This window comes from Candidatus Binatia bacterium, assembly GCA_023150935.1.
Classification (GTDB): Bacteria; Desulfobacterota; Binatia; order HRBIN30; family HRBIN30; genus JAKLJW01.
Genome location: JAKLJW010000017.1, coordinates 57,672 through 100,699 on the forward strand (window position 1 = coordinate 57,672; position 43,028 = coordinate 100,699).

Here is a 43,028-nt window from a genome sequence, read left to right on the forward strand (position 1 = left end):
CATGGACGCGGTCAGCGACCGCGACTTCGCCCTCGAGTTTCTCGCCGCCGCCGCCATCCTCGGCGTCCACCTGAGCCGCTTCGCGGAGGACCTGATCCTCTGGTGTTCGCAGGAGTTCGGGTTCGTCGAGCTGCCGGACGCCTTCGCCACCGGCAGCTCGATAATGCCGCAGAAGAAAAACCCCGACGTAGCCGAGCTGGTCCGCGGCAAGAGCGGCCGCCTCAACGGTAACCTGGTGGCTCTTCTGACCACGCTCAAAGGCTTGCCGCTGACATACAACCGCGACCTCCAGGAGGACAAGCAGCCGGTGTTCGACACCGTCGATACGGTGTCCGCCTGTCTCGCGGTGCTCGCCGCGATGGTGCCGAAGCTGCGCTTCAACCGCGAGCGCCTGCAAGCCGCGGCAACGCGCGGCTTCACGCTGGCCACCGAGTTGGCGGACTACCTGAGCACCAGGGGAGTACCGTTCCGCGAGGCTCACGGCATCGTCGGCGAAATCGTCCGTCATTGCCTGACCACCGGCAGGCAACTGCAGGACCTCGATGTCAAGGAGTTGCAGGGCTTTTCCCCGCGCTTTGCCCCCGACGTACGGGCCTGGCTCTCCGCGGAGGCTGCCGTGGCACGCCGCCGGGCACCGGGCGGCACGGCGCCGGAGAACGTCAGGAAGCAACTGCGGAGGCTGGCGAAGTGAGCCCACTCGCAAAGCGCCGGCGAGCCGGATGGGGCCTGTTGCCGATCGCGATCCTGGGCGCCGTCGCGGCCTGCGGCCGGAAGGGCGCGCCGCGGCCCCCGCAAGATGTCGTGCCGGCCTCGATTACCGACCTCACGGCGACCCAGACTCCAACCGGTATCGAACTCGCCTGGTCACGGCCGACAACGTTCGCAGACGGCAAGCGTTTGCAGGAACTCGCCGGATTCGCGGTCGACCGCTGGACCGAGGTCGGCGCCGACGCGCCGCCCGGACGACTGGCCGAACTCCCCGTCACCGACCGCGAGCGCTTCCGCAAGATCAAACGTTTCGTCTATCTCGACACCACCACGATCGTGGGGATCTCCTACCGCTATCGGGTTGTGTCTTATACGGACGACGGTTACGTTAGCGGCCCGTCCAACCTGGTGGCAATCACCCGGCATGCGGGAGGGCAAGGTCCGGATGCATCACTTCCACCGCCGCAACGGTGAGCTGTACGCCGAAGACGTACCCGTGCGGGAGATCGCGGCGCACCTCGGCACGCCCTGCTACGTCTACAGCCTGGCCACGCTGCGGCGGCACTTCCGCGTCTTCGACGAGGCCTTCGAGGCGATCGATCATGTCGTCTGCTTCTCGGTCAAAGCGAATTCGAACCTCGCGGTACTGCGTACCTTCGTCAACGAAGGCGGCGGTTTCGACATTGTCTCGGGCGGCGAGCTCTTCCGCGCCCTGCGCGCGGGAGCCGATCCGGCCAAGATCGTCTTCTCGGGCGTCGGCAAATCGCGCGATGAGATCCGGGCCGCTCTCGCCGCCGGCATTCTGATGTTCAACGTCGAATCGCCCGGGGAATTGGACGCGATTAGCGACGTGGCTGCCGCCATGAAGCGTCAGGCAAGGGTTGCGCTGCGCGTCAACCCGGATGTCGATCCACAGACGCACCCGTATATCTCGACGGGCCTCAAAAAGAGCAAGTTCGGCATCCACATTCAGCGCTCGCTCGAAGACTACCGTCGCGCGCGCTCCCTCCCTTACGTCGAGGTCGTCGGCATCGACTGCCACATCGGGTCGCAGTTGACCACGGTCCCGCCGTTCGTCGACGCTCTGCAACGCATCCGCGAACTGGCCGAGCGGCTGCGCGGCGAGGACTTCGACATCCGCTTCATCGACATGGGGGGTGGTCTGGGCATCACCTACAATGACGAACATCCACCCCAGCCGCGCGAGTACGCCACGGCGATCGTCGAGGGTCTGCGCGGCCTCGACGTAACGCTCATCCTGGAGCCCGGTCGCGTCATCGCCGGTAACGCCGGCATGCTGCTGACGCGCGTGCTCTACCTCAAGGGCACCGACGAGAAGAACTTCGTCGTCGTCGATAGCGGCATGAACGACCTCATCCGCCCCGCCCTGTACGGATCCTTCCAGGCCGTCGAACCGGCCCTGCTGCGCAACGGCGAAGGCTTCACCGCCGACGTCGTCGGCCCGGTGTGCGAGAGCGGCGACTTCCTCGCCAAGGACCGCCGTCTGCCGGCAATCGAGCCCGGGGATCTGTTGGCCGTGATGAGCGCCGGCGCCTACGGTTTTGTCATGTCGTCGAATTACAACACTCGCCCCCGTCCTCCCGAGGTTCTCGTCGCCGGCAGCGAGATTCACGTAATCCGCGCCCGCGAGACGGAGGAGGATCTGGTACGCGGCGAAACCATCCCGGCGTTCCTGCAATGACGAGGGACACCCTGCGTTTCACCAAGATGCACGGGATCGGCAACGATTACGTGTACGTCGACTGTTTCTCGCAAACCGTGCCCGATCCGGCGGCGCTGGCTCGGCGCGTGAGTCCCCGGCGCACCGGTATCGGGGCCGACGGCGTCATCCTGATCTGCCCTTCGAGCGTCGCGGATGCGCGCATGGAGATGTACAACGCCGACGGCAGTCGAGGAGAGATGTGCGGCAACGGCATTCGTTGCGTGGCGCGCTACCTGTACGACCACGGCATCGCGCCGCGGTCGCCGCTGCGCATCGAGACCGACGCCGACGTTAAGACCCTCGAACTGAAGCTCGCCGGAAACCGCGTGCAGGCAATCACCGTCGACATGGGCGAGCCGATCCTCGACGGACCATACATTCCCGTGGCGGCGGAGGGTCGCGTCGTCGATGCACCGCTGCGGGTCGCCAACAGCGAGTATCGCGTCACCTGCATATCGATGGGCAATCCACACTGCGTCGTGTTCACTACCGGCATCGAACGCCTCGATCTGGCCACGCTCGGTCCGGCTTTCGAACAGCATCCCTTCTTCCCCAGGCGCGTGAACACCGAATTCGTCGATGTGGTCGGCGCCGACGAGGTGCGCATGCGGGTCTGGGAGCGCGGCTCGGGTGAGACGGCAGCTTGCGGTACCGGTGCGTGCGCCGTCGTTGTGGCAGGAGTGCTGACCGGCCGCTGCGCGCGGTCGACGCTCGTCCACCTGACAGGCGGCGACCTGCGAATTGAGTGGCGCGAAAGCGACAACCACGTCCTCATGACCGGGCCGGCCGAGGAAGTGTTCAGCGGCGAGATTCAGCTTCGAGAGGTGCCCAATGTTTAGTGGCTCGATGACGGCAATCGTCACTCCATTCCGCAACGGCGAGGTCGATACCGAAGCGCTCGACCGCTTGATCGAGTTCCAGCTCGCCAACGGCACGTCGGCCATCGTGCCGTGCGGCAGCACCGGCGAGTCGGCAACCCTCAGCCACCGTGAGCACGCCGACATCGTGCGCTTCGTAGTCCGGGTAGTGCGGGGTCGCGTACCCGTGATCGCCGGTACCGGGTCCAACTCTACGACCGAGGCGATCGAGCTGACGTGCGCCGCCAAGGAAGCCGGGGCGAGCGCGTCGCTCCTGATCTCGCCCTACTACAACAAGCCGACGCAGGAAGGCATCTATCGGCACTACAAGGCCATTGCCGATGCCGCTCGCTACCCCTTGATCGTCTACAACATCCCCGGACGCACCGGCATGAAAATCGAAGCCACGACGATCGCGCGCCTCGCCGAGCTCGAGTACATCGTGGGCCTGAAGGAATCTACCGGCTCGCTCGACGAAGTGCAGGAGTGCATCCGCCTGACCGACGGACGCATCGACGTCTACAGCGGCGACGACTCGCTGACCCTGCCGATCGTGGCCGTCGGCGGCACCGGCGTGATCTCGGTCGTGGCCAACATCCTGCCGAGGCAGAGTGCCGACCTGGTCAGAGCGGCGATCGAAGGCGACTATGACACCGCGCGGCGACTGAACTACCAGATGCTGCCGTTGATCCGTGCCCTGTTCCTCGAAACCAACCCGATTCCCGTCAAGGCGGCGCTGGCGATGATGGAGTACTGCCGCGACGAACTGCGCCTGCCCCTGGTTCCGATGACCGATGGCGCCCGCGCCAGGCTGCGCGGTGTGATGCAGTCGTACGGGTTGATCTAGCGGACGACCGTCCGGCGGGAACCGACGCCGGAGACCGACCCCGCGCCGTGTTCACCTGCGTTAGTTCGTGCCCCGCCTCTCCCGCCCCGCGTCGCATCCGGCTTCGATACCCGGGCGCCGCGGCGGGCGAAGCGGCCACAACGAAGGAGCACCGATGCCAACGCGAATGATCGTCTGCGGTGCGGCTGGCCGCATGGGCAGAATGCTGGTGACGTTGATCGCGCAGAATCCCGCCGCGGTGCTGGCCGGTGCCATCGAAGTGCCCGGGCATGGAAGCCTCGGCGCCGATGCCGGCACGCTCGCCGGCGTCGCGCCGCAACACGTGGCAATCGCCGACCGTCTCGCCGCGGCGGCCGGACCGGATACGGTGATCCTCGATTTCACGAATGCCGAGGCTGCCCTCGCCAATCTGCGCACGGCGGTGGATTGCGGCAGTGCGATGGTAATCGGATCGACCGGGTTCTCGGCGGCGCAGCAGTCGGAGATCGACGCCCTGGCGCCGCGCATTCGCAGCGTGGTGGCGGCGAACATGAGCGTCGGCATCACGGTCCTGCACCGCCTGATTCAGGCGGCAGCTACGACGTTGGGTCCCGACTTCGATGCGGAGATTGTCGAAATGCACCACCGCCTCAAGGTGGACGCTCCGAGCGGAACCGCACTGGCTCTGGCGCGCACCCTGGCCGCCGCCTCCGGTCTAACCTTTCCCGACGACATCGTCTCGGCGCGCGCCGGCGTAATCGGCAAGCGCACCGACCGCGAGATCGGCGTCATGGCCCTGCGGGGCGGGGATGTGGTGGGCGATCACACGGTGATCTTCGCCGGTTCCGGCGAGCGCATCGAGCTGACGCACCGCGCCCACAGCCGCGAATGCCTCGCCCGCGGCGCGGTGCGGGCGGCGCTATGGATCGCCGGCCAGCCCGTAGGTCGTTACGGCATGGCCGATGTGCTCGGGCTGTGAACCGCCCCGCCTGATCGGAGCCGCACGCAACAACTCGGCAAGGCAAGTCGACCGGCGAAGCCGCGGACTACGCGACCGCGGCGGCTCGGTCCTCTTCGTCGGCGGGGGCCGTCAACTGTTCGATGACCGCAAACAGGCGGGCCGCCTGGATGGGTTTGGCGACGTACGCGTCCATACCCGCCGCAAGGCACCGGTCATCGTCCCCCTTCAGGGCATGCGCGGTCATGGCAACGATGGGTGTGTGCAGACCGGCCGCCCTTTCGTGTTCGCGAATCGCGGCGGTTGCCTGGAAGCCGTCCATTTCCGGCATCTGGACGTCCATCAGGATGATGTCGAAGCGCTCCCGCAGCGCGGCAGCGACGGCCTCGACACCGTTGACCGCCACCTCGGCACGGTGTCCACGGCGTTCGAGAAGCCGCAGGGCCAGCTTCCGATTGACTGCGTTGTCCTCGGCCACGAGCACCTTCAACGAACGCCCACTCTCGGCGGCTCCCGGCGCCGGCTCGGCATGACGCAGCGTCTCCACGACCCGCACCCGACCGGCGCCCCTTTCCAAAGCGGCGGTGAAATGAAAAATACTGCCGACACCGACCGTACTCTCCGCCCAGATCCGTCCCTGCATCATCCCCACGAGCCGCGTCGAGATCGTCAGACCGAGGCCCGTGCCCCCGTACCGGCGGGTGGTCGAACTATCGGCCTGCTCGAAGGGGTGGAAAATTGCCTCCAACCGTTCCGCCGGTATGCCCACGCCAGTGTCCCGTACCGAGAAGTGTAAACGGACGGGCCCGGCCTCGTCTCGGGCCAAATCCTCGCCATGAACCAGATCGACGGTCAGGGCAACTCGGCCCTTCTCGGTAAACTTCAGCGCATTGCCGACAAGATTGATCACCACCTGGCGCAGCCGGCCCGGGTCGCCGACCAGATCGTCGGGTACGTCGGCGTCGACTGCGTAGGTCAACCCGACACCCTGGGCGCCCGCCCGCGGCCCCAGCAACTTCACGATCTCGGTAAGGACCTCTCGCAGGCCGAATTCCAAAGCTTGCAGCTCCAACTTCCCGGCCTCGATCTTCGAGAAGTCGAGGATGTCGTCGATCACCGTCATCAGGGCCTCCGCCGACGAAAGGGCGAGATCGAGATACTCCTTCGGCTCGGGCGCCACGTCGCAACCCAACGCCAACTCGGTCATGCCGACAATGCCGTTCAAGGGCGTGCGGATCTCGTGGCTCATGTTGGCAAGGAACTCGCTCTTCGCCTGTGCCGCCGCTTCGGCGCCTTCCTTGGCCCGAACCAGCTCCTCTTCCATGCACTTGCGGTCGGTAACGTCTCTGGCCACCGACTGAAATCCCGTTACCGTCCCGTCTGCAATGATCAACGTGACGTTCTGGCCCAGCCAGATCTCACGGCCGTCGCGCGTTATGACCGGAAGCTCGTTGTACGTCGCGGGAATTTGCTTAACGAACTGTCGGCCGTAGAAGCGCGACACCTCCGTACGGACGTCGGGACGCACGAGTTCCAGGTAGTGGCGGCCCATCAGGTCTTCGGGGTCGAACCCGAGGATCCGCGAGGCGGGCGGGTTGGCGTACGTGAACTGCCCGACCGCGTTGGCCCGGTAGATGATGTCGGAGGCCTGCTCGACCAGGTCGCGATAGCGCGATTCGCTCTGCGCCAGTTCCAGCTCCCGCTGCCGCAAGGCCGCACGACCCTGCTCGCTGACGTACGCAACGTACACGGAGGCCGCCATCAGCGCCGTCGCCAGGACCGCCGGATTCGGCAACGCCGCGGCGAGCGTCCCCGCCACCTCGATGGTGCTCCACAACATCGGCGGAAGCATCGACAGAACGCTGACCAGTTGCCGGCGCCAGCCCCAGGGCAGCATCGCGGCAACCACCAGCGCATAGGTGCACAGAAACATCGGCGGATTGACGATGTCCCCGGTGAGAATCGCATTCGACGCGGCCCCGGCCGACAACGTCACCCCAACGGCAAACGACACGGGAACCGCCACCGCCATACGCCAGCGCGTTTGCAGGACCAGCCACTCGGCGACCAGGACACCGGCCTCCACCGCGCGCACGCGGAGGATGGCGTTGAGGTTGGGATGGTGCCCAAGCCCATCGCCAATCAGCCTGAAAGCGACCATGGCCAGAATCGCGGGTATTCCTGCCGACATGCGCGCGGCAACCGATTGGTCGGCGATTTCGCTCCGCCACCAGGCGGAGGGGCGTTCCCGACGACTGGGCAAAGGTTCAGCCATTGAGCCGAGTCGGGATTTTGCAACTGCCATGCCGGTCGCCATCCCACCCTCTCCCGCGTGACCGCCGCGCCGTCTGCCCCGGCGAGGAAACGCATCTCACCGACCTAATTCTGACGTTACCAGCCATTGCCGCGATTCGTTGACGCCGTGCACGCAGATGCCGTGCGCTTCGCCATGCGCTGCCGGCAGGCCCGGCACCGGGCCGTCCTTACGTCGACTCGGTCGGTGCAGAAAGGGTCAGCACAGGACGCACAGCCGTGTCGGCCGGCACGCTCGGCGAACCCGGTCGGCCCGGATCGCAGCCGGCCTCACATCGGGCAGGATCGGCGTCGCGCGGACGCGCCCCGAAGTCTCGATGCCTCCGCTTTTCGATGCCAATTCGGAACGTATGTGTAGCACCCTGGCGACGCCCGACGGTTCTGGACTTGGCATCGACTTCGGAGCACTCTCGGTGCACGTCCGCACGCTACGGAGGTCCCCGATGATCGATCTTTACACGGCGCCGACGCCGAATGGGTGGAAAGCGTCCATATGCCTCGAGGAGCTGGGCCTGCCCTACGAGGTCCACACCATCAACCTGCTCGCCGGCGAGCAGAAGGCCGCGGAATACGTTCGCATCAATCCCAACGGGAGAATTCCCACCGTCGTCGATCGCGACGAAGGTGACTTCCCGGTTTTCGAGTCCGGCGCGATCCTCATTTACCTCGCCGAGAAAACCGGCAAGCTGCTGCCCACGGACCGGAAGGGACGCTCCGTGACGATCCAGTGGCTGATGTTCCAGATGGCGGGCGTTGGGCCGATGATGGGGCAGGCCAACGTCTTCTATCGCTACTTCCCGGAGAAGATCCAGCCAGCGATCGACCGCTACCAGAACGAGAGCCGCCGGCTGTTCGAGGTCCTGAACACGCGGTTGACCGGGCGCGACTGGCTGGCGGACGACTACTCGATTGCCGACATCGCGAACTGGGCGTGGGTACGGACCTACAGGTGGTCGGGGGTGTCGATCGACGGGCTCGACGCCCTGCGGGGATGGATGGACCGTATGGCCGCACGCCCGGCCTGCCGGCGCGGGGTCGAGGTGCCGTTCAAACTGCCGAGCCTGACCGAAAACGACACGGGCGACGAAGCACGGGAGTTCGCGCAGGGCGCGGCAACGCTCGTACAGCGGTAGCAACGCGCGCGGAGCGGGCGTTGCATCGGTGCCCGATCAATCCGACCGGCGGTTCAGCAGTACGCGGATGGTGCGGAGCGCCGCGGCGGTGCGCGGCCCGTACCACGACAGCGCTCTACCGTCGACAAAGCAGACCCGCCCGTCTCGCAACGCCGGCGTACCGCCGAGCGGCTGTAAAGACGCCAGATGCTCCGGCGCAAACGCAAACGGCTCGTCGGGCAGCAGGATGACCTCCGGGACCAGAGCGGCGATTTCATCGAGAGTCACTGTGCAATATGCCGCCGGGGCGTCGCCGCAGACATTGTTTGCACCGGCAAGCCGCAACACGTCGCCCGGGAAGGTGGAGCCGTTAACGCTCATCCACGGGTCCTTCCAGATCGGGCAAAACACCCGTGGGCGGACCTCCGCCGCCCACCCCGTCGCTTCTGCGATCGCCGCCTCCACCTCGCGCGCGATACGTTCAGCCACCCATCGCGCGTCGACGATGTCACCAATCCGCCGGAGCGTACCCGGCACGTCGGCGACGCGTCGTGGGTCGACAACGAACACACGCAGGCCGGCACCCTTCAGCGCCTCGAAATCGGCCCAGCGGTTCTCTTCCGGACTGACCAGCACCAGGTCGGGGGCCAGGCTGGCGATCGTGGCGAGATCCGGGTCTTTGGTTCCCCCCACCCGGGTAACGTGCCCCATTTGCCCCCCCGGCTCGACGCAATAGCGCGTCGCGCCGCAGACCAGATCCCCGCGACCCAGAGCGAACAACATCTCGCTAATGCTGGGGACAAGGCTGACCACGCGGCGCGGCGGCACCGGCATGGCTACCCGCCGGCCGCGGTCGTCGGCCACCGTCAACATGGTGCGGCGCACTCAAGCGTGCGGGCCGGCGATCTGCGGCACCGCCGGGACTGGCGCGCCGCGGCCGCTGAGGATCGTCCACAACGCCGTCCAACCACTGCGCCGGTCCCACCCGTCGACGCCGTTGTACCACCGGATGCCGACCTCCTGGGCTCGCCGGCTCGACGCCGCGAGCGCGAACCAGAAGCGCCACGTCGGCCCGTAGAAGAGCCGCGTCACCTGCTCGAGACGCCTTAATTTCTTCCCGAACCAGGAGGATTCCACGTCCCGAACGTAGCTCGTAAAGCTGAGATCCCCGGCGGCAAGCCCGGTGACGATCGCCGCAGCCGCGCGCCGCGCGTACTCGAAGGCGAAGGAGATGCCCTCTCCCATAAGCGGATCGACCCCGGCCGCATCCCCGACCAGCAACAGATTGGGAGCGGCCAGCGGCATTCCCGGGGCATACCATCGGATCGGAAACGCCTTCACCGGCGCCGGGGTTGCCCCGCAACGTTGCAGCTCCGCGGCAAGGGCGCGCTCCACTTGCCGGTGGCTGCCCGACGCATCGACGCTGTAGACACCGATGTTGACGTGCGGGGCGCCCCGAATCCGACACGGGAACGCCCAGGCATACCCCCGCAAACCATCGGGCACCGCGGTAAAACTGAAATCGTAGCGATCCGTCGCGAACCCGTCCCAACTGGCCTGTGTCGCCGGAACGTCACACATGACCGCGCGTCCCAGACGGTCGGGCGCATTCGGCAGCAGATCGCGCCGCACTACACTGCCCGACCCGTCGGCCCCCACCACCACCGGTGTCAGGTAGCTTTCGGACTCAGTCTCTACCCGCACCAGGTCGCCCTCTCGGCGCACGCCGGTCACTTTGGCGCCCTCGTGCACATTCACCCCCCGGGCGCGACACGCTGCCATCAGCACCGCGTCGAACTCGTCCCGCCGCACCACGTGACAGATATCGCGTCCCTCGTAGTGCACGACTCGTCCCGGGACCGCGACGCGGCTGCGGTGGACGGCCACGGGGGCGACATCGAGCGTGACGCCAAGTTCGTCGAGACATGCCAGCGTATGCGGCACCAGTCCGCCCGCACACACTTTCGGTCGGGGATGATGTGCCTTTTCCAGAATCAGCGCATCGCGGGCCAGCTCCGGAGCGATCGCGTGCAGGTGCAGCGCCGTAGCGCTGCCGGCGGGACCCGATCCGACAATGACCACGGGGCGACGTTGCATGACTCCAGCCCTCGACAGCGGAGGCTCAAACGATACCCTGCCGGGACGGCACGTTGGCTCGCACCCAGTCGACGATGTCAGGAATCGTCGTGCCCGGCGTGAACAGCTCCGCCACACCGAGCCGCTTGAGGGCGGCGATATCCTCCGGAGGGAAGATGCCACCACCGAACACGACGACGTCGTCGATACCCTTTTGGCGCAGCATATCGAGCACGGCCGGAAACAAAGTCATGTGGGCCCCGGAGAGAATACTTAGTCCGATTCCGTCAACGTCCTCCTGCGCTGCCGCCTCCGCAATCATTTCCGGGGTCTGGTGTAAGCCGGTATAGATCACTTCGAAACCGGCATCGCGCAGGGCTCGGGCGATCACTTTGGCGCCCCGGTCATGGCCGTCGAGACCGGGCTTGGCAATCAGAATGCGGCGACGCGGAGACATAAGCGCAGACACCTATTAGTTGCCTAACTGCCTCACATCCCGACCGAGCCTACCACCCTGCCCTCTCACACCCACGCCGGGTCCCGGTATACGCCGAACACCTCGCGGAAGACGTCGGAGATCTCGCCGACGGTAACCTCGTGGTGCACCGCCTCGATGATAGGCGGCATGAGATTGCGGCCGCCGGCGGCAGCCTCGCGCACCTGAGCGATGGCGTCGCGCACCGACCCGGCGTTACGCGCCCGCTTACGGTCGCGTACCCGCTCCACCTGCTTGCGCTCGACGTCGGGGCCGATACGCAGGATCTCCATCGGCGGTTCGGCCTCGAGCTGGTATCGGTTGACGCCGACCATGACCCTGACGCCGGCGTCGAGTTGCTGCTGATAGCGATAGGAGGCCTCGCCGATCTCCTTTTGCGGGAAGCCGAGTTCGATGGCGCGAACGATACCCCCCAGCTCGTCGATGCGCTTGATGTAGGCAGCGGCTTCGGCCGCGAGCCGATCGGTCAGCGCCTCCACGGCGTAGCTGCCGCCGAGCGGATCGACGATGTTAGCCACCCCGGTCTCCTCGGCGACGATCTGCTGGGTGCGCAAGGCGACCAGCACCGCCTGCTCGCTCGGCAGAGCGAGGGTCTCGTCCATCGAGTTCGTGTGCAGCGACTGCGTACCGCCGAGCACGCCGGCGAGCGCCTGTATCGCCACGCGCACGATGTTGTTGAGCGGCTGCTGCGCGGTAAGGGTACACCCCGCCGTTTGAGCGTGTGTGCGCAGCAGCCACGACTTCGGGCTCTTCGCCCCGAAGCGTTCGCGCATTATGGCCGCCCACAACCGCCGGGCGGCGCGGAACTTGGCGATCTCCTCGAAGAAATCGTTGTGAACGTTGAAGAAGAAGGACAGGCGCGCAGCGAAGTTGTCGACCTCGAGGCCGCGCTCGATGGCGGCCTGCACGTAGCCGATGCCGTCGGCCAACGTAAAGGCAAGTTCCTGCGCCGCGGTCGAGCCGGCCTCGCGAATGTGATACCCCGAGATCGATACCGGGTGCCAGCGCGGCGCCTCGCGGGAACAGAACTCGATCATGTCGGTGACGATGCGCACGGAGGGTTCCGGCGGACAGATCCATTCCTTCTGAGCGATGAACTCCTTGAGCATGTCGTTCTGAATCGTCCCACCGAGCGCGGTCAGCGGCGTGCCGCGTCGCGCGGCCAGCGCGAAGTACATCGCCAGCAGGATGCTGGCGGTGCAGTTCACGGTCATCGAGGTCGTCACGCGATCGAGGGGAATGTCGTGGAAGAGCGCCTCCATGTCGGCCAGGCTCGAGACGGCGACTCCCTCGCGGCCGACCTCGCCCAGGGCGCGGGGATGATCCGCGTCGTAGCCCATCAACGCCGGCATGTCGAAGGCAGTCGACAGTCCCGTCTGGCCCTGTGCAAGCAGGAATCGAAAGCGCTCGTTGGTGTCCTCGGCGGTGCCGAAGCCGGCGAACTGGCGCATCGTCCACAGCTTCCCGCGGTACATGCTGGGGTACGCGCCGCGGGTGAACGGGTAAGTACCGGGGTGTCCGAGGGCCGTCTCGTAGGCCCATCCGTTAAGGTCGTCGGGCGTATAGGTGGGCTCCACCTCCAGGTCGGACACGGTGGTGTAGGCGGGCAGGCGATCGCCGTCCTTCGGGTACTGGGTCCGGAGCCACTCAGTCTTGGACTGCACGAATTCCCCTCCTCACGGCGCGCCGCGTCCGGGTTTGCCGTCCCTTGATCAGGCCGCGGGCGACGCGCGCCCAATCGGTCGGCACCAGCAACGCCAGCTCGCCGAGAGCGCAGAAGGTCAGGGGCTGGGCTGCAAAACGGCGGTCGTCGAGCATGCACGGCACGCCGTAGTGTTCGAGGAAGCCCTTGACCAGGTGAGCTTCGGTCGGGACCGGCGTCACGTAGCAGACCTCCCAAGACATGGTATCCGACTTCCTGGACTGGCGTGTCAACGCGCTGGCGGCGGCGTGGCCTCGCCTCAATACTCCGGCTTCAGATCGAAGCGGTGAATGGCGTCGATGTACCTCTGCGTGTGCGTGCGGGATCGCATGACCACGGAATTGGTGGTGCCGCCGCCCTTGAAGAAGCGCACACCGTGCAGGAGGTCGCCGTTGGTGACGCCAGTGGCGGCAAACATGATGCTTCCCGAGGCCATCTCGTCGGCGCGGTACCTCTTGTCCAGGTCGGGAATACCCGCCGAACGCACCCGCGCTGCCTCCTCCTCGTTGCGCGGCCGCAGGCGCGCCTGCATGTCGCCGCCGGTGCAGCGCATGGCGGCAGCGGTGAGAATACCTTGCGACGAGCCCCCGGTGCCGAGGAGCATATCGACGCCCGAATCGCCCTTGGCGGTGGCAATACCGGCGGCCACGTCGCCGTCGACCAGCAGTTTTATGCGCGCCCCGGCCCGGCGCACTTCGGTCACCAGCCGCTCGTGCCGCGGACGATCGAGGATCGCCACGGTGAGGTCGGCCACGTAGACGCTCTTCGCCTCGGCCAGGGCCCGCAGGTTGTCGGTCGGCGACTTGTCGAGGTCGATAACGCCGCGGCCCTCCGGGCCGACCACGATCTTTTCCATGTACGTATCCGGACAGCTCAGAAAGCCCCCGCGCTCCGCAAACGCGATAATCGCCAGCGCGTTGAAGCCGCCGGTGGCGCAAATCGTTGCCCCCTCGAGCGCATCGAGGGCGACGTCGATTTCCGGACCGGTGCCGTTGCCGACCCGTTCGCCGATGTAGAGGAGATCGTTGTCTCCGGGAGACCCTTCGCCGATGACGATGACTCCGTTGATAGCGATGGAGCGGAAGGCCTTGCGCATCGCCTCCGCCGCCGCCCTGTCGGTCGCCTCGGTATCGCCGCGGCCCATCAATCTGGCCGACGCCAGCGCCGCCGCCTCGGTCACCCGCACCGCCTCGAGAGCCAGGTTTCGATCCATGTCACACTCGCTTGCTACGCACCGGCTTCGGCCCCTGTGCCTGACTGTCGCCGCACCGCGTTGCCACAGCCGGGTTCCAACTCGTATCTATCCCGTTTAGTCACGTTGCGCCAGATTGCGCGCGCCCCCCTCAACCGCCCAGGCTCTCTTCGATACGAATCAGCGTCGAGCGGCCGCGCACCGCCGCCAGGCGGTCGATGGCGCGCAGGGCGCGCCGCACGTCGCGCTCGCGCGCCTGGTGCGTGCGGATAACCACCGGCACGCTCGCCCCGTGTTCGCGCTCTCGCTGTATCACCGAGGCGATCGAAATGCCGTGCTTGCCGAGCACTCCCGAGATCCGCGCCAGGACTCCGGGGCGATCGACGGCCATGAATCGCAGGTAGTATTCGCTCACCAGATCGTCGATCGGTTTCAAGCGGACACGACGCTGGGAAGCGATAGGATAGCCGAGGGGCGCAACGCGGCCGCGGCCGCCACCGATCAGATTGCGCGCCACCTCGATCAGATCGGCGACCACCGCCGTCGCCGTCGGCATCATGCCGGCGCCGAGGCCGAAATAGACACTGGAGCCCAGGGCGTCGCCCTGCACTGCAATTGCGTTGTAAGCGCCGTTAACGTCGGCAAGAACGTGATGACGCGGCACCATCGTCGGGTGTACGCGCGCTTCGAGGCCGGTGCCGTGTTCCTTGGCAATGGCGAGCAGCTTGATCACGTAGCCGAACTCGCGAGCGAAGCCGATATCGATCTGCCCGACGTGACGAATTCCTTCCACGGGAATGTCGGTAAACGCCACCCCGGTTCCGAAGGCGAGCTGAATCAACAACGCCAGCTTGTGAGCCGCGTCGATCCCGTCGACGTCGTAGGTCGGGTCGGCCTCGGCAAGCCCCTGCGCCTGGGCGGCTCCGAGGACATCTTCGAACTCGCCGCCGTGCTGACTCATGGTGCTCAGGATGTAATTCGAGGTGCCGTTGACGATACCGTAGACGGCACGGTTGCGGTCCCCGGCCAGCCCTTCCCTTAGAGTACGGACGATCGGGATGCCCCCGCCAATGCTGGCCTCGTAACCGAGGTCGACGCCCGCGGCCTCGGCGGCGGTAAAGATCTCGTGCCCGTGGACCGCGAGCAGGGCCTTGTTGGCGGTAACCACGCTCTTGCCCGTCCGGATGGCGCGCAGGACCAAGCGGCGTGCCGGCTCGTAGCCGCCCATGAGTTCGACCACGACGTCGACGTTCGGATCGTCGATGAGTTCCTGCGCGTCCGTCGTCAGCAAGGCCGGCTCGACCTTCACGCCGCGGTCGCGCCCGAGGTCGATATCGGCCACGCGCGCCAGCACGAGCCGCGTCCCCAACCGCGCGCGAATGTGGTTCCGATTAGCCCGCAGCAGCTTGATGACGCCGGTCCCGATCGTACCAAAGCCGATCAGGCCCACTCTTATGGCACTCGACACGACGGGACCCGGAGCTAGCCGACCCGGCGCAGTTGCGCGCTTCCCGCCTCGCCCAGCGCCTTGCGAATACCGCGGACTGCCTGGCGCGTCCGGTGTTCGTTTTCGATGAGTGCAAACCGCACGTGCCTGTCCCCGTGGTCTCCGAAACCGACGCCCGGGGACACGGCGACCTTCGCTTCGCGCAGCAGGAAGGTGGCGAATTCCAACGAGCCCATGTGCTGGAACGGCTCGGGGATGGGGGCCCAGACGAACATTGTCGCCCGCGGCTTCGGAGTCGGCCAGCCGATCCGATTCAGGCCGTCAACGAGGACGTCGCGGCGGGCGCGGTAGGTTTCACAGATTTCCTCGACCCAGTGCTGCGGTCCGTTGAGGGCATGGATCGCGGCGATCTGCACCGGTTGGAAATGACCGTAGTCCAGGTAGCTTTTGATGCGGGCCAGCGCCCCGATGATCGCCGGGTTTCCGACCGCGAAGCCGACTCTCCAGCCGGGCATGTTGTAGCTCTTGGACAGGGTGAAGAACTCCACCCCGACATCCTTGGCTCCCGGCACCTGCATGAAGCTCGGTGGCCGGTAGCCATCGAAGCAGAGATCGGCGTAAGCGAGGTCGTGTACGACCAGGATGCGGTGTTCGCGGGCAAAGTCGACGATCTTAACGAAGAAATCGAGGTCGACCACCTCGGTGGTCGGATTGTGCGGGAAATTGAGAATGAGCAGCTTGGGCTTCGGCCTTGTCTCGGCCATGGCCTCGACGAGTCGAGCGAAGAAGTCGTCGCCGGGTACGAGCGGTACCGTGCGGAGATCGCCGCCGGCAATGATGACCGAGTAATGATGGATCGGGTAGGTCGGGGTCGGGCAGAGCACCACGTCGCCGGGACCGAGAAGGGCAAGTCCGAGGTGGCCGAGGCCCTCCTTCGATCCAAGGGTTACGATGGCCTCTCGGTCAGGGTCGAGGTCGACGTCGAAGCGGCGCTTGTACCAGTCCGTCACCGCAGACCGCAGCTTCGGAATCCCGCGCGACAGGGAATAGCGGTGGTTGGTCGGTTTAGATGCCGCCTCGATCAACTTGGCCACCACGTGCGGCGGCGTCGGACCGTCGGGATTGCCCATGCCGAAGTCGATGATGTCCTCGCCGTTGCGGCGGGCTTCCTGCTTGAGTTCGCCGACGATGTTGAAAACGTAAGGCGGGAGGCGTTTGATTCTCGGAAAGTCGCTAGGTTCCATCGTGTCTTCCGCACCCTGCTCGACGGCCGCTCACTCACCACCGGAGGCGGTCGCGTTCGTCGCTAAGCCGCGCGTCAAGAACCACGGCACCATAAAGCATCGGCACGCCTACCGCAAATCGCGCCTCCCCACGACCGTTGGCGGGGTGCCGGCGACACACGTTTCGTGGGTGCTGCGGTCTTCACCAGTGGCGTGGGGCCACGCCAGCGGCTCAGCCTTCGTGGCAGAGTAGCCCGCGCGGCTTGGGCTGACAGACCATCCGACCGCGTATGGCCTGATCGCCCACGGCAACGCACACATCGAAAACGACCGGGAACCAGACGCCGTCGGACATCCGCGCGATCGGCGGTTCCGAACCCTGGTAAACCACCGTCGTGCCGGTAGTCCCGGAAGTGAAATTCACGGTTGCACCGTCGCTCCCCACGGCGTTACCGGACGCGTCCAGCACGAACGTTGCGGTGTGTTGTTTGCCGATGTCCTTCGAGCCGTCCGTCAGGTCGGCATCGGTCATCCAGTCGAACATGTGTATCGTCACCGGCGCACCTGCACGCGGTTGCAGGTTGCCGCACATCCGGGTGCCGATGACGGCGGAGAAATCGAGGCCGAGCACGTCGTACCATGTCAGGCGCATCTGGGAGATGTCGGCACGGCACGCCGATTCGCAGACTGCCGGCATGGTACCGCCGCCGCCCCCGGGAATCGTCGGAGTGGCGGTCGGCTCGACCGGAACCGTAGGAGTCTCACCGCGTCCGGGCCGTGGCGGACGAGTCGGCTTTGCCGGCTTTACCGGCCGACCGCCGTCCACCGTCGGGGTGGCGGTCGGTCGTGGCGTCGGGGTGTTGACGTCACGGTTGGGACGGGTCGGGCGAACTCTGCCCGGCCGCAAGCGTGGCCTTTGCGTGCGCGGCGTTGCCTGGACTGTCGGCAGCGGAGCGCCCACCACCCCCCCGGTCGGCGGCCGTAAGGACACACCGGCAGATACCGCCGCAAGGTTGTTGGAGCGGTCTTTCTCCCACAGAATTTCGTCCGGGTCGACGACATTGACGAGGTAGTACGAGCCCGTCGGCACTGGGCTGCCGCCGCGGTCGAGGTCTATCGCCTGCCCCGGCAGGAAACGTTCGTAAACGTCCTTCCAGCCCACCGAGATTCCCTGAATCCCCTCCTGGCTGTCACAGGTCAGATTGGTGACCTGGCGGGGGTTGCGCGAAGGGTGGTAGCCCCGTGCAACGGCGAGGTCGAGCAGGCAGTAAGACGCCTTGACGCCAGCCGCCACCAACGGCCCCGTGCGCGGATTGTCGCGGCGCAGCTCGTAGCCAACGAAGTTCTCGAAATGCCAGTGTTCATGAGTCGGGTGGAACTCGAAGCGACCGGTGGCCCGCGCGCATTTGGATCCGTCGCGGCGCCACAGGATCTGATAGCCCTGGGTTACCAGACCCTCGCCGGTCGAGATGGTGCGCCCCTCGATCACGAGCGGCCCGTCGCCAATATTGGCGACTCCGGTCGTGAACTGCATCTGCCGCCCCCCCCCGACGATGACGTTGCGGACATCCGCGGGCGTATCGGGTGCCAGGTCCGGCAGCAGCAGATCCGGATCGCCAATGTAGCATTCTGGAAGTGTCGGATGGGCAGGCGCCTGCCCTTGCACCGGGTTCCCGTTCGACGAAACGACGCCTACCGCAAGGATGGCAAGAGCCGAGATAATGGATGAGCGCACGTGACAGCCTCCCTCATACCTGACCGGGCACGCCCCGTGCGGCGCAGCCGCGGGGGGCACGGTTTGGACAACGCAGCACCTTTCAAGCTTACGGATCAGGTACCACAAGCCCTCGAAATTCGTCAAATAAAAAATGCCCCGGGCCTCGAAAAGCGCCTGCCCCCCCTGGGCGCGCACCGCGTGCCCTCACGTTCCCGAACGACCTTCGGGAGGTTTCCTCCCCGCCCCTGCCTTGCGACCGCGGGGTTGCCCTGGCCGGGGCGGGGTCGACGCCTTGTTCTTGCGCTGGCGACCCGGCGCTGCCGGGCGAGCGGGGCTCGCAGTCGACCCCGTCTTCGTCCTGGTTGCGGGCGCCTTAGGCACTGCAGCCGCCCCCCGTCCAGCTCGTCGGCTGGGCGGCGCCGCCTTGCCGCGTACACCACGACGGGAACGTTGCGCTGGTGGCCGGGCACTGACCGCCGTCGGGCCCTCGTGGGATGCGGCCGGTTCGCCGCCGGGGGCCCGGGCCGCCGCGGCGTCGGGATGGCGCGCGCCGGCCGCCGGTGTATCCACCGCGGCAGACGGCGCGAGGGCCGCCGCAACCGCGTCATCAAGGGTGCGGTCGGCGGCAGTCGAGGTTACGGCCGCGTCCCCGGCACCCTCGGCGGTCGCCGCCTCCTGCCGGTCGAGTGGGTATTCCTCTTCCTCGATATCGGCGCCGGAGTCGATTCCAGCCGCAAATTCCTTTGCGCGAGTCGGCTCCGTTGCCTCACTCGGCGCCGCGGTAACAGCCGCCGGCGCCGCCAGACCAAGGCGTGTCCCGAGTTCCACCAGACCGTCCGCGACGGCCACCGCCGGTGCGACCCCGCGACCGCGGCGCCGGCCCCGGCGCCGGCGTCGCCGCTTGCCGTTCTTATCCGGCGCGGTCGGCACCGGACCGCTGGCCGACTGGCTCTGATTGGTCGCCGTCGCCGCCGGCGCCGGCACTGACGCTTCCGCGGGGGCCGTGACCCCGCCAAGACGGAGGCCCGTGGGTTCGCCCGTGCTCTCTCCGTCGACGCGGGGCCGGCCCTCAAACTCCGACTGATGCGGCATGAGGTCCTCGCGCAGCACGACCTGGATACGGGTTCCGTAGCGGCGCTCGAGTTGAGCGAGGTCTTCGCGCTTTTGATTGAGCAGGTAGATCGCAACGTCTCTCGGCACCGACACCTTCAAGGCGGCCAGATCGCCATGGGCGATCCGATTGTGCAGCTTGCGCAGGGCCACCAGAGCGGCGGACTCGGTCGTGCGCACGAGGCCGTGCCCCTCGCACATCGGGCAGGCCACGTACGACGTTGCGGCCGCCGCCGGCCGCAGGCGTTGGCGGGAGACTTCGAGGAGGCCGAAGTGGGAAATGCGGCCGACCTCGTGGCGCGCCTTGTCCTCGTGCATCGCCTGGCGCAGGGTCTTTTCGATCTCGCTAACGTGCTGCGGGCTGCGCATGTCGATGAAGTCGATCACGATGAGACCGCCGAGGTCGCGCAACCGCAACTGCCGGGCGATTTCCACGGCCGCCTCCTGGTTGGTCTTGAACGCCGTCTCTTCCTGACTGCCACCGCGCGTCGAGCGCCCCGAATTGACGTCGATGGCCGTCAGCGCTTCGGTGCCGTCGATGACGATAGAACCGCCCGACTTAAGCGGCACGCGCCGTTTGTATATCGACTCTATCTGCGACTCGACGTTGAAGTGCGAGAAGATCGGCTGGTCGCCCTGATAGAGCCGTAGCACCTGCTCCTTGTCCGGCATCACGTCCCGGAGAAACTGCTGGGCGCGCAGGAAGACTTCTTCGTTGTCGACGTAGATTTCGTCGATGTCGGGGGTGAAGTAATCGCGGATGTTGCGCAGCACCAGGTCGTGCTCGCGATACACCAGCGCCGGGGCCCGCTTGGTCTGCGCCGCCTGCCGAATGCTCTCCCACAGGCGCAGCAGGTAGCTGAGGTCGCGCTGGAGTTCGCGCACTCCCTGATCGAAGCCCGCCACCGTGCGTACGATGATGCCGAAACCCTCGGGCGGGTCCAGCTTCTCGATCAGCGAGCGTATGCGCTGGCGTTCTTCCCCTTCAATGCGGCGGGAGATGCCGGCGTCGTCGGAGCCGGGGAGCAGAACCAGATAGCGGCCCGGCAGGGAGTAAAAGGTGCTCAGCGTGGGCGGCTTGTTGCCGAACTGCTCCTTGGCGATCTGTACGAGAACTTCCTCGCCGGGCTTCAAGACGTCCTGGATGCGCAGTCGCCGGCGTTCGCCGTTACCGTTGCCTTCGCGTACCGCCGGCGACAGGTTGCGAAAGCACACCTCGTCGAGAGGCAGAAAAGCGTCGCGGTCGGCGCCGATATCGACGAATGCGGCATCCAGCGCGGGCTGCACGCGGTGTACGACCGCGCGGTAAATGTTCCCTTTCAGGTGCTCACGACTGAACGATTCAATCTCGAACGAAACCAAGACTCCATCGGCAACGATCCCCACGCGGCTCTCCTCCGCGTGCGTCACGTTGATCAACATGGTTTTCGGCATGCAAAATCCTCTTCCCCGCCTCCCGCGCAATCATGGTTCACCCCCGCGGTCGTCGATAGTCCTGACCGTTCGGACCCGGGCCGGCATGCGGGCGTCTAGTGCGGGTCTCATGGGCGTGAGGAGGTCTTTGCCGGCTGCTGTGCGAGGCGCCGGCCACCCTCGGCGGTGAGCACGCCGGCGAGCAGAACGAGGACTGCCGCGACGAACCCGTGCACCGCTTCGAGACCGGCATACTGAGCACCCTGCGACAGGCGCTCCAGCACCCCACCAATCTGCAGCAACAGAGACCACACGGTAATTGTCATGACGAAGATCATCGGCACCATGGTAAACCAGTACCGGCGGCCGCTGCGGTGCAGCCACACGCTCACCGCCAGCAGCGTCAGTGCGGCGAGTAACTGGTTGCTCGTGCCGAACAGTGTCCAAAACGTGCGATACGACCCTTCCCCGGCCGATATCAGAAAAAGCGCCGGAACTACAATCGTGGCGGCCGTCGCCGTCACGGCTCCGACCGCACCCGACCACCCTAGCAGCTCTTGCAAGATATATCGCCCCAGCCGCGTACTGACATCGAGCGTGTCGAACACGAAGGTCGAAAATGCCATGGCGCCGAAGGTAACCGCAAAGGGCAGGTGTTCGCCGCCGATCAGCAGCGTCAGGAACTGCCCGATCCCGGTACCGTAAATCGTACCCGGCGGCCGGCCGGCAACCGCCGTCGGCGCGACGATCATGATGGTCGCCAGCGCGATCACCGCCACGAAGCCCTCGAGCAGCATCGCCCCGTAACCGATCGGCTGGCAGTCGCTCTCGCGGCGGATCTGCTTCGACGTCGTCCCGGAACACACCAGACCGTGGAAGCCGGAACATGCACCGCAAGCGATGGTCACGAAGAGAAACGGCACGAGCGCGCCTGTCGCACCGGGAACCGTCCAGCCGACAAAGGCTGGCTGGCGGATCTCGTAGCCGCCGAAAAATATCCCGACGACCCCGACGAACAGGGCCAGATACAGGACAAATCCGCCGAGATAGCCGCGCGGTTGCAGCAGCGCCCACATCGGCGTCAGCGAAGCCACGAAGCAGTAGCCCAGGATGATCAAACCCCAGGCGCGCGGCCCGAGCACGAGTAGCGTCGAGACCTGCGTCCCCAGCCAGACGACGCCAAGGGTGGCTGGAACGAACAGGACCGTTAGCAGCCAGAGTGGGGGGCGGAGCACGCGATCCACGATACCCATCGCCACCGCGAGCGCCAGATACATGACGCTCGCCGCCGCCACCGCCCCGCCGGGATTGAAAGCCACGTCGCTTCCGGCCAGATCCTCGCCCCCGCTCACGAAGGTGCTGGCGGTGATGTCTGCGAAAGCGACGATGACGTAAAGCAGCGCCACCCAGATGAACAGCATGATCGCCAGCCACGACCGCGTACCGATCGCCTCGCGGACGATCTCGGCCACCGATCGACCGTCGTGGCGGACCGACGCGACCAGGCTCGAAAAATCGTGTACCGCACCGATGAACACCACCCCGATGGCAATCCAGAGAATGCACGGCAACCATCCGAACTGCATGCACGCGAGTATGGGACCGGCGATCGGCCCCGCCGCCGCAATGGCGCTGAAGTGTTGGCCGAGCAGGTAGAACGGCCGCGTCGGAACGAAGTCAATGCCGTCGTTCTTGCGCACCGCCGGGGTCGGCACATCGTCGTCCAGCCGGTACTGCGCGGCAATGAAGCGACCGTAGAACGTGTAGCCCGCACCGAGGACGACGATCGCCACGGTGGCAAACAACGGCAGCGTCATGGCACCATCCAATGGCCGAGCCCCGCCGGTGGAGTCAAGCGGGCTTCGCCGGCGCAACGCCGGTTGCCGAACGACGGCGGTTTCCGATAGTGTTCCGTCACCCATGCGTATCCCGGATGCGATCGGGCGGAACGGACCGCTGTACTCCTTCGAGTTTTTCCCGCCCAAGACGCCCCAGGGCGAAGCCAACCTCTATCGTACGATCGACAGCCTGCGCCGACTTGACCCGGCTTTCGTCTCGGTTACCTACGGCGCGGGCGGCTCGACGCGCGACAAGACGATCGAACTGGTGTGCCGCATCAAGCACGACATCGGCATTGAGGCGATGGCACATCTCACCTGTGTCGGCGCCGACCGGGCCGGCATCGACGACGTGCTGCAGCGCCTGGCGGCAGCGGGGATCGAAAACGTCCTGGCGCTCCGCGGCGACCCGCCGCGCGATCAACCGAGCTTCGTGCGGCCGCCGGACGGCTTCGGGTACGCATCCGAGTTGGTGGCGTTCATTCGCCGGCGCGGCTTCCCCTTCGCGCTGGGCGGCGCCGGATACCCCGAGGGCCACATCGAGTGTCGCGAACTCGAACAGGACCTGCGGCATCTCAAGCAGAAGGTGGATGCCGGCCTCGACTTCATTATCACCCAGCTCTTCTTCGACAACGCCGATTACTTCGCCTTCGTCGCCCGCGCCCGCTCGCACGGCATCGCCGTGCCCATCATCCCGGGCATCATGCCAATCACGAACTACGGTCAGATCGAACGCTTCACCGCAATGTGCGGTGCCCACATACCGGCGGCGCTCCGCGCCCGCCTGGCCGCGGTGGCCGACAACGACGAGGCCGTTCGCAGTATCGGCATCGACCATGCCACCGCACAGTGCCGGGATTTGTTGGCGGGCGGCGCTCCCGGAATCCACTTCTATACCCTGAACCAATCCCCGGCGACGCGGGCCATCTTCGAACGCCTGCACCAAGCCTCCTGATCTATCGTGCCGACAATCGTAACCTTCACTCCGCTCCAGGCGCCGACCCGGACCAACGTGCGTAGCGCCGGCCGTCTGCTGGCACACCGTTGCGAAGATCTCGGCGGCCACAAGCACAGCCAGCGTCTCCCGCTGGGCAGCGTCCGCGGGGTCATGTACCTCGACGCCCTTTGTTTGTACTGCGGGGCCCACTTCGTCTGGGTGGACGACGAGTCGACCGAAGAGGAGCACCCCGGTGCCTGACCCCGCTCCCCGGCCTCGTAACCTCGGGCTCTTGCGGCGCCCTGCCTGCGGACATTTGGGCCTCTTCGAGGGTACAGCCGAAGCGGAAGCCCTGGCAACTCAGGGGGCGAATCAAAAAAATTCTGCCCGGCGCAAATTCTTCTTGACAGGAGAAGCGCGCTCAGGGTAACAACAGACCCATCATTAACCAAACGGGCGCGCACAGCGACCACAGGGAGGGCAAGATTATGCTCGCAGGAATGAGAGGGGTACTGAGACATCTAGGCTTCGCGATCTCGGTAGCGGCCATGGCGGCGTTTCTGTCGCTGCCGGCGCTGGCCCAGAGTAAACCGCAGAAGCCCCACAAGCCCCACAAGCCGCAGAAGGAAGTCAGCAACCCGGACAACCCGGGCAAGCCGGACGTACCGCAGAAGCCGCACAAGCCCCACAAGCCGCAGAAGGACGTCAACAACCCGGACAACCCCGGCAAGCCGGACAATCCGCAGAAGCCGCATAAGCCCCATAAGCCGCACAAGGACGTCAGCAACCCGGATAACCCCGGCAAGCCGGACAATCCGCAAAAGCCCCATAAGCCCCACAAGCCGCACAAGGACGTCAGCAACCCGGATAACCCCGGCAAGCCGGACAATCCGCAGAAGCCGCACAAGCCCCACAAGCCGCACAAGGACGTCAGCAACCCGGATAACCCGAGCGTCGACAAGCCCCACAAGCCCCACAAGCCCCATAAGCCGCACAAACCCCAGAAGTAAGAACGCGCCTTTCCGCCTCGCTTCGCCCGTTTGGCGCGGGCCGCTTTGGGCGACAAGGCGGGGGTCTCTATGACCCCCGCCTTGTTTCGTTTCGGGGGTCCGGCGATTTTGGCTTTCTATGCACCGGTGGTGTTGGCGCCTTGTCCCCGGGGTAGCGGTGATTCTCCTCTGGGCCGCGCTGTCCGCCCCGGCGGTCGCCACCGAGCTACCTCTCCGCCTGACCGTCGACGAAGCCGTCCGGTTGGCCGCCGCCCGCGCTGATCCGAAGGCGCTTGACCTCGCAAAAACTCAACTCGATCGCAGCGCCGCCTGGCTACCAGGCAACCCATACCTGAGCGGAGGCGGCGGCAGCACGAGCATCGCCGGAATCGCTCCCAGCCAGTTCATTTTCCTTTCCCAGGAGTTCGAAATTGCCGGGCAGCGAGAGCAGCGGATGGCGGCCGCAACGCACGGCGTCCAGGAAGAGCAGTGGGATCTCAAGAGTTCGGTGCTTAACCTGGGCGCCAAGGCACGTGCCCTGTTTGTAACCGCAATCCTCAATCGCGATCGTCTCGCTCTGGCGCGCGAAGACCTCGAGGCCGCCCAGCGGCTCGTCAGGAACCTTCCCGCTCCGGCTACCACATCCGATCGCATCGAACAGAACTCAGCCCTCATGCAAGAAAGTCGTGCGCGCCTCGCCGTCGACGCCGCGCGCCACGCGAGCGAAGATAGTCTCGACGCATTGCGCGCCCTCTGCGGTCTGCCGAACACACAGGCACTCCAGCTCGAGGGCACCGTCGAACCTCATATCGCCCCCGTGGCTACGGTTGAAACGCTGGTCGAACGCGCTCAGCAGCGCCGGCCCGACTTCGTGGCCCGCACTCACGCCGCGAAACGCACGGCACACGAACTCGAACTGGCGCGCCGCGAACGCATCCCGAACGTCAATCTCGGCACCGGGGTGACCCGCTACCAGGACGGCGAGACTGTGTGGGCCGGGGATATCGGCCTGTCGTTACCGGTATTTCAAACCGGCGGACCCGCCGTCCAGGACGCCCTTGCCGAGAGCAACGAAGCACGCCGAGAGCTCGCCGACCTCGAAGCCATGATCGCCCGGGAAGTGCACGACGCCTACCGTAGCTTAACGGTCAATACCGCCAGCCTGCGGGCCTACATGGACGATCTGGTTCCCCGGAGCGAAGAGAACCTGCGTCTGGAGCGACGCCTGCTCGACGAAGGCGAAGTCACCGTATCGGACCTGATCGGCCTCGAGATCGACCTCCTGGTAGCGCGCCGCGGTTACCTGGATGCGCTGGAAAACTACCACCTGAGTCTGATCGATCTCGAACGCGTGACCGCCGGCTCGATCGAACCGTGACGGCGGTAAGGTTGGGAACCGGCGGGGAGGTGTCTACGCGGAGCGATCGCGACCAATTCCCCGGCGCCGCGCATTGAGGCCGATCGCGAACCCGGTGACCAGCATGAGCCACCCCGTCGTCGATCGCCCCGCCGCGTGCATCGCGCAACCGGCACCCTCGGCGACCGATTCGTAAACGATCGCGCTGCGCGGCGTGCTGCGAACCACCGTCCCCGCCGGAACGGGCTGCGACAGCGGCGCATCGAGGCTCAGCGTGTTGCTCAAAGGCGCCCGCGAGTAGCCCACTTTGAGAGCCACCCTGGTCCCTGCGGAGTCGGCCAGGATCTCGATCAAACCCGTCTCCGGGAAGCTCGTCGCGTCCTGCAGTGCCAAATCGCGGTCGCCCGTCGACGCCGACCGGATGACAATGCTCTGCCCCTCGGGCAACCGAGTCGGGCTGGCGCCCGTCGTCGGTCGTGCCGTTGCCGTTGCCGTGGGCGGCGAGGTCGGAAGCCCCGGCACCGTCGGCGTGCGCGTGGGGGTTGGCTTTGCGGTACCGGCGGTTGCCGTCGGCGGCCGCACCGTCGCGGTCGGCGTCGGTGCCGTCACGCCCGTGCAGATACCGGCCGGACACACGCTCCCCGACACACAGCAGTCGACATCTTGCCCACAGGACGCGTCCTGGTAATCGGAGAAACACACCGCCCCGCCGCAGTCGTCGTCAGACGTACACAGATCGCCCTGGCTCGCACCGGTCTGGCAGACCCCGAGACAGAACTTCCCGGTCGATCGGCATACCGAGCCCGGGCACTGCGCATCACGCAGGCAGGGAAACCCCTGCGACTGACCGCCCAAACATACCTTTTGCGAGCCGGTACACGGCCGGCCTCCACTGCAGTTGAAGTCCAGGTCGCAGCATTCGCCGGCAAACGGCCCGCCCGAACACGTTCCGAAGCTCGCGTCCGACGAGCACACCGGGGTTCCCGAACACGTTCCTCCGGCACACGAGCAGGGAAAGCCGTCGTCGTCGCCGCCATCGCAGACTCCCTGCGACAGAACGCAAACGCCGCCCGGACAGTCGTCGTCGGAACCGCACGACTGCCCGTCGCGGGAGCCGAGCGAGCACAGGAATTGACCGTTTCCCTGCGCCGCCGCACTCCCGGCCGCCCACGGGGCCAAAAGCAACACCACGGCGAGAGAGCACATCCCCAATCGCGTCGAATCGATCACCCTCATGTCAGCAAACACCCCAACAGTAAGTCTTTTGCCGCTCTGCCGCGGTTAGTCAACAAGAAAGGCACCGGCCACCGCGGTCGCGTTGACAACCGCGCGGCCGTGCGCCACTACCAGCAGAGACGGCCCCGGGCCGGCCGGATGCCCGGTACGCCCCGCCGCAAGGAGCCATCGTTCATGAGCGAGTACAGCGCGTGGTTCGAGTGCATCAATGGATGTCAGAACCGCTTCAGTCTCTTCGAGGTTATCTACCAGTGCCCGAGCTGCGGCGATCTGCTGGACGTGGTCCACGACGTTGCGGCACTGCGTCGTCGCTCCGCGGCCGCCTGGATGCAGTTGTTCGACGACCGCTACCGTCGCAACACCTTTCCGTTCGGCTCCGGCGTCTGGGGCAAGAAGGAATGGGTGGTGCCGTTCATCGACGTCGAAAACATCGTGTCCACTTACGAGGGGTGCACCAATCTGTTCTGGGCCGAACGCTACGGCAAACTCCTCGGCGTCGAGGACCTCTGGGTCAAACAGTGCGGCAACTCGCATACCGGATCGTTCAAAGACCTCGGCATGACGGTCCTCGTCTCGGTGGTCAAGCAAATGATCGCCGAGGGGCAGACGATCCACGCCATCGCCTGCGCATCGACCGGCGACACCTCGGCTGCCCTCGCCAACTACTGCGCGGCGGCAGGGATCCCCGCGGTCGTCCTGCTCCCCCGGCACAAAGTGTCGCCGGCCCAACTCGTGCAACCCCTGGCCAACGGCGCCCTGGTGCTCAGCCTCGACACCGACTTCGATGGCTGCATGGCTCTCGTCAAGAGCATCACCACGGAAAAGACCGTCTACCTCGCCAACTCGATGAACAGTTTGCGTCTCGAGGGTCAGAAGACCGTCGGCATCGAAATCGTACAACAGTTCGACTGGGAAGTTCCCGACTGGATCGTGATTCCCGGCGGCAATCTTGGGAACGTGAGCGCCCTCGGCAAGGGCCTACTGTTGATGCGCGAACTCGGGCTGACGCAAAAACTCCCGCGCATCGCCGTCGCTCAGGCGGCCCATGCAAATCCGTTGTACCTGTCGTACCTGAAGAACTTCGAAACCTTCGCGCCGGTTCAAGCCCGATCGACCCTCGCCAGCGCCATCCAGATCGGCAACCCGGTGAGTTGGAAGCGCGCCGTGCGCGTGTTGCGCGAGTTCGAGGGCGTCGTCGAACAGGCCGACGAGAACGAACTTGCCGACGAAGCGGCACGTGCCGACCGCACCGGGATGTTCAACTGCCCGCACACCGGCGTTGCCCTGGCGGCGCTGCGCAAACTCGTCGAGCGCAAGGTGATTCGCTCGAACCAGCGGGTCGTCGTCATCTCCACGGCGCACGGACTCAAGTTTGCGGAGCAGAAAACCCGCTATCACCTGCGCCAGATCGAGGGCGTGCAGTCGAAGCACGCAAACCATCCTGTCGAGCTCCCGGCGGACCTCCGTCAGGTCACCGAAGCGATTCGCCGTTACGCCGACAAGATCAAGCTCATGGAGGCCTGACGTGTCAGCCGACAAACGGCCGCCGCGGCGCCATGGCCCCGGTACCGTGGCCGTACACGGCGGCGAGCCCCACCCGAAAGCCCAGAATGCGCTGAGCACCCCGATCTTCCAGACGGCCACTTACGTCTTCGCGAACTCGCAGGAAATCGCCGATCACTTCGAGGGACGGATCGACCGCGAGGAATACGGCCGCTACGGCAACCCCACCCAGCGCGTTGCCGAGGAGAAGATCGCCGCCCTCGAAGGCGCGGACGCCGGCCTGCTCTTCGCCAGCGGCATGGCCGCCATCACAACCACCCTGTTCGCCATGCTCTCCCGAGGCGCCCACGTGGTCGTCACCGACGACGCGTACCGGCGCACCCGGCAGTTCCTGAACCAGATCCTCCGACGCTACGGCGTCGAGATCTCGACCGTGCCGGCAGGCGACTACGACCGCATGGAAGACGCGGTCCGACAGACGACCCGGCTGATATTCAGCGAATCTCCCACCAACCCGTACAACCGCATCCTGGACCTCGAACGCGTTGCCGACATTGGCCGGCGCCACCGCGTCAAGACGGTTATCGATGCCACCTTCGCCACACCCGTCAATCAGCGGCCGCTCGACTTCGGCATCGACCTCGTCATCCACTCGGCGACCAAATACCTCGGCGGCCACAACGATCTGCTCGCCGGCGCCGTCGCCGGCAGCGCGGACCTGGTCGCCGCCATCCGCGAACTGCAGGGCGTCACCGGCGGCATCCCCGATCCCTTCTCCGCCTTCCTGCTCATCCGCGGCATGAAGACCCTCGAGCTCCGCATTAACCGGCAGAACGAGAATGCCCAACGCCTCGCCGAATTCCTCGCGGCCCACCCGGCCGTCGAACGTGTCCACTACCCCGGCCTGCCCAGTCACCCGGAACACGCTGTCGCCGTCCGGCAAATGCGGGGCTACGGCGGCGTCGTGTCCTTCGAGGTCCGCGGCGACCTCGCCGCCGCGTCTCGCGTGGTCGACGCCTGCCGCATACCGCGTATCGCCCCCTCGCTCGGTGGCGTCGAAAGCCTCATCGAGCAACCCGCGCTCATGAGCTTCTACGAGCTGACCACCGAGGAACGCCTCGAAGTGGGCATCAAGGACTCCCTGATCCGTTACTCCGTGGGCATCGAGAACGCCGACGATCTGATCGCCGATCTGGCGCAGGCCCTCGATCACGGCTGAGCAACCGGCACCGGGCACACGGTACAATCCCTGTGTCGGTCAACTCCGCAGCGCCAGCCTGGTGCAGCGTCCGCTTCGGCACCGGGATCCCCTCGCGCATCAACGCGTGTAACGCGTCTTGCGCACGGCGTTGGCAGCCACGTCCGCACGGCTGACGTGATACTGGAACTTCTCGCCGTTCAGCCACCCGGGCACACGATCCCCGTAGTGCCTTTCGGGCTGGATGCGATTGAAGAACGGGGCTCCCAGCCCACCGGCGTTACCGTTGTTGCCGCCCGGCAAGGCATTCACCGCTTTAATGCCGGCCGGGTCGAGATCGACCACCAACCGCATCGAGGGCCCGCCGGAGAACGTGTAGTCGTCACTGTTCCAGCTATACGACGCCGGGTTGACCGTAAACCGGCCGCCCGGGGCCGCAAAGGGGCCGAGATCCCAGCTCCCGATGCCGGCCTGGCCGAAGAAGTGCTGGAAGCGCACCTGATGGATGGCCCCCCATAGCCAGTTTTCCGGCTCCGTCGTGGCGAACTCGTCGGCGAGAAATTCGAGTCCATCGCGCAAAGCACCCAGCAGCATCTCGTCTCGCGTCTCCACCGCGGGGGTTTGCCGGTCGTCCCACAGACTGCTCTCGCCGTTATCGCCCTTCGTGTGGACAAGGAATCCTGCATCCTCGCGATCGATATCCTCGAGGATGTGCAGGATGGCCTTGGTTGCCTCTTCGCCGCCGGGGGCACCGATGCCCGTGCCGGCGAAGTCATCGGCAAGCACCCGCCGCCCGAGCCGCGTCGCCCAGCCGGTGAATATCGAGGCTGCGATCGCATCGCTGCGTTCCTCCGCCGATACCGGCACGGTGCGCGGCGGAACGTCGGTCCGCAGCGCCGCCGGGTCTATTCCCGACGCCATGTCGTACGGTGCCGAACCCGCTTTCGCCTCGCCCCACGCTTCCAGCCGGGTAAGGGCATCGGCCATCGCCGGAGTCACGAGGTCGGGACGATTGCGAGCCGCAGTCAGGAGAAACGGCATTAGGCGCGCGGCCTCCAGGCTGGCCGTGTCGTACTGGTAAGCCGACATGTCCGCCATGGTGATCTTCGCGCCCGGTGGCCGGACCCCGTTGCGGTTACTGAGCAACTCTTGGATGCGCTCCTGGCGGAAACCGATGTCCGCCGAGTACGTCAGGTATATGGCGTCGTTGAGCGGATCGTTATCGAGGGTGTTGCCGATCTGGTCATTGTTCGCCGTGGCGAGGAATCCCTCGGCCGGATTTGTCGCTTGCGGTATCTTCTCGGCCGGCAGCCACAGCGTCCGTCCCTCGCTATCGGTGAGCCACTCGGCGTCACCGGTGCCCGACACCGGGAGATACGGTACTACCTCGGCGGGGCGCTGGGGAATCAACACGCGCGGGAAGTACGCTATGTCGCCGTTGACATCCGCCCACACCCAGTTCTGCGCTCCCACGGAGAAGTTCCTGAGCGCGTCTCTGAACTCCGCCACGTTGCGCGCCCGGTTGATCTCGAGCAGGAAGCGGGGATCGTTGGTGATCTCGTGTCCGGTCCAACGGAACGACATCCCCGTGGCCGCCAGACCGACGACGTCGTCCCGCAGGTTGGGATCGGGTGCCATCGGCCCGTGGTGAGGCACAACCTCGATCACGAAAGTGGCGGGACTGCGCTTCTTGATGTGGAAGGTTTCCTCGATCCGCAGCACCGGCACCTGGCGACCCTCGAACAGCACCGTGCGCGGCGACGCGGGGTAATCCGGCGGGGTAGTGATAGTCTCGACGTAAACGTCGGTAACGTCGAACACGGCTACCGTGCCGCCCCATGCCCCGCGGTCGCTGTGTCCCAGAATGACCCCGGGCAGGCCGGGGAACATCACCCCGTTGGCGTAGCTCTGGTGCCCGTCCGGGTGCGGCGAATTGAGGTGAATCATGTGCCACACGGGCGGGTTAAACAGCGCCAGATGCGGGTCGTTCGCCAGCATGGCGTGACCGGTCGCCGACAGGCGCGGCGACACGATCCAGTTGTTGCTGCCAAGTCCCCTGGCCCGGTCGCCAAACGGATTCTTGGCCCGCGTTTCCGCCAACGCCGCCGCCAGCGCATCCAGGGTCTCCGGCGACGGCAACGCGGGAATGACCTGTGGGACCGCTACCCGCTCCGCTGCCCCCCGGCCGGACACCGGCAACACGGTCGCTGGCGAGCCGGGGGCGGACCGGAAGACGTCGCGCCGCACGGCTTTCGGAACTTTCTTCCAGATGCGCGCGAAGTTGATCTCCTCGCCCAGGGTCTCGGACAGACTCCACGCCTGCAGCCGTGCGATGGCCATGGTATCCTGCGGCCGCCACGGTTCGAGCTGATCGGGTTTCAGTCCAATGAGCAGTATCTCGGCATACTCCGGCGGCAGCGTCGCGCCATTCTTGCCTGCCCGGAGATCCGCGAGCCACGCGTTGACCCCGGCGGCGTACGACCTGACGACATTCGCCGTCTCGGCGTCCGTCGATTCGATGTGCTCCCACAGCACGTCCTGCAGGCGCCGGCCGTCCCGCGTGGTAAACACGGTCCTCATCTCGACGTCCATCTCCAGCGTCACGCGACCGAGTATCTCGCTCAGTCGCCCTTCGGCCACACGCCGGAACGCATCCATCTGCCAGAAGCGCGCCGCCGCCGTCAGGTATCCCTGCATGAAGATGGCGTCGTCGAGGCTCCCGGCATAAACGTGCGGTACCCCGAGAGCGTCGTCGACCACGTCCACCTGACCTTGCAGCCCGGAGAGATCCACGGTGGCGGCCGTCGGAAGTTCGGCAATCGGGTCGGCGGCGCCGGGGGCCGGCGGCACGGGCGCGCCGTCGTTGTCACCGCACGCCATGAACCCCAGAATGCACACCAGAACCCCGACCGGGGCCATTCGACGACCACGCATCTCGACCTCCCTGTCACCTGGCGCCGGGGCAACGCCGTCCCCACCGGCAATCGGTAACGCTTTGAACCCTTTCGCATCTAGGAGCACCGGTCGCGGTTAGTCAACCGGACCGCGCCGGCGACGCTCGCCTCTTGATGTCGAGCCACAAAACCGCAACAGTCGCCGCGGAGGTTACCCATTGCGGCCTGGGGGTAAGACGCGGCGCCCGTGGACTGGCGGCGGATCTCAGCCCGTGCATCGACGGTGGCGCGGGCGGTTTCCGGCCTTGCTGGTGTGGGCACTCGTCTCCGCCGGCGCCGTCACGGCAGAGCCGGCTTACGACGTACCGCGGCGCGAGGACCACGGGGATCTGATCGTCCTGCACGTGTACGGCTCGTACTACGACATGGGACGGCAGCAGGTAAGTCTGCTGGGGGACGTCGCCCGACGGATGTACGAGTATCACCTCGAGAAGTACCGCCGTCACGTTGCGGGCGGCGGCATGCGCCTGAGAATCGTCGACTTCGGCGCGACGGTCCTGCCCATCGTCGGTCCATGGTTCGAAGAAAGCGGTTTCTTCGACGAGATGAATGGCGTTGCCGACGGCCTCGGGGTGCCGCGAGCCGACCTGTTGCGGGCGGTTATGGCTTCTTCGTTCGGATCGACGGTCTTTGCGGCGACCGGGGCCGCCACCGCCGACGGCGGCGCGCTTATCGGGCGCAACGTCGACTGGGGCGACGGGAATGGCGTCCTGCGTCCGGTCCTTGTCCTTGCGCACCCGAGCAACGGCGACATGCCGTACATCCTCGGCGGTTGGCCTCTCATCGGCCTTCCTGCGATCGGCATGAACGCGGCGGGTTTCTCGTTGTCGTTCAATTTCTTCATCACCGACGAATTCATGGGAATACCGCCACAGATGCGCGATCGTCGCGCGCTGCAGACGGCACGCACCGTCGCTGACGGCATTCGGGTATTCACCGAGGTCGGCAAGCGCGCCATGCCGACTTTCATGGTGATGGCCGACGCCGCCGGCGAGATTGCCATGCTCGAATGCACCCCCAGCGCCTGCGCCACCTTCCGTCCGGAGGGCGACTGGTTCGCGCAGGCCAATCACGCCCGCACGCCGGTGATGATCCCGTTCGATCGCTATCGATCTCCCGACTCGTTCGAGCGCCTGGCGGCAATGGAGGCAGCGGTACGCCCCCACGTCGGTCGACTGACGCCGCTGCTGGCATCGCAGATCCTTCGCGATCGCTCGAATACGCGTTACGTGACCGATCCCAGCGTCGCCAATGTTTTCGTGCTCAACGCCGCGGTGTTGCAACCCGCGACCAGGACCCTCTGGCACGCCGTCACGATGGAACCCGCGGCGCCCTTTGGCGCGTACCGGCCGTTCTCGGTCGCCACCGACCTGACCCAGACCCCGTCCCTGCCGGCCGACCCGCGTGTCGACACGCCGGAGTTTGCCCGCGAACAGGCACTGCTTGCCCGCGCCCGCCAGGCGGTGCGCGAATACGAGGCCGGCAACTCGGCGGCGGCCGGCACGATCTGGGACGACCTGGCGACCGACGAATCCGGGATGCTGCACCCGGATCGACTGGCCTTTGCGCGCGCGATGGTGCGCTGGCGGCTGGGCGACGCGCTCGGTACGGACCGACTGTTGGCCGGGATCGATTTGGAGCGAGCGCCCTTCGAGGTGCGAGTCGCCGCGCTCCTCGCCCGCGCGATCGTCGCCGACGAGCGCGGGCAGCGCGCCGCCGCCCTCGTTGCTTATCGGGAAGCGCTGGCAGCCCTCGACGCGGCGCCGCAGTACACCGACTTCGGTACCGCCGGGGTGCGCGACCACGCCCAGGCCGGCCTCGCCGCCCCACTGAGCCGCGCCGTCGTCGAACCCATCCCGCATCTCCAGTACCTGCCGGAGTGACCGGTGGGCGCACCCCATGAACAGGGTAATCCGAGAGACATTCCGGCGGACGGCGTGAACAGCCTGGGAGAGCCTGCAATCCTCCCCAAGATCTTCGCAGGACAGGAATGTGAGGCGGGCATTTGAGGCGAGGTGGCGCCCGTCAAAGCGCTGGTCTTTACCCGGGTTGAGGTGGGCGGCAACAAGCGACAGTCCTTGACGCCGGCCGGTTCGCGGTGGATTTTGCACGATGCTCGCGGACGGGACGATCGAGGCATTTCGCCTCCAGAGCGGGTTTTGCGAACGCTTCGATTCTCCGCTTTACGCCGAGTTCCTCGCGCGCGCCGCTGACGACATCGAGGCGGGCGGCCCAATTGCGGACGTGCTCGACGGCTGGCAGGGCTTGCCGATGGCCGACGCTCTGCCGTTGCGCCTCCTTGGCGCCGCTCACCGCATGGTGCTCGAAGGCACCGCTCCCCAGCTCGCGCGCTTCTATCCCACCGCCGGTGGGACCCCGCACATGCCCGATGCCTGGCTCGCGTTTAGCGATCTAGTCAGGGCGCGCGCCGACGAGTTCCGCGCGGGCCTCGCCCGCCAGGTACAGACGAACGAGATTCGTCGCAGCGCCGCCCTGCTCGGCGGCTTCCTCGCCCTCGCCAACGAACACGGCTTGCCGCTGCGCGGCCTCGAGATCGGGAGCAGCGCCGGCCTGAACCAGCGCTGGCACCGTTACCGGTACGAGTTAGCGGCATGCGAGCCCGATCGACCGCCGCCGGTCACGACTTTCCGACCCGCCTGGGGAGACCCGGCAGCGGCCGTGGTGGTGCGCTGCGGCTGGAACGGCGACGATGCCGTTCTGCGCGGCCGGGTCCAGGTGGCGTCGATGGCTGGATGCGACATCGCGCCCATCGACCTCGCCGACGTCGAGCAAGCCCGCACTCTCGAGGCATTCGTATGGGCTGACCACGTGGAGAGGCTCGGACAACTCCGCACCGCCATCGCCGCGGCGCGCTGCGATCCCCCCCGAATCATGCGCCGCGCCGCAGCGGACTGGCTGGCCGAGCAGCTCGACCCATCGGTCCAGGGCGTTATCTCCATCGTTTTCCACTCGATCATGTGGTGGTACCTGTCGGAAGACGAACGCACACGCGTTACGGAAACGATCGCCGCCGCCGGGAAGCGCGCGACACGGGCTGCGCCCGTCGCCTGGCTCCGTCTCGAAATGTTCGGCACGCCGAAAGCCGAGCTCCGCCTGACTTCGTGGCCCGGGGGCTTAGAGCGCACACTCGCCCGCGCCGATCCCCAGGGGCGATGGGTAACCTGGTTGGGTACGTGCGGACCTTGTTGACCGTCGGCACGCGCGCCGGTGGGACCTGAGCTGGTTCATGGGGGTAATCGACGAGTCGATTGCTCGCCGCGCCAATCGCAAGGGCAACTGCACTGGACGCTTCCGGGAGAAGCGGTTTCACTCGCCGGCACCACTCGATGAGGGGACGTCCGTTCGCTACGGGGTCGTGACGCCTCCCTGACCGGCCCTCCAGGGCAGGTGTAGCGGTTGCCCACGTGGCCGCCCGCCCGTTCCAAGGTCAATCGACGACTGAGCGTCTCGTGAGTGTCTCGTCAGTTGCGGGTCAGTTGCGCCAGTTGCCCGAAGTTCTCTCAGGTGGGCGTTGACGCGACCTCGCTGTGGTGCGACACTGCCCGCGGTTTGTCGCTTGACTACGGGGAGGTAACCAATGTCGTCACATCTGCGTCTTTGCTTGCTCGCTCGGGTTGCTGCGGCGGCAGCGCTAACTGTTCTATGGATCGGGGCAGCCCATGCTCAGCCGGGGACGCTGATCAAGACGATCGCGCTCCCGGTGACCGGTTTCGGCGTCAGCGTCGCCGCCGACTGCACCGGAAACATCTTCTACACGAACGCCAGCGATTCGAACCTTTACACGATCGACAAGGATGGGAACCTCCTCGACACTACGCCGGTCACGGCGGCCGGCAGCGGTACGCCGCTGTTCATGGACGAGTTCGCCTGGGATGAGGGTCGTAAGGTTCTGTGGGCACAGGAGCACAACACCAATCCCATCAACGTGTACCAGCTCGATCCGACTACGGGCGTCGCGACTTTCGCCTTTGCGGGCGGATCGAGCATCGGCTCCTTCCGCGACGGGATCGGATACGACGGTACCGACGACAGTCTCTGGATCAGTGGCGACGTGAGCAGCGTCATCGATCACTACACGACCACTGGCGCGTTCATCAATCAGATCACCCCGAAGAACGCCGGTGGTGGCACCCTCGGCTTCATCAGCGGCGTCGTGGTCGGGAACGGCGATTTGCTCTATCTCGGGCAGAACGGCCTCGTGCAGATCGTTCAAGTCGAGAAGAGCGATGGCGACTTCCTGGGCGTGTTCGCCTCGCCGGGCGGTACGCGCGACGAGGGTCTGGAGTGCGACCCGGTGAACTTCGCACCCAACCTGGCCCTGCTCTCCCGCGAGGCCGAGGGAGGTGGCGCTATTGCCGTCATCGAGCTGGAACCGGGGACGTGTTCCTGCGGTGGTGGCCCCCCCGTACAGACCTCTCCGGTGCCCGCTTTCTCGCCCGTCGGCATGGCCGTGGCCAGTCTGGTCGTTGCGGTTGGCGGGTTCCTCGCCGCACAGCGCCGCCGCAACTAGACATCCCTCGTCATAACCGAAACCAGGGACCGGGCCGGCATGACCGGTCCGGTCCCTGCGCTTTCAGGTACGACAGACGAGGCATCTCCGACAGCGGACTTCCCACGTTGTTATACAGCCCCCTTCCGGGTCATCTTTCGCGTCTTGCGCGACACCTGTGCTCACCGAGAACACGGGCGCCGTGCCTTCTCGACGTCGTGCCGTTTCCGTCACTCACGGAAGGCAGGGACCGGCGCGGCGCACTGCCGCGTACCGCCGAGCTGCACCGACAGCGTGTCGCAGCTCACCTGCCCACGGTTGCCGCTCTTCGAACAGCCCAATGATGAACATTCGCAAAGATACGGACCAGACGCGGATCAAAAAACCAGGGGGCTGGCCCCTCTCGGAGCCAACCCCCTGATTTCCTTACTCCCCGGGCCGGACTCGAACCAGCGACCAATCGGTTAACAGCCGATCGCTCTACCGACTGAGCTACCGGGGACCACGTTGCGGCCGCGTCGACGATCTTCGACCACGCGGAAAAAGGGGTGGGTACCATAGGCATTGTGGGGCTGCAAGGCGTTGCTCGTCGCTCTTACCGCGCGGGCCGTCGTTCGCCGTTTGCCAGCGTCCGTGGCCTGCCCTATACCAGCGGCGTTACAGGGAAACGTTTGTCGCATGCCCCACCGAAACACCCCTGCGGACCGTGCTGCGCTTGGCGCCGAGACGCAGTGCGCCGAAGCCGCGGAGAAGAGGTGACTCCCGATGTGCTACGTCTGCCCGAAGTGCCGCGAAACCTACACCGTACAGCCCCCGGGCGGCACGTGCACCAACTGCGGCGCGACGCTGGTGCCGGACGTGGAATCGCGTGAAGCGGAACAGCGCGGCGAACCCGAGGGAGTTTTCTCTCCCCGGCGACGACTGTAAGTGAGCCTCGACCTCAATCGGAAAACTGTCGACCCGAACTCATGTCCGAGTTGATCACCATGTGGCGGAACACGCGCATGGTCGTACTGACGGCCATGAGCGCGTCGCTCTACGCCGCCATCTTGATCCCCTTCAAGGTCCTGCCCATCATCCCCGGAGTGACCGAGTTCCGCCCCGCAAACGCAGTGCCAGTCGTGTGCTCCTTCCTGTTCGGTCCGGCCGCGGCCTGGGGTGCCGCCATTGGCAATGTCATCGGCGACTTCTTCGGCGGTATCGGCCCCGGCGACTTCTTCGGCTTCTTCGCCAACTTCCTTTACGGCTGCGTGCCCTACAAAGCATGGGAGGCGCTGACCGATCGCGACCCGATCCCGACATCCCCGGCCACCTGGATCGCCTTCACCGGGGTCGTCCTGCTGGCCAGTGCCGTGTGCGCCCTCGTGGTCGGTTGGGGCATCAATCTGCTCGGCTTCGTCCCCTTCTCCGTGCTCGGCAATGTGGTTCTGGTCAACAATTTCGCCGTGGCGGCCGTGCTGACACCCTTCCTGCTCGCCGTTATCTACCCACGCGTAAAGCGTGGCCGGCTGCTCTACAAGGACCTCCTGCCCCCTAGACCACGCCGTCCACGCCCGGTTCGCCTGCTTGCCCTCGCCCTGCTCGTCGCCGCCGCCGGCGCCGGGATGCTCCTCGGCAACCTCCTGTCCACCGGCGCTCTCGTTCTCCCCCTCGTCGGTGCCGGCGCCGGCACCCATGGACTCGCCGTCGGTATCGGCCTGCTGCCGATCGTCGCGCTTATCGTTCTGGCGCTGTACCTGCTGTAGCGTGCGCTCCCCCGCCCCAATCGCCGTCCGGCTGGACCGCGTTTCGTTCACTTACGCCGAACAGACGCGCCCCGCCCTCCACGAGGTGTCGCTGACCGTACACCGCGGCGAAATGGTCGTCGTCATGGGCGCCACGGGCGCCGGCAAGACGACCCTCGCCAAGACGATCAACCGCACCGTGCCGACGTTCCAGCACGGGACACTCACCGGCACCGTGACCGTCCTGGGCCGCCTGCTGGCAACCGAGAGCGTCGCCCAACTCGCCGGCCTCGTCGGCCTCGTCTCGCAGGACTTCGAGGCCCAGCTCTTTTCGACCAACGTCGTCCAGGAAATCGCCTTCGGCATGGAACAGCTCGGCGTTCCGCCCACGGAAATGCGCCGCCGAGTACCGGCCGCGCTCGCCGCCGTGGGACTCACCGGCTTCGAGCGCCGCGATCCGACGACTCTCTCGGGCGGCGAGAAGCAACGCCTGGCAATCGCAGCGACTCTGGCACTGCAGCCCAATATCCTCGTCTTCGACGAACCGACCACGGACCTCGACCCGATCGGCAAGCTCGAGATCTTTGCCGTCCTGGGACGCATGCGGAAAGACGGCATGACCATGCTCGTCATCGAACACGAAAGCGCCGCCGCCGAAGACGCCGACCGACTGGTTGTCCTGCACGAGGGACGCGTCGTGGCCGACGACACACCGGCGCGGCTGCTGCCACAGGTCGATTTCCTGCGCGCGCACGGCGTTCGCCCGCCCGACCTGCATTCCGTGGCCACCGCACTGCGACTGGAACCCGTCCCGCGCTCGATCGACGATGCCGAAGCGGCACTGCGCCGGCGCCACCCGTCGAACCCGCCGCAGACCGCAACCCCCGTCGCCGCCGCGGCACCGCCGCATGGGCACCCAGCGCCGATCGTCGAGGCTCGCGATCTCACCCTCGCTTACGAAGCGGGAACGCGCGCCCTCGACGGCGTCTCGCTCGCAATCTTCCCGGGCGAACTCGTTGCCCTGATCGGGCAGAACGGTTCCGGCAAGACCACGCTGGCCAAGACGCTCAACGGGCTACTGCGTCCCGATACGGGAACCGTGCGGCTCGGCGACCGCAACCTCCACGAGCTGCCGTTGCAGCAAGTCGCCGCCGATATCGGCTACGTCTTCCAGAATCCCGACCACCAGCTCTTCGCCCCCACCGTGCTCGACGAAGTAGCGTTCGGACCGCGCAATCTCGGCGTCACCGAAGAGGAACTCGAAGACCGGGTGCAGACCGCCCTGGCCGCCGTCGGGTTGCTGGGCTGCGAGGGCGAGGATCCGTTCCTGCTCGGCAAGGGACAAAGGGAGCGCCTCGCGGTCGCCTCCCTGCTGGCCATGCGGCCGCGGCTGCTGATCCTCGACGAGCCGACCACCGGCCTCGACTACACCGAGCAGGTCCGCATGCTCGACCTGATCGCCGCTCTGCACCGGGGCGGCATGGCCATTCTGATGATCACGCACAGCCCGTGGGTCGTCGCCGAGTACGCCGAGCGCGGCGTCCTGATGCAGAGCGGGCGCATCCGCTTCGACGGCCCGTTGCGAAATCTGTTCGCCGAGGAGGACTTGCTCGCGGCCTCGCACTTCCGGGTGCCGGATGCCACCCGGCTGGGCCGCCGCTTCGGGTTTACGCCGTTGTCAGTCGCGGAGTTGGTCGCCGCACTCGCCGGACCGCCAGGGGAGCGTTGAGCCGTGCCGCTGTTTCTCTACATCGAACCGCCGACCCGCCTGCACGCACTGCACCCGATCGTGAAGGTCGTCGGCATGCTCGCGGTGTTCGTGGCGGCGTTCGTCGGCGAACGACCCGTAAGCCTGCTGCCGCTGACGACGCTGGCGGTCCTGTTGATAGCTGCCGCTAACGGATTCCCGAACGTACGCCGCCTGCGCTGGCTGTTCGGGCTGGTCTTTGCGATGACCTTCGCCATCTGGACGTTGTTCTTCCGCGGCGGTACGCCGCTGCTGCAATGGGGGCCGCTGCAAGTAAGTCGGGCCGGCCCCGAATTCGCGCTTGGGATGGCACTGAAGCTCGTAACGTTCCTGTCCATCGGCGTGGTGTTTCTATCGACAACGAAAATCGAGGAACTGGCCTGGGCGCTGACGCGTCTGGGGATGCCTTACAAGCTCGGTTTCACCATGACGCTGGCCTTCCGCCTGGTACCCGTGTTCATCGATTCGGCCACGACGGTGGTACAGGCGCAGCGCTGCCGCGGCTTCGACTTCGACACGGGCGGAATCGCCCAGCGAGTGCGCCGGTACGTGCCGGTAATCGTGCCCGTATTCATGGGCGCTTTGCGGCGCGCCGACGGCATGGCGATGGCCCTCGAAGGGCGCGGCTTCCAGTCGGGGCACCGGCGGACCACCTACGATCATTACCGTTTCCGCGGCACCGATGCCGTGGCATTGCTGGCCGCACTGGTAGTCGCCGCCGCCTACGTCGCACTGTGGTACGCGGGATTCACCGCGGTGCCGCTAACCTAGGCCGCCGACATGAGGACGAACTCCCGCGTCCGCCCGCCCCGGCCCCGAACTTCGTCGCGCTCGGCAGGTCCAGCCGCGCCATGAAGGAACGCGGCGTGTCCAGGGAATCCGTCCTCGATCTCGCGGTATTCGCGGCGCTGGCCGTCGGAACGCTGGTCTTCTGGCAATTCCGCATCGTGCAGACGGGGTACGAACTCGCTGCTCCGTCCAACGATCTCTTCATGCAGATCTACCCGATGTCCCACCGGGCCTTCGCGTGGTGGCGCGACGGGCAGATCCCACTGTGGAACCCGTTTCAGTATTGCGGCGTTCCGCTGCTAGCCACCGTGCTCTACGGCATCTTCTATCCGCTGAACGTGTTCTATCTGCTGGTACCGCGCACCGAGGTCGCCATCGAGTGCACGGTGGTTCTCCACCTCTTTGCCGCCGGCCTCTTCATGTATCTGTACTGCCGCACCATTCGTCTCGGTCGTTGGGCGGCAGTGGCCGGCGCCGTGGTGTTCATGTGGTCCGGCTTCCTCGTGTTGGAGGCCCTCTGGTTTACTCCGGCGCTGTCGGCGGCGGTATGGCTGCCGCTCGGGTTCCTCGCCATCGAAAAGATCTTCTCCGACCGGCGCTTGCGCTGGGCTGTCCTGCTGGCCACAGCGGTAGCCATGCCCCTGCTCGCAGGGTGGCTGCAGACCTGGCTTTACTCGATGTATGCGCTCGCCGCGTACTCGGCGGTGCGACTGACCGCCGCGTGGTTTCGTCCAGGCGAGAGACGTCACCTCGTTCGGCTGGGCGGTCTGCTTGCCGCCGGCGCGGCGATCGGCCTGGGCCTGACCGCCGTTCAGCTCCTGCCGACGCTGGAGTTGCAAAGTCTCGGGCCGCGACGCCCGGGGGGTCTTTCAATCGCACAGATGCTCGCCTACGGCCCCGTCGCGCCCGGCAAACTGCTCGCGGAAACCGTGGATTCCCGTGCCGGACATCCCCGCTTCTCTTATCTCGGCATATTGCCGCTGCTTCTTGCGCCCCTCGCCTTCTGTACGCGCGGCGATCGCGTACGCGTGGCATTTCTCTGGTGCGTCCTCCTGCTCTCTGCCGGCTTTGCACTGACGGTCCACACACCCCTGTTCTCGTTGTATCGCGCCCTGCCCGCGGCAACGTGGTTTCGCATTCCCAACCGCATCCTGTTCCTTTACGCGTTCGCCGGCGCGGTCCTCAGCGGCATCGGCCTCGACACCGTGATGAGCGCGGCACGCGACCGGCCCGGCCGGCGCCGGTGGTGGGTGCTCGGTCCGATTCTCTTGCCGGGTGTGTTCTGGCTCCTGGCGGTGAACATGCCGGGGCGTAGTCGCCTGTATGCGGTCGCCGGTGTCATCGGCATCGCCGCCGTCTTGCTCCTCGGGCCA

The 43,028-nt window shown here is 66.3% G+C and carries 35 protein-coding genes and 1 tRNA gene (1 of these 36 only partly in view); 21 read left to right on the forward strand and 15 right to left on the reverse strand.

The window, feature by feature from the left end; all coding sequences use genetic code 11:
* From argH to dapB, 6 genes are all read left to right on the forward strand, one after another.
* On the forward strand, positions 1 to 691 hold the 3' portion of the coding sequence (gene argH, locus L6Q96_11840; protein ID MCK6555251.1) for an argininosuccinate lyase. It extends 650 nt beyond the left edge of the window; the window shows 691 of its 1,341 coding nt (coding positions 651-1,341); its start codon lies off the left edge, out of view; the stop codon is at positions 689 to 691.
* Positions 688 to 1,182: a hypothetical protein gene (locus L6Q96_11845; GenBank protein ID MCK6555252.1), complete on the forward strand. Its 495-nt coding sequence runs from the start codon at positions 688 to 690 to the stop codon at positions 1,180 to 1,182. Before argH ends, L6Q96_11845 begins: the two co-directional genes overlap by 4 nt.
* On the forward strand, positions 1,154 to 2,410 hold the full coding sequence (gene lysA / locus L6Q96_11850; GenBank protein ID MCK6555253.1) for a diaminopimelate decarboxylase: 1,257 nt from the start codon (positions 1,154 to 1,156) through the stop codon (positions 2,408 to 2,410). The genes L6Q96_11845 and lysA overlap by 29 nt, the downstream gene beginning before the upstream one ends.
* Positions 2,407 to 3,270 carry a diaminopimelate epimerase gene (dapF, locus tag L6Q96_11855; protein MCK6555254.1) on the forward strand — a complete coding sequence of 288 codons (864 nt, stop codon included), beginning with the start codon at positions 2,407 to 2,409 and terminating at the stop codon, positions 3,268 to 3,270. The genes lysA and dapF overlap by 4 nt, the downstream gene beginning before the upstream one ends.
* Positions 3,263 to 4,135, forward strand: coding sequence for a 4-hydroxy-tetrahydrodipicolinate synthase (gene dapA, locus L6Q96_11860; GenBank protein MCK6555255.1), 873 nt, complete (start codon positions 3,263 to 3,265; stop codon positions 4,133 to 4,135). Before dapF ends, dapA begins: the two co-directional genes overlap by 8 nt.
* A 154-nt stretch (positions 4,136 to 4,289) precedes the next feature.
* Positions 4,290 to 5,093 carry a 4-hydroxy-tetrahydrodipicolinate reductase gene (gene dapB, locus L6Q96_11865; GenBank protein ID MCK6555256.1) on the forward strand — a complete coding sequence of 268 codons (804 nt, stop codon included), beginning with the start codon at positions 4,290 to 4,292 and terminating at the stop codon, positions 5,091 to 5,093.
* A 67-nt stretch (positions 5,094 to 5,160) separates the two neighbouring features.
* Here dapB and L6Q96_11870 read toward each other — a convergent pair whose 3' ends face one another.
* A complete protein-coding gene (locus L6Q96_11870) occupies positions 5,161 to 7,263 on the reverse strand; it encodes an ATP-binding protein (GenBank protein ID MCK6555257.1) in 2,103 nt (700 codons plus the stop codon).
* Positions 7,264 to 7,828: 565 nt separating this feature from the next.
* Here L6Q96_11870 and L6Q96_11875 point away from each other — a divergent pair.
* Complete coding sequence (locus L6Q96_11875) at positions 7,829 to 8,518, forward strand: glutathione S-transferase N-terminal domain-containing protein (protein MCK6555258.1); 690 nt, start codon at positions 7,829 to 7,831, stop codon at positions 8,516 to 8,518.
* Between the two features lie 36 nt (positions 8,519 to 8,554).
* On the opposite strand, the gene L6Q96_11880 is transcribed toward L6Q96_11875, so the two are convergent.
* The 11 genes from L6Q96_11880 to L6Q96_11930 all read right to left on the reverse strand — a co-directional run bounded on the left by L6Q96_11880 (position 8,555) and on the right by L6Q96_11930 (position 22,690).
* Positions 8,555 to 9,382: a helical backbone metal receptor gene (locus L6Q96_11880; GenBank protein ID MCK6555259.1), complete on the reverse strand. Its 828-nt coding sequence runs from the start codon at positions 9,380 to 9,382 to the stop codon at positions 8,555 to 8,557.
* Positions 9,383 to 10,594, reverse strand: a complete 1,212-nt coding sequence (locus tag L6Q96_11885; protein ID MCK6555260.1) for an NAD(P)/FAD-dependent oxidoreductase — start codon at positions 10,592 to 10,594, stop codon at positions 9,383 to 9,385. It lies immediately after the preceding gene.
* A gap of 25 nt (positions 10,595 to 10,619) precedes the next feature.
* Complete coding sequence (locus tag L6Q96_11890) at positions 10,620 to 11,030, reverse strand: cobalamin B12-binding domain-containing protein (protein MCK6555261.1); 411 nt, start codon at positions 11,028 to 11,030, stop codon at positions 10,620 to 10,622.
* A 65-nt stretch (positions 11,031 to 11,095) separates the two neighbouring features.
* The gene (locus L6Q96_11895) at positions 11,096 to 12,733 is read right to left on the reverse strand and encodes a methylmalonyl-CoA mutase family protein (GenBank protein ID MCK6555262.1); all 1,638 of its coding nucleotides are present in this window, start codon (positions 12,731 to 12,733) and stop codon (positions 11,096 to 11,098) included.
* Positions 12,717 to 12,974, reverse strand: coding sequence for a DUF2007 domain-containing protein (locus L6Q96_11900; protein MCK6555263.1), 258 nt, complete (start codon positions 12,972 to 12,974; stop codon positions 12,717 to 12,719). The genes L6Q96_11895 and L6Q96_11900 overlap by 17 nt, the downstream gene beginning before the upstream one ends.
* A 56-nt stretch (positions 12,975 to 13,030) precedes the next feature.
* Entirely contained in the window at positions 13,031 to 13,984 is a 954-nt protein-coding gene (gene glpX, locus L6Q96_11905; protein MCK6555264.1) for a class II fructose-bisphosphatase, read from the reverse strand.
* A 130-nt stretch (positions 13,985 to 14,114) separates the two neighbouring features.
* Positions 14,115 to 15,431 carry a homoserine dehydrogenase gene (locus L6Q96_11910; GenBank protein MCK6555265.1) on the reverse strand — a complete coding sequence of 439 codons (1,317 nt, stop codon included), beginning with the start codon at positions 15,429 to 15,431 and terminating at the stop codon, positions 14,115 to 14,117.
* A 14-nt stretch (positions 15,432 to 15,445) separates the two neighbouring features.
* A complete protein-coding gene (gene alaC / locus L6Q96_11915) occupies positions 15,446 to 16,654 on the reverse strand; it encodes an alanine transaminase (protein MCK6555266.1) in 1,209 nt (402 codons plus the stop codon).
* 211 nt (positions 16,655 to 16,865) lie between these two features.
* On the reverse strand, positions 16,866 to 18,368 hold the full coding sequence (locus L6Q96_11920; GenBank protein ID MCK6555267.1) for a hypothetical protein: 1,503 nt from the start codon (positions 18,366 to 18,368) through the stop codon (positions 16,866 to 16,868).
* Positions 18,369 to 18,554: 186 nt separating this feature from the next.
* Positions 18,555 to 20,894, reverse strand: coding sequence for an Rne/Rng family ribonuclease (locus L6Q96_11925; GenBank protein ID MCK6555268.1), 2,340 nt, complete (start codon positions 20,892 to 20,894; stop codon positions 18,555 to 18,557).
* Positions 20,895 to 21,001: 107 nt separating this feature from the next.
* Positions 21,002 to 22,690, reverse strand: a complete 1,689-nt coding sequence (locus L6Q96_11930; GenBank protein ID MCK6555269.1) for a carbon starvation protein A — start codon at positions 22,688 to 22,690, stop codon at positions 21,002 to 21,004.
* A gap of 103 nt (positions 22,691 to 22,793) precedes the next feature.
* On the opposite strand from L6Q96_11930, the gene metF reads away from it, so the two are divergent.
* From metF to L6Q96_11950, 4 genes are all read left to right on the forward strand, one after another.
* Positions 22,794 to 23,666 (forward strand): methylenetetrahydrofolate reductase [NAD(P)H], encoded by an 873-nt coding sequence (metF, locus tag L6Q96_11935; GenBank protein ID MCK6555270.1) that lies wholly within the window; start codon positions 22,794 to 22,796, stop codon positions 23,664 to 23,666.
* Positions 23,667 to 23,672: 6 nt separating this feature from the next.
* Positions 23,673 to 23,909: a hypothetical protein gene (locus L6Q96_11940; GenBank protein MCK6555271.1), complete on the forward strand. Its 237-nt coding sequence runs from the start codon at positions 23,673 to 23,675 to the stop codon at positions 23,907 to 23,909.
* Positions 23,910 to 24,196: 287 nt separating this feature from the next.
* Positions 24,197 to 24,658: a hypothetical protein gene (locus L6Q96_11945; protein ID MCK6555272.1), complete on the forward strand. Its 462-nt coding sequence runs from the start codon at positions 24,197 to 24,199 to the stop codon at positions 24,656 to 24,658.
* A 157-nt stretch (positions 24,659 to 24,815) separates the two neighbouring features.
* Positions 24,816 to 26,015 carry a TolC family protein gene (locus L6Q96_11950; GenBank protein MCK6555273.1) on the forward strand — a complete coding sequence of 400 codons (1,200 nt, stop codon included), beginning with the start codon at positions 24,816 to 24,818 and terminating at the stop codon, positions 26,013 to 26,015.
* 33 nt (positions 26,016 to 26,048) lie between these two features.
* Here L6Q96_11950 and L6Q96_11955 read toward each other — a convergent pair whose 3' ends face one another.
* Positions 26,049 to 27,230, reverse strand: a complete 1,182-nt coding sequence (locus L6Q96_11955; protein ID MCK6555274.1) for a hypothetical protein — start codon at positions 27,228 to 27,230, stop codon at positions 26,049 to 26,051.
* Positions 27,231 to 27,404: 174 nt separating this feature from the next.
* On the opposite strand from L6Q96_11955, the gene thrC reads away from it, so the two are divergent.
* On the forward strand, positions 27,405 to 28,754 hold the full coding sequence (thrC, locus tag L6Q96_11960; protein ID MCK6555275.1) for a threonine synthase: 1,350 nt from the start codon (positions 27,405 to 27,407) through the stop codon (positions 28,752 to 28,754).
* Position 28,755: 1 nt separating this feature from the next.
* On the forward strand, positions 28,756 to 29,952 hold the full coding sequence (locus L6Q96_11965; protein MCK6555276.1) for an aminotransferase class I/II-fold pyridoxal phosphate-dependent enzyme: 1,197 nt from the start codon (positions 28,756 to 28,758) through the stop codon (positions 29,950 to 29,952).
* 99 nt (positions 29,953 to 30,051) lie between these two features.
* Here L6Q96_11965 and L6Q96_11970 read toward each other — a convergent pair whose 3' ends face one another.
* Positions 30,052 to 32,865, reverse strand: a complete 2,814-nt coding sequence (locus L6Q96_11970; protein ID MCK6555277.1) for a penicillin acylase family protein — start codon at positions 32,863 to 32,865, stop codon at positions 30,052 to 30,054.
* Between the two features lie 232 nt (positions 32,866 to 33,097).
* On the opposite strand from L6Q96_11970, the gene L6Q96_11975 reads away from it, so the two are divergent.
* From L6Q96_11975 to L6Q96_11985, 3 genes are all read left to right on the forward strand, one after another.
* Complete coding sequence (locus L6Q96_11975; protein ID MCK6555278.1) at positions 33,098 to 34,768, forward strand: C45 family peptidase; 1,671 nt, start codon at positions 33,098 to 33,100, stop codon at positions 34,766 to 34,768.
* A 229-nt stretch (positions 34,769 to 34,997) separates the two neighbouring features.
* Positions 34,998 to 36,095 (forward strand): DUF2332 domain-containing protein, encoded by a 1,098-nt coding sequence (locus tag L6Q96_11980; GenBank protein ID MCK6555279.1) that lies wholly within the window; start codon positions 34,998 to 35,000, stop codon positions 36,093 to 36,095.
* A gap of 388 nt (positions 36,096 to 36,483) precedes the next feature.
* The gene (locus L6Q96_11985; protein MCK6555280.1) at positions 36,484 to 37,416 is read left to right on the forward strand and encodes a hypothetical protein; all 933 of its coding nucleotides are present in this window, start codon (positions 36,484 to 36,486) and stop codon (positions 37,414 to 37,416) included.
* A gap of 408 nt (positions 37,417 to 37,824) precedes the next feature.
* On the opposite strand, the gene L6Q96_11990 is transcribed toward L6Q96_11985, so the two are convergent.
* Positions 37,825 to 37,897: transfer RNA gene (locus L6Q96_11990), tRNA-Asn, on the reverse strand.
* A 263-nt stretch (positions 37,898 to 38,160) separates the two neighbouring features.
* Between L6Q96_11990 and L6Q96_11995 the strand changes: the two genes are divergently transcribed.
* The 5 genes from L6Q96_11995 to L6Q96_12015 form a co-directional block, all read left to right on the forward strand.
* Complete coding sequence (locus L6Q96_11995) at positions 38,161 to 38,322, forward strand: hypothetical protein (GenBank protein MCK6555281.1); 162 nt, start codon at positions 38,161 to 38,163, stop codon at positions 38,320 to 38,322.
* 41 nt (positions 38,323 to 38,363) lie between these two features.
* On the forward strand, positions 38,364 to 39,140 hold the full coding sequence (locus tag L6Q96_12000) for a QueT transporter family protein (protein ID MCK6555282.1): 777 nt from the start codon (positions 38,364 to 38,366) through the stop codon (positions 39,138 to 39,140).
* Between the two features lies 1 nt (position 39,141).
* Positions 39,142 to 40,848 (forward strand): energy-coupling factor transporter ATPase, encoded by a 1,707-nt coding sequence (locus L6Q96_12005; protein ID MCK6555283.1) that lies wholly within the window; start codon positions 39,142 to 39,144, stop codon positions 40,846 to 40,848.
* A 3-nt stretch (positions 40,849 to 40,851) separates the two neighbouring features.
* Positions 40,852 to 41,637, forward strand: a complete 786-nt coding sequence (locus tag L6Q96_12010; GenBank protein MCK6555284.1) for an energy-coupling factor transporter transmembrane protein EcfT — start codon at positions 40,852 to 40,854, stop codon at positions 41,635 to 41,637.
* 95 nt (positions 41,638 to 41,732) lie between these two features.
* On the forward strand, positions 41,733 to 43,028 hold a 1,296-nt coding region (locus L6Q96_12015), incomplete at its 3' end, for a YfhO family protein (protein MCK6555285.1).

What these genes read in the sequence shown, in the direction of transcription:
- lysA (MCK6555253.1), top strand. Translation starts at nt 1,154, where the DNA reads ATGCATCACTTCCACCGCCGCAACGGTGAGCTGTACGCCGAAGACGTA.
- dapF (MCK6555254.1), top strand. Translation starts at nt 2,407, where the DNA reads ATGACGAGGGACACCCTGCGTTTCACCAAGATGCACGGGATCGGCAAC.
- dapA (MCK6555255.1), top strand. Translation starts at nt 3,263, where the DNA reads ATGTTTAGTGGCTCGATGACGGCAATCGTCACTCCATTCCGCAACGGC.
- dapB (MCK6555256.1), top strand. Translation starts at nt 4,290, where the DNA reads ATGCCAACGCGAATGATCGTCTGCGGTGCGGCTGGCCGCATGGGCAGA.
- L6Q96_11870 (MCK6555257.1), bottom strand. Translation starts at nt 7,263, where the DNA reads ATGTCGGCAGGAATACCCGCGATTCTGGCCATGGTCGCTTTCAGGCTG.
- L6Q96_11875 (MCK6555258.1), top strand. Translation starts at nt 7,829, where the DNA reads ATGATCGATCTTTACACGGCGCCGACGCCGAATGGGTGGAAAGCGTCC.
- L6Q96_11885 (MCK6555260.1), bottom strand. Translation starts at nt 10,594, where the DNA reads ATGCAACGTCGCCCCGTGGTCATTGTCGGATCGGGTCCCGCCGGCAGC.
- L6Q96_11890 (MCK6555261.1), bottom strand. Translation starts at nt 11,030, where the DNA reads ATGTCTCCGCGTCGCCGCATTCTGATTGCCAAGCCCGGTCTCGACGGC.
- L6Q96_11900 (MCK6555263.1), bottom strand. Translation starts at nt 12,974, where the DNA reads ATGTCTTGGGAGGTCTGCTACGTGACGCCGGTCCCGACCGAAGCTCAC.
- glpX (MCK6555264.1), bottom strand. Translation starts at nt 13,984, where the DNA reads ATGGATCGAAACCTGGCTCTCGAGGCGGTGCGGGTGACCGAGGCGGCG.
- alaC (MCK6555266.1), bottom strand. Translation starts at nt 16,654, where the DNA reads ATGGAACCTAGCGACTTTCCGAGAATCAAACGCCTCCCGCCTTACGTT.
- L6Q96_11925 (MCK6555268.1), bottom strand. Translation starts at nt 20,894, where the DNA reads ATGCCGAAAACCATGTTGATCAACGTGACGCACGCGGAGGAGAGCCGC.
- L6Q96_11930 (MCK6555269.1), bottom strand. Translation starts at nt 22,690, where the DNA reads ATGACGCTGCCGTTGTTTGCCACCGTGGCGATCGTCGTCCTCGGTGCG.
- metF (MCK6555270.1), top strand. Translation starts at nt 22,794, where the DNA reads ATGCGTATCCCGGATGCGATCGGGCGGAACGGACCGCTGTACTCCTTC.
- L6Q96_11945 (MCK6555272.1), top strand. Translation starts at nt 24,197, where the DNA reads ATGGCGGCGTTTCTGTCGCTGCCGGCGCTGGCCCAGAGTAAACCGCAG.
- L6Q96_11955 (MCK6555274.1), bottom strand. Translation starts at nt 27,230, where the DNA reads ATGAGGGTGATCGATTCGACGCGATTGGGGATGTGCTCTCTCGCCGTG.
- thrC (MCK6555275.1), top strand. Translation starts at nt 27,405, where the DNA reads ATGAGCGAGTACAGCGCGTGGTTCGAGTGCATCAATGGATGTCAGAAC.
- L6Q96_11970 (MCK6555277.1), bottom strand. Translation starts at nt 32,865, where the DNA reads ATGCGTGGTCGTCGAATGGCCCCGGTCGGGGTTCTGGTGTGCATTCTG.
- L6Q96_11980 (MCK6555279.1), top strand. Translation starts at nt 34,998, where the DNA reads ATGCTCGCGGACGGGACGATCGAGGCATTTCGCCTCCAGAGCGGGTTT.
- L6Q96_11985 (MCK6555280.1), top strand. Translation starts at nt 36,484, where the DNA reads ATGTCGTCACATCTGCGTCTTTGCTTGCTCGCTCGGGTTGCTGCGGCG.
- L6Q96_11995 (MCK6555281.1), top strand. Translation starts at nt 38,161, where the DNA reads ATGTGCTACGTCTGCCCGAAGTGCCGCGAAACCTACACCGTACAGCCC.
- L6Q96_12000 (MCK6555282.1), top strand. Translation starts at nt 38,364, where the DNA reads ATGTCCGAGTTGATCACCATGTGGCGGAACACGCGCATGGTCGTACTG.